The organism is Ensifer sp. 22521 (genome assembly GCF_052044795.1).
Classification (GTDB): domain Bacteria; phylum Pseudomonadota; class Alphaproteobacteria; order Rhizobiales; family Rhizobiaceae; genus Ensifer.
The window spans coordinates 1-52,763 of record NZ_JBQENM010000008.1 but is presented as its reverse complement, the minus strand read 5'-3'; the positions used below and the strand labels follow the sequence as shown (position 1 = coordinate 52,763).

Genomic DNA, 52,763 nt, shown 5'->3' with positions numbered 1-52,763 from the left:
GCTCGTCACCGGCCGCAGCTGGATGGGCACCGCCTTCGGCGGCGCGCGCGGCCGCACCGACGTGCCGAAGATTGTCGACTGGTACATGGAAGGCAAGATCGAGATCGACCCGATGATCACCCACACGATGCCGCTCGAAGACATCAACAAGGGCTTCGAGCTGATGCATTCCGGCGAAAGCATCCGCAGCGTGGTGGTATACTGAGCGCGAGTTCAATATCGCTTTCAGACGGCAATGCATTGATCGCACGCGAGATTGACGGTGTTTGAGATCGGCCGGGCATCTCGCACCGGCTATGAAGGAGGAGAAGCCTATGCCGAGCATTGCAATACATCCATCGGTCGACAGCGGGTTCAAGGCGACGGACGCGGCCTTTTCAGGCGGTACGCTCGTCTGCAACTGCACGAACAATCCGGTGAAGGTCCGTGTCAAGGGTGACATCGCTCACAACCACGCCTGCGGCTGCACCAAATGCTGGAAGCCCGACGGAGCTGTCTTCTCAGTCGTCGCCGTGGCACCGACCGCCAACGTCGAGGTGCTCGAAAATGGCGACAAGCTCGCCGTCGTGGACCCCGCCGCGCTTATTCTGCGCCACGCCTGCAAGGACTGCGGCGTGCACATGTACGGCCCTGTCGAGCGCGACCACGCCTTCACGGGGCTTTCCTTCGTTCATCCTGAACGCTTCCAGGAAACGGGCTGGGCAAAGCCGGGCTTTGCCGCCTTCGTCTCTTCCATCATCGAGAGTGGCTATGACCCTGCTGGAATGGACGGCATGCGCGCCCGGTTACGCGAACTGGACATCGAGCCTTACGACTGCCTCAATCCCGTTCTGATGGATGTCATCGCCACCTGGACCGCGAAGAAGAGTGGTGCGCTCAAGTCAACCTGAACGCTCTGCCGCAAGCATCTCAACATCTTCCGACATCCATTAGCAGGTCGCATCGTATGGATTGCCTAAAGCCCGAGTTCAAGGCCAAAATTCGCAAAATTGTCGGTGACGGAAACTTCAAGGACGGAGACGCCATCTCGACGATCGACCACGGAGTCGCGCCAGAAAATCTGGGGGCACGCGCCGTCGTGTTCCCCAGTACAACCGACGAGGTTGCGGCGGTCGTCAAATGTTGCCGCGCCAACGGGGTTCCGCTCGTCACCCACGGCGGGCGAACCGGGCTCGTCGGCGGCGCCATATCCAGGCCGGGCGAACTGGTGCTTTCGACCGCACGTCTCGATCGAATTCTACATATTTCACCAGTCGAGCGCGTTGCCGTAGTAGAGGCCGGCGTGACATTGCAGGCGCTGCAAGGGGCGGCTGCCGAACATCGACTTGAAACAGGGATTGATTTGCCGTCGCGCGGGTCGGCAACCCTCGGAGGCATGGCGTCGACGAATGCCGGGGGCATTGCAGCCTTTCGGTTCGGGGTCATGCGGCACCGCATTCTCGGACTGGAGGTGGTGCTCGCAGATGGCTCGGTCTACTCTGACCTGACACGGGTGGTGAAAAACGCCGCTGGCTATGATCTGAAACATCTCTTTGTCGGAGCCGAAGGCACGCTCGGCGTCATCACGCGCATTGCCGTGAAGCTTGAACCCCTGCCTCTGGCGACCGCCACGGTCCTCTTCGGCCTGCCGTCAGTGGATGCAGCGCTTGGCACGGTCCGCTGGGGGTTAAACGCGCGGTACGGTCATCTCCGCGCCGCGGAAGCAATCTGGAACGCCTATTTCCGCCTGACATCAGGCCATCATCGCTGGTCCGCCACGGACTACGATGCCGGCCACCCCGTCAATCTCCTGGTCTCGCTAAGCGGCGCCGAAGAGGACGAACTGCTCTCGGAACTCGGGCGTATCTACGAAGGCGTTATCGAGGAACACCCCGACGCGTCGGCCGTGATTGCCTCCTCTGTCGCGCAGGAGGCCGATTTGTGGAGGTTGCGCGAAGACACAGACCTTATCTACCGGAAGCACCCGGGCGCGCCATCCTACGACGTCTCAGTTCCCCTTTCGGAAGTCGAAACCTACCTAGATCACAGTGTTGCCGGCCTTAAGGCGATTGATGCCTCGTTTGATCCGTATGTCTTTGGCCATCTTGCCGACGGCAACCTCCACATCGTCCTCAACGCGGCGGCTAGCGAAGTGTCAGGTGACAAGGCAAGAGCTGTCGAAGAGGTTCTCTACCGGGACATTTTTTCGATCGGAGGATCGTTCTCCGCCGAGCATGGGATCGGTCTCAAAAGAGTGGGCTCGCTGTCGGCCATGTCCAACCCGGTGAAGATGGCTCTGATGCATCGGGTCAAGGATGCGCTTGACGCAGCAGCGCTTCTTAATCCCGGAAAGGTGCTTGGCGCAGGCTAAGGTTTGGCTAGGTGCGCCGGGACGGGCGCCACCGAACCAATCTAAATGGCCCGATTGCCATCAAGGGCTCACTCTTGTCGACAGCTCGTGGCGCGTCGCTTCCGCTTGCTGCCTGAGCCACTTGCGCAGCCGAGCAAACCCGTCCAGCCGGGTTGAGGTTTTGGGCGCAATGAGACTGTAGCCCATGCCGACGGCAAGCTGCGCCGGATGGGCCTGCACCAGCAATCCATCGTCGACAGCGGCACCGACAAGCGCGAGGTCGGCGAGTGCAAGCCCCTAGCCTTGCTGAGCGGCCGTAACGGCAAGATCCAGCGTGTCAAATACCAGATGTCGCGCACCCAAGAGGGACATCTGCGTTTGCGCGGCCCAGCGCTCCCAGGTCTCGTAGTTACGGTCCATGTGCAGAAGCACAAGGCCTTCGAAACTCTTCCTGTCTTTGAAGTCGTCGACCAGCCCGGGCCGGCAAACCGGCGTCAACTGCTCTTCCCACAAACGGTCCTCCGTAAGGCCGGGCCAGGGGCCTACGCCATATTCTATCATCCCGTGGATCCCCTCCATTTCGAAGTCGGGCCTTCGAGCCCAGGCCGTATCGATATCAACGCGCACATGCGCATGCTCACGATAGAACTCCGGAAGGCGCGGCATCAGCCAACGGATGGCGGGCGACGGATGGACGCGCAGTGTGACGGTCTGCGGCGGCTGCGTTACGGCCTGATCCGCCTCGATCAACAAGGCGACCAGTTGCTCGATATAAGGCAGCAGCCGTTGCCCGGCATCCGTCAAGACAACACGCCGTGTGCTGCGCAGGAAAAGCGTGCTGCGAAAGTGATTTTCCAATTGCAGGATCTGCCGGCTGATCGAACTCTGGCTGATGTGAAGGATCTCGGAGGCCTGACTGAAGGATGAAGTTCGCGCCACCGCCAGGAATGCCTGCAAGCCGCCAAGAGGGGGAAATCGCCTGTCGTGATCGTTGGCGCGGGAATCATGGGTTGCGCCGCTGCCTATTATCTCGCGGCAGGGTATCAAGGCCGTCGTTCTCGACAAGTCGCGCATCGCCGGGCAGCAATCGACCCGCGCCTGGGGTTTCGTGCGCCAGCAGGGGCGCGATCCATCGGAGATGCCGCTTGCGATCGCCAGCAACCGCTTGTGGCTGGGCCTGGAAGAAGAACTTCAGACGGATCTGGGTTGGAGGCAGGGAGGCTGTCTCTACGTCGGGAACGATGCCAGGCAAATGGCGCACTACGAAGCCTGCCTAAAAACGTCCAGACAGTACGGCGTGGATACGCGTCTTCTGTCGCCCGATGAGGTGCGCGCCCTGTTGCCCGGCTTCAATGCAAAACAAGTCACCAAGCGACGGCCAGGCCGAGCCTCGTTTGGCCGCGCCGGCCTTTGCCCGCAGAGCTGCCGAGCTCGGGGCACGGTTTATCGAAGGGTGCGGCCTGACCGGTATAGAGGTGGCCGGTGGCAAGATCGCCGCGGCGCGAACCGAGCAGGGGGAAATCCGAAGCGATTACATCATGTGCACCGCAGGTGCCGCGAGCTGGCGCGTGTTGCGTTCGCTCGGCATCGCTCTGCCGCAGCATCAGGTGCGCGGGACAGTTGCTCGGACCTCTTCGGGGCCGGCGGTCAGCGCTGTCGCCTGTATCGGCGGGGGCATCGGCTGGCGCCAGCGCAGCGACGGAAGCTTCAACCTGGCCAACGACGCCCGCGTGGACGTCGATGTCACCGCAGGCCACCTGCGTGCGCTCGAGTGGTACATAGGTCCGCTGCTGCAGCACTACCGGTCGTTCAATTTCAAGCTGAACGGAGCATTCATCGACGATATCAGGCAACGCTTGCCGACGTCGGAAACGCGAAGGAATGGCAATCTTATCGGTGTTCGTGACGCACTGCTTCCGGCCAACGATGCCGACATCCGCGTTTGTCTTGCCCGTCTGATGAAGGCCCTGCCCTCTCAGGCGAACGTACAGATCGTGGAGCGGTGGGCTGGCGGCATAGATGTCCTGCCGGACGGTATCCCGGTGCTAGACGCCCCAACGACGCCGAACGGTCTGATGATCGCAACCGGGTTGCGGTCACGGTTTTGCGCTGGGTCCGATCGTCGGGAAGACCTTGGCGAACTCGCTTGCCACTGGCAAACCGGGGATGAACCTGCACGACCTGCGCCTGTCGCGTTATGCCGAGCGCGATGTCAAACCACCGCATTCGCTTTTCTGAGAAGCCGGCATACCAGCTCCATCAATGGCGTTTCGTGCACCTCGCATATGGGTAAATCAACACCTGGGTCGAGCCAAAAAGAGAGAGGTCATCGACAGAGAAGTTTCAGGCTAATTGCATGAAGGAGTTCAGCGCCTTCACCGCGCGTGTACTCAGCGTTTACCCCGCGCTCGTCCTGTCATCGTGGCGGTATAAGCGGCGGCACCTTTCTGCCAGGTGCCGCCACATTGCCGGTCGGGCGTGCTGTCCGATCGAGCCAACATCTAGACGAGCGACCAGCGTACCGCTCTCTAAAGCGGTGCGGCTTTGAAAAGATTGCCTTTGCGAAAGCGCTCATCATCCGGGCCCGTGGGTCCATCTCTGCGAGCATCCAGGATGCGACTGGGGCGGTTGGGGCTTTGCGAGCGGCAAAGGGCCGTCTCGAGTGTAGTTATTCCCATCGCGAAGACGCTTGATGGCTATCGGAATTTGTACTCAAGATCCGCGTGCCGTGCGAATGCGACCTCAAGAAGTAATACGACACAAATGCCCTCTTCGATCGGGTCGGCGACTAGTGCATGCCGGGCCTTCTCCCCCAGATCGCACGTGCCAACGGCTGCATGAAGACCGAGAAGTACCCGACCTAGGTCTGATGCGCTCCGGCAAAGGTCCTATCTACGTTGCCGAATCCGATTGGCGCTGCCATTCCTAGTTGAGCGTCAACCGCACCTTTGGCGCTAATGACCCCAGAGCGCGCCCCAGCCCCAAGCGACGTAGCGCTCTGGGGTCAGCCTGCGACTGGATCAGTCTCGGAGCCTAAGAGAACCTCTTCATTTTCGACCCCGTGATCGGCCCGGCGCGGTAGGTAATGCCTTTTGAATTACAAATAGCTAAGTTGAGGTAGGAAGCTGCTGGGGGGAGTACCCATTCGCTGTAGGGCTCAAGTCCTAGGTGGCCCGCCAATGGTCTGAGGCCAATTGCGACAGAAACCGATCGCTGCATATTCTGTTTTCAACCAAGGCGTTACCGCCTCAGCGCCACGGTCACATAGCTCGGCTGGGGCTCAAAAAGAACAATGAGGCCGCTCGGGGAAACTACGATGCAGGTAGACTTACCGAAAATTACCCCTCCCACCCGCCAAACTAGATACGAGCACAGCAGTGATGAATGCCAAGAAGCTCTCAAACAGGCATTCGGCGTGTTCGCCGCTTATTGTACGGCGGCGGGCTGGTCCGACGATGAGGTCGCCGTCGCATTGATCCAGATCGCTGACGAGCACCTTTGCTCTCTTGCCATTTTGGCTGACTTCTCCGTCGTTGCCCCAAACCTTACTAGCGGTCCGAAAGCAGAAGGAACCTCAGCATGAGCACTGCGGCCCAGTTGCACCTGATGAACGAAGAAGAAATTCCTGCATTCGTGGCAGACGTGATCGAGGCTGGGTGCCACGTCAACGCTGTGGGGCACAATATGTACGTCATTTGCGACGACGAGGAGCAAGAGGTTGTGATCGAAGAGCTCAACCGCATCTGCCAGAAGTACGGCGACCGAGACTCAATCCGCCGGGAGATTGTAAATTACCTATGGTCGATCGGCTGATACGTAGAGATCGCCTCTGAAGGCACGGGGGCACTAGGGGCTGCCTAGCGAATATTGACGCCTCGCCCCAGCGATGTACGCTGCCCGTCATGTCCCTCACCACCGCCTTCATCTCTGAGCTTGTCTGGGCAGCCAACCAGGTCGAACATCTGACCCACTTCGAAAAGCGCCGACTGCTGGAGCGCGCGGTCGTCACGATCCGAGAAATGCGCAAACAAGTTGGCATCCCTGAAAGCAAGACCGAAGCGGATCCGGTGATTGACCTGCAAACTGCTTCGGTGGGGATCGAAAGGCGGACGCACGACCAAGTAATGGCCGCGCTCCTCGACGCGGCCGATATGATCCGGATTTTGCGGATTATTCTGGATGAGAAGGAGTGAAATTCATCCCCGCAGATCGGTCACCCCCAAGAACTATTATCGGCGATATGCCACGGTTGATTGACGTCATAGTTGGTCTGCGCCGCCGCTAGAGCACACTAATTAGTAGTCTGTTAACCAAATTTGTGGTTGAGTAAAGGCATCGACTCGCCCATGACGGGCGGAAATCCCTAATCGACGGCTCTATAATGTCCAGCATTCATACGAACGCGGCAGCGATGTCTGCCGTCCAAATTTTAAGAAACACCGCTGCAACACTTGCTTCCACCCAGGATGAAGTGAGTTCCGGCCTCCGGATCCAAACCGCGGCCGACAACGCCGCATATTGGTCGATTGCCACGACAATGCGTTCCGATCACAAGGCTATCTCAGCCGTTGCCGATGCACTCGGCCTGGGAGCCGCAAAGGTAGGCGTCGCCTATGAGGGAACCGACTCCATCGTCGAAATCTTGACTGCGTTCAAGGCAAGACTAGTCGCTGCAGCGGAACCGGGCGTTGACAAAGCTAAGATCCAGAAGGAACTCGACCAACTCAACGCTCAAGCCGAGAGCGTCATTGCCTCGTCCAGCTTCAACGGAGTGAACTGGCTGCGTACGGACGCCGCGACCCATCTCATGCAAACCGCCGAACTGACCACGTCCTTGGTCTCGTCTTTCGTCAGGGCAGCGGATGGATCCATCGAATTGAACACCACGGACCTAAATCTCAAACTGACGAGCATGCTCAATGCGGGAGGCGGCGGCATCCTGCAGAAGGAAATTGGCGGCGTGGGTGACATTGGCGGCTTCCGGCGGACGGGGATCAACTCGGTTGCCCATCAGGGTCACGAGAACCATGCCTTCACGGGACCGGCGACCTTCGGATCGATGGACTATATCGAGTTTGACCTTACAGTCGATGCGGGCACACATTCCGCCGGCGTGGGTTTCACCGGCTTGCGGATCGATAAGACGGTTATCGACATCGCGCTCGGCACGACCGATGGTAAAATTAATACTGCGTCCCAAATGCGTGCTGTCCTGCAGCGGGTCTTTCAGGACAACGCGGTTCCCGCAACCGCATATGAAACGTTGTTCAGTGGATCATCCACATCAAGTCAATTCGAGATCGGGTCGCTTGAGACCTCCGGGGAACCAGGGTCTAGCATCGATATTTCAAACGTGGTGTCCGACTTCAACGGCGTTCACCCCGCAGGCTTTGCTTTGGGTCTGGAGAACGCACCAATAAGCAACCACGACGATATGTATCCCCAGGCGAGTATCGGTTTTACCAAACCGTTTACGGTCTCGCCCACCGCTGCGATCTACTTTGACGTCCAAGTCGGCCCTGGCGCATTGCAGACCTACACCATAGACCGCACAACGGTGGATGCCGCGCTTGGCACAACTGACGGCACGGTCGGTAACGCGGCCGACCTAGCGACGGTGATAGAATTCGCTTCCGCGGGCAGCGGCTTGGCGGTGACTGCAGCCGGTACCACACTCACCTTCTCAGCCGATCAGGCTATCTACCCGGAGGCGGGCAATCGCGCTGCAAGAGTTACCGTCGAAAACGTACGCTCGACGCCGCGCTGGACGCTCGACTTCGACTTGGTCGAGGTTGATGTGACGGGCACGGACTTTACTGTCGACGAGTACATCGAAGGTATCGAATACATGCTGAAGGGCGCGATTTCGAGTGCGAGCCTGCTCGGCTCCCTGCAAATGCGCATCGACCTGCAATCCGACTTCACCAGCGCTCTGATGGAGAGCATCGATAAAGGCATCGGGCGCCTTGTCGACGCTGACATGAACGAAGCATCGGCGCGCCTGAAAGCTACTCAAGCACAGGAGCAATTGGCGATACAGTCGCTGCAGATAGCCAACTCAAGCGCCGCCAACGTGCTGTCGCTGTTTCGATAGGGGCGGGTTTAGCCTCAAGCTGCGGAACGACTTTCCAAACCGAGCGTTATTCGACCGGGCTCCGCTCCCTTCCCCCCGGAGCCCGTTACACCGCACACTCTTGGCCCCGTCGTCGCCTTTCGGGGCCATTCTTTTTGGCGCTTCCTGCCTGGGAACCTTTCCGCCGTATGTGCGTTTTTGGCGTGTCGTGGTCTCGACACCCCCGCTCGCGATCATGGCAGGCTTCACCAAATCCCCGGAGTGAAGTCCGAAAGGTAGCCTCTGGCCTCGTCACCCCGGCGGGGCCATTTCTTTTCATGGTCGGAACCTTTCGAGGCGATGCGCGTTCATTGCATGCCTACGATCCACCACCCCCGGATCGAGACTGAGGCTCCGTCCACTATGCCCAGAATGGAGCCCATTGGCACTACTCCGTGCCCGGGCCCCGCTCTTCCCGGACGGGGCCGTTTCATTTTCCGCATGGGAACCATTTTTGAGGGACTGTGGTTTGAGGACCCGCGATGACCCTCCCCAAAAGGATCCAGCCGGGCTTCATGGGGTAATCCCTTTTCCCCGCGTCGGAGCCCATCAATGCCCATGATGCAAGCCTCGTTGGCCCCGACGCCCCGTCGGGGCCATTCGTCTGGCCCCCCGATATCCGGTGCGCACTTTTGTCCCTGTCGAAACCGATGTGGACACGGCTTCGTGACGTCGTCCTGCCGCACTACAGTCTCGATTGGGTGCGCGTCATCCAACCCGCTTCCTTCAGCCTGAGTGTTGCATGAAGTCGCGCGGCTCGCTTCGCCCTTTGCGCGGGCCGTTGACAGCGCCTACCGCAAGCGGATGGCGCCGGGCGAACAACGCTGGTCCGCCGTGTCTGCGGCCGGCATTAGCCAGACCGTTTCACCGTTTTCGAAGCGCAGGCATGCTGCGCGTTAACCGCTCATCCCGCGCAAGCCTCTTCGATCACCCGCTCTATATCGCGAGGGTCATATGGTTTTTGCAGAGTCGGCGTGTCGCGGAACTCATCTGAAAGGCCCTCTATTCCGTATCCGGTGGCGAACACGAAAGGTATTTTGCGGCAGCGCAAGATCCGGGCGGCAGGAAAAGAGGTTTCTCCCCCGAGGTTGATGTCGAGAAACGCAAAATCAATATCCGCTCGAACGGCGAAGCGGCTCGCATCCTCGAGCCGTGCGATACACGCCACCACACAATGCCCCATGTCTGTGAGGAGGTCTTCGAGGCTCATCGCAAGGAGAACTTCATCCTCGATGATCAGTATCCGCTTCGACTCCGCTCTGGCCACTTTGTCCTCCCAGGAACGAACTCTTCGCCAGCGGATATTGGTGCGATGATGGTGCACTCAACGCCGGAGGACGGGTATCCAACACGGACCTCACCTCGAAGTTCCGACACCAGTGCCCGTTCAATCAGGCGCGAGCCAAAACCCTTGCGCGTTGGCCCGACAACCGGGGGCCACCACTTTCTCGCTTACCAAAAAAGCTGCGAGCGGACTCCAAAGATCGCGCTCAGATTCAAATGCCCTAGATCTGTTGCTTCTTCGTAATCCGGCGCGGCTTTTAGTGAACCGCGCCTTGGCGAGTGCGAACCGGGCGAGCAGGTTTGGATTCGAGAGCTCGCGAAGTTGCTGCACGTCAAAAGGGGCGCAAAACGGCAAACAATCCAATCCGTGCCTGAGGTGTCCTCCGTCAGAAACGAATTGGATGAGCCTTGAAGGCGAAGCGACGCTTAACAAGACGGGCGCTGTGTGATTCCCGGCGTATGGCTACCCGACCCTAGGGTGTCTTTGTGGAGGTCTTAATGAAGGTACTGCGCGACAACGCCTGCTGCTGGCCACGCTCGGCACACTCGTAGGCATGCTTTTTACGGGTCTTCAAGTCTATAACGACGAACTGGAGGAACATGGCGGGCAAACGGTAACGCTAGCACCGTACCTTCTTAGCGGTCACTTCCTTTCCGCCCTATTGAGAACTGGGAGTCCGAGTTCTTGCAGATGAGTGCTTATCTGGTACTTACAGCCTTTCTCTTTCAACGCGGCTCAGCGGAAAATGACCCCGACGAACCGTCGTCCAAGGACCAAGGCCCTGCGCTCGAGCAAGACGGTCCCGCAGCACCGCTGGCCGTAAGGATGGGCGGGATGGCGAGGTCACTTTATTCCTATTCCCTCGGTGGGTGCCAAGTTGTGGTTTGAGTCTTTCCAGAATTGGCAATCGGAATTCCTGTCGACTGCAGTTCTCGTCGTCCTGTCGATATTCCTGCGGTTCCGAGGCTCCCCCGAGTCAAAGCCGGTATCCGATCCTCACTCCAAAACAGGTTCATAGACAGGTTAGAAACTGACGGACCCCATCCGTGACTGCTAGCGGGCTGAATGGCCGATCAACGCGTCTGATCGGCTGGCGCGGTATTAGTGCGTTTTTGTGACCCTCCTGGCGGTTTATCGAGCTCGAGCCTTCGTTAGCTCTGTACACGCGGCGACGATCCGAGCCCGGATGAGAAGAACAAGCCACCGAAGCTGAAGGCGTGACGCCTGTGGAGCAAACACAAAAACAGGGAGCGGGCTATGATGGAGAGTTGGAACAAGTGCGTGATCATCGAGCTTCCGGAGCTCGACGGAGCGCAGATAGTATGGACCCCCAACAAGGCCACGGTCCTGCTTAGCAAAAGCTGGCCTGTCGACTCCCTTATCTGGACGCCGTCGATAAATGCAGGGACGCAATAGATGGGACCTACCCATGGAAACAAGCCCGAGTAGCGTTCGTCGCGGCCGTTGCCGAGGCCAAGGTCACAAGACTGCGCTGAAATTGATTTGTCTCATGCTGCTGCACCGCCCCATTCGCGGAACAAAGCTGACGCGGCTCGATTTTGGCCCGGGAGAAGGAGACCGATATGACCGACGACCCCAAAGAGCCGAGAAAGCCCGTGGAGGTTCCCCCAGGCGAGACACCCGATCCTATGCCAGACAATCCGGATCGCCCCGTCGAGGAGCCCGGACCGGACGACGTCCCGGAAGAGGCGCCAGACATCACGCCGGTGCCAGGCGCTGAAATCCCAAAGATGGCCGCTTGAGCCTGCCACCCCCCACCCAGCCCCCTTGGAACAGTTGCCTCTAATATACGTTTCTGGGAAGCCTAACCCGCGGAGGACACCATGGCCAGCATCTGGGATGCAAACGTCGAGTTGAAGATTGACGATCGTTTTCACGTCATCAGGAACGCCCGAGAGGCGGTCGCATTCCTGATGAAATCCTGGCCCGAGACGAAGAGCGAGAGTTACGCAACAGCTCGAAAGATCTGCCTGGATGCAGCCAATGGAGAAGTCCCAAGTGCGGAGGCCAGGGCGGCATTCGAAGCTGCCGCGAAAGAAGCCGGCCTCCTGCGATAGTCCCGAGGTGAGGAACTTAATCATGCTGCCTGCGCTCGCCGCGCAAGCGCCTTGCTCTTGAACGCAGTTCGCCTCTTTCGACAACCCGCAGCCATCGACGGCGACACCGGCCCCAGAGCTCCGAACCTGCCGAGAACCGCCGGAAGCTGCGTGCTGCTGCCTATCGCCTCCCTGCGAGGGGAACGGCATGACCCGCCCGATCCACGCATGCGACCCGGAAGGCCCGCTATTGCGAATGCGGACACTGTGCCCTCCCGCCGGCCCGAAACATCGACCCGGACGCGCTGCAGGAATTCAACGCCGCAGCTTACTCGTTCGCAACCTTCATCATCCTCCTCACCTTCATGGCGATCGGCTTCGCGAACATCGAGGAGATCCACCGAAAGATCGCAGCCGAGAGGACCGTCTAGTGACCGCTCCCGCAATCGAACACAGCAAGCGTCGGCAGACCGAGGCGGGCAAAGACCCTCCTCGTCGATCTTCGCAACCAGGGCGCCGATGAGACGCCGAGCTCGTCGCCGACACCATCGAGGGCGAAACGAATCTCATGGAGGCAATCGCCGAGCTCGACGAGTGCGACGTTCACGTGACCGGGCTCAGGCGAAGGAAGCCGATTTCGAGGCACGTCGGGAAGTCGATCGAGAAACCGCGCCAAGCGGATCTGATCGAACAGGCGATGCTGGCAACCGACCAAATGTCGTTGAAGCTGCCGACAGCGACGCTTTCGCTCGTCACCGACAGGCGGAGATGCACTAATCCGCACCGGCTATTGCGACGCCTCAACGATGGTCTGCTCGAGCAAAGCGGAAGAATCGCGCTGCCCGATGGACAAGCAGGAATTCCAACAGAGTAAGGTTGCCGTTCTCGACTTTCTCGACGACCTAATCGGATGCCGCCCGCAAGAAGGCATTGCGCGCCGCTGTCCATGGGAATTCGCCTCGACGAACTGGGGCAAGAAGGTCTGGGCAAAGCACTCGCGCAAATATCTCGAAAAGTTCGGCCTGCCGCCACTCAAGGCAAAGGCGTCGACGACCACTATCCCCACTTGAACGCATGATCGCCAAGGCAAAGGCAGGTTAGCATGACCGACCGCTCTATGCACTTATCCGGTCCCACAAACCGCCTATGGGCTGCTTTTCGGAACCTCGTCAAAGCGGGTCTTTTCGCGTCCCGGGTCGTCGTCGAGGATCTCGTCCTCAGTGTCTTCCGGCAGGGCCTCATCGCGGCTCGGAACGGGCGGCACCCGGCCCTCGGCCGGCGGTTTGTCGGCATCTACTCCGGACAAGTCTGGAACGGAATTGGTTCGAAAACCATCTCCGGCGGCCCGGGGCTCGATATCGGGCCCGGCATCGGTCGACGCTCAGTCGCTGCTCGATGGGGTTTGCTGAGGACCGGTTGGCCAATCTATTAGAAGGCGCAGTCACCGTGTGCTGCTGATCGCATAGGGGTCTAACCCATCCATGGTCCCGGCGAAGGGACCTTGCTGCGAAGGGCTGATCGCTGTGCCCGTCCGAAAGCCTGTCTTGTCGTCTCCTCCCTCAAGCCGCCAGGGCTGGGTCTACCTTGCGAAGCAATGAAGTTGGTTCGGTCCGTGAGCATGCGATGCAACGCCAGCTTGCGGGCCCGCGCGACGCGCGCCTTTCTGGGACCGGCACGTCTGGCGACCGCCAGTGCCCAGCCCTTGAGATCGGAGCCTTTGATTCCTATCCTCCCAAATCTGGCACATAATAGCGTTGCTCCCACCCTCGAGCTCGCGTTTGGGTTCCGCCCTGGCTCGCAAATGAGGCGCGGGAGCCGTTGCCCACAACGTGATAATCGGTACCAGTCCGGAGTAATGATCGGTTCCAGCCCAGATGGAGCCGGTGCAGGAACAATTCTGCCCTTCAGCCGTTTTGCGTTCCCAACCAATAGGTGGACGATGGTTACTACCACTCAGCAATCGATAGAAGATCAAATCGCGGAATTGCGTTCCCAGATCGAGGAGTTGAGTCAAGCTTTCCGTGACCGGGTCAGTTCAGCGGCTGATGACGCATCCGAACGTGCCAGAAATGCAGTCCAAACGGTCCGTGAACAGGGACAAGGCGCTATAGAGGCCGCACGAAACAATCCCGGCACGGCAACGGCAATCGTGAGTACCGCCGGCCTTCTCGGATTCTGCCTCGGGCTATACCTGGGGCTTTCCGCCGCAAGTGACCTTCGTGCGCGATAGTCGGGCGCGAATGAGGCGGATTGCCCTCTGAGGCTGCAGGCCGCGCCAAGCTCCAGCTTCGTTGCTGGCCGGCGCTCGAGTTGGCTTCCGCCTTTTGGAACGAGTCCTCGCTCTCAGATTCGCTGACACCCCTCGACCTTGTTGACTGGGTGAGGAACCTATCGGCTTGGCAACGGTTGGTTTCGATGAAAGGAGGTTGACATGAACCAGATTATCTATCTCGTCGGCCTTATCGTTGTTGTGGTCGCAATCCTAGCCTTTTTCGGGATTGGTTAAGATCATTCATAAGCCTCCGCTCGGCGGATGGGAGCTTTGCCGTTTGCAAGGGTTCTCGGTCACAAGGTGAGTGTTGATCCCTCGCGTTGATCGGATACGACCTTCGACCCTGAGCATTTTTGTATCAATGTGGTCGCATGCCGTTGGCGAAGCCGCACTCGCCTACGCATGTACCGACCGCGACCGTGGTACGCCTACGTTCCCGAATTTGCATAGGCGCACGGGGGACGTATCAGAATGGAATTCACGCGTATATCCACCAACTGGTGCTATTTTGAGCACCAAAATCGGGAATCGAGCAGTGCGTTCAACAATCAATCTCGACGACGCTCTCGTGGAAAGGGCTAAGTCCCTGACCGGTACGAAAGAAACCGCCGCTCTGGTCCGCCAAGCGTTGGAGACGCTTGTTCGGGTGGAATCGGGAAAACGCCTCATAGCGCTCGGGAGAACCATGCCGGATGCGGAAGCGGCTCCGCGCCGCAGGAGCGTCGCTGCCAAGTGATACTGGCCGACACTTCAATCTGGATTGAACATTTCCGACATGCCGATGCAGAGCTGCGTAGGATAATTGACGACGATCGTCTCCTCTGCCATCCCGCCGTAATATAAGATCTCGCACTTGGCAGCGATCGCAGGAGCATGATTGCATTCCTAGCCGCTCAGCGCGAAGCATTCGTCGCAACGCACGACGAAGTCATGTTGATGATTGATCGCCACGCCATTGTTAGCATGGGCATAGGCTACACGGATGCCCATTTGCTGGCCTCGGTCCTCCTCGATCAGCGCGCGGTTTTGTGGACCAGAGACAAGCGTTTGCGGGCAGCGGCCGAAAGGGCGGGTGCATCACTGCACACCCCTACCCAAAAACCGGCGTGATGCACTTCGGTTAGGATCTCCCTAAAAGGAACATCCGGCTGGTTCTCGCCGCCTAGAGCCGTCTCGTCCTTGACGCGCTGGGCGCGATGAGGGAGGTGAAGAAGCGCCCCATCCTGACCTCCCACTTCGCCAAGGAAAATCAGGAAAGGGCGTGGAAACTTGCCATCCCCCCGTCGGACTGGCGTGATTGCGGCAAGGAGGGGACGTCGCCCCGCCCGTGCGCGAGGCCTGCTCGCTCCAGCGTCTGATCGCGCCGCGGCCGTTGAATGGAAATCGCTACGAAACCCAACGGCAGACTTTAGTCCTCCGCGCCTGAGCATCATCTAAATTTACAGAATCACCACAGGACGGTGGTCGTCGAGCGAGTTTTCAGTGCCTGTTAATGAGTAACTTGGGAAGCTGCCGACATCAATTCCTCAGGATTCGGTGCCCTGAACGTATTGAGGCCAGCCTCCAGAACTTCAGTGAAGCTCCAGCGTACGATGCCCCCTCGGTCGATCAGGAACTGACCGACAAGCTGCCCCTGGCTGGAAGCCATCGCCTGCTCATCGGCTTCCGTAATCTCATATCCTTCCTTCTTGTTGAGAAACTCGTCCATTGCCATGACATCCATAGGCTCGGGCAACTCGCCCGGGAGATGGACCCGTATCGCCATGACCGTGCCCATCCCGACCTCGCGCAAGCCGAAAGCACGGTGCGAGGCCCGCTCCGGGTCGGATGCGGTGAGAAGATCGGGCGCCGGGTGGTAACGGAAATAGAGCCGCGCCCGCTCGACCGGCGTAATGACGACCGCTAGGCATTCGACGCCACTCTCACGCAGAGCCGGCTTAAGTTGCGCCATCGCCGCGACATGGCGCCGGCAGAACGGACAGTGTAGGCCGCGAAACATACCGATCAACAACGGGCTACGGCCTCGAAAATCATCGAGCGCGATCTGGCCGTCGCGCGATATCGCATCGAGCACTATATTCGGGGCCTGGTCGCCCGGCTGCAGCGGGCGGTCGACACTACTCGTGGACATGGACTACCTCCTCGCCCCGGATCAGTCAGGAAAAGGCAGCACATCCAGCTTCGGCGTCCTATACTGGGGACGCAAAACTTCCTGCGCCAGAGCAAAAATAGCGTTTGGCCTTTGCCATATTGTCGAAGGTCGTGATTACGCGCTGCAAGCCCATCATAACACGAAAAAAGCATCCGCGGATCGCCCGCTAGCCGTCTCGCGCGCCGCGTCATCTCATCCGTGCCATGGGACGATACAACGGCGAGACTGACTTGAATCTTCCACATACGCACGCCCTAGAGCGGTGTTCAACGTCTTGAAACTTGGGCGGTCCGATGTGACCGGACACGAAATGTGGTGAATAACTCCAGACAAGCCACGCCCGAGACCAAGGTCGTCAACGGGGGTCGGATCGCCACACTCGCAATGTCGGACGATGGCGCGGCCTGCATGTTCCGATCGGAAGGCAGAAAACCACCCGCAACATGCCGCCCAGTCGGGGATGTCGACTCTTATCCCTCGCCTTGAAGGGATACGAACTTGCGGCCGATCAGTTCGAAGAGGTTGCCCTCCCGCAAATGAGCGATCACAACGACTGTTCGCGTTCCAGAACCGCATCAAGGGATTACTCATAATCCCCCTGAATGGCGCAGAGCTGGTTTAGCGCCTGGCTTGTCAATGGAGTCGCAGTTTCCGTGCTTGGAGGAAACATGAGACCGGAAACTTTCGTGAACGCCTAACACCGGCGCACGCGTGGCTCGTTCATTGCTAGCGCGCTATCAACGCAAGGCCGATAGCAATCGGGCCGACCCTCATGTCCCGATCTGAGGCACGAGGTCGTGGGATGAGCGCATCGACACAACTCGTTAAACCAGAACGGTAAGGCTCTCCGCAGACCGGCTGCTCACTCTTGCCATCGTCCCGTCTGCCCCTAGATTGCCAGAGCATGAATACGCATCGAGTATCAGGCGTTTCACGCGCGAACGAGGTTTCAGCACAAACAGGCCCTCAGCGATTGCCGCCAACGGTCGTCAACGAAGTCGACCGCCTGCTTGCCGGACGAACGCGCGACATCCGTCTGAATGCGGAACTTGCTCGCCTCTTCCGGATACGGTCGTGGCCACAGACGTCGAAGATCATTCGCGCCTGGATGGTCTGGGTGGTCGTCCTCGATGTCCTGACGCTGGTTGTCAACACAGCCTTGCTCCCGTCTGAAGCCGTTATGAGGATGCTCCTGCCGGCATCGATCCTACCACCTGCAGCAATCGTCACGGCGGTCGTTTTCCTGAAGCCGCGTGGGCTGTTGATGGAGGCCATAGCACTTCACCTTGGCGTCTTCCTCATCCTACTTTCGGTCGCGCTGGTCGGCGTCAACTCGGGCGGCGAGTACTATGAACGACACTTGACGATCATGCTTTTTGTGGCCGTGACTGCGATCATCATATTCCCCGTGCTGCTCGAGTGGTCGATGGCAATCGCCGCTTACGCGCTCGGTCTCTATCTGGTCTTTCAGATTCAAAACCCGGATATCGCCGCCGAGAATGCGCTGGCAGGTGCTCTTTTTTTCGCAAGCGGGGTGGTTGCGACCGTCGTTGCGCGCCGCACCGCAGGCATCCTGGCGCACAAGTCTTTCCTCCTCGAACTGCGCGATCGGTCTCGCCTTGCCGATCTGACGGACGCCAACTCACGCCTTGAACTGCTTGCACGAACTGACCCGCTCACCGGCATCGCAAATCGGCGCTGGATGATGGAAACGCTCAATCGTGTGTGGAGCAACGGGATCGCGCAAACTCGGGGTGCTGCGATACTCATGTGCGATATCGACCACTTCAAGCAGCTCAATGACAGTCTCGGACACTCGGAAGGCGACCGGTGTCTGGTCAAGGTCGCCGGCATCATCCAGAGCAGCATGCGGGACGAACGCGATCAGGTCGCGCGGTATGGCGGCGAAGAATTTCTCGTCCTCCTGCAGGACGCCAATGAGGAGGACGGCGTATCGGTTGCCGAACGTATAAGACGGCGCGTCGAGGCTGCGTCCTTGCCGAACCCGAGATCGAACGTGGGTGCCTGTGTCACGGTTAGCATTGGACTGGCCGTATTGGAACACGGCAGCGACGCGGGTTCTTCAGAGGCGTTGCAGCGGCAAGCGGACGAAGCGCTGTATGAGGCAAAGAAAAGAGGACGCAACCAAGTGGCCCTCTACGCGCCGTCCGAAGCGGACTCAATTTGAGCGCTTGGAAGCTCTTGCCCGTTCTCGCGCGGGAGCTTGGGAAGCGTTATGTCCTACAGGCAGGTAGCGAATATACTCGCCAAGTTTCTTGCTGTTGAGCCAACCGAGACGCATGTGACCGTGCGCAAGCGTACCATGAGGGTCGGCGAGCGGATCGACGACCAGGTTGCAAATGAAGAACGGCTTGCGACAAGGAAGATGGAGGAGCGGCATCAACTCGAAATGCCGCTTCCTGGCGGTCGACGCAAAGAGTTCGTCATCGGCCGACACGGCCCATGTTCGTAGCGCGGAACAATTCAGCGCGAAGCTTCGAGCTTGTTGTGGCCCCGATGCGGTCGCGGTGGTAAGGGCGATGCCGGCGGCCGCTATTTCGTCATCGCCAAGACCGGAAGATGGTCAATTTTCTGCCGGTGCATCTGCAAAATAGGCTGCAACATCGTCGATATCTGCCTCAGAGAGGTTCTTGGCGGCGCTGTTCATCAGGTGACTGAACCTGCTCCCTCCCCGCTTGTTTTCCCGAAACAGGCGCAATTGTATCGCGATGTAAGGCGCGGGCTGGCCCGTCAAATTCGGAAAGACCGGGTTGCGATTGCCTTTAGCGTGGCAACCCACACACGCGGTATCTTGTCGCCGGAGCGACCGGTCCGAGCAACCAGTTCGCCGCGACGAGCTCGGTCACCTTCAACTCCCGTCGCAGCTTTGCGAGGCAGCATCGCGAAATAGCGAGCAAGCACAGGCAGGTACTCCGGCTCCGCGGTCTGCGCAGCAAGCCGCATGACACCGCTCGACCGGCGGCCATCGAGATAGGCGCGCAGGCTCTCCAGGAGGTAGACCTCACTTTGTCCGGCAAGGATCGGCGTCAGGGGACTACGGCCCTTGCCATCTACGCCGTGGCAGCGGCCGCATTCCGCCAATGCCTCTTCGAACCCGGCTGCCTGTGCCCGGAGCGAAGGATTGTCGCCATACGCGAGCATGCGGTAGGCCGCCGGTTCCATCGCGGGAAGGTTACGCAAAAACGCGACCATGGCCCAGACCTCGTCATCACGCGCCCGAGTCGGCCAGGCCGGCATGCCGGTAAAACGAACGCCATGCTTTACGATGCGGAATAGTTCTGCATCCTGCCATGTGATGTCAAAGACCTATCGGCTGGTCAAAATCGCACAGGAAACAATCGAGGCTCTCGGCGGATACTCGACTTCCGTAAGTTTGGGGCTAGGCGATCCCGTGCGCGGTTGAGGCGCCATGGAGGGATCGCTTTCATCGGAGCTGCCAGCCATCATTCTTTTCCTGTCGCCAACGTCCTTTTAGATCGGGCTTGACTGGGAATGTTCCTCAACAGGCCGCAATTCTGCGCCAGTTTCTCGGAATATGCGTTCCATCCGGCAGCAGCCGCTATCGTTAGAACTGTCGCTCCAAATGATTGTTAACCGGTTATCGCGAAACAGCCGCATGCCATCTCTCCTCTCGAAGACTGCTTCCTCGTCGACCTACCTTCCGTCTTAACCTTGCGGAGCCAAGCTCGTTCTGATCCCGGCCTCAGCAAACCGCGTCAACTGCATTTGAGTTGCGTCTTCGGTGTAAAGGACATGAACGGCCAGGCCGCCTTCCGTGCGCCTCCGCGCTTCCTCATAGGCCTCTTCGAAGCCAACCGGAACCGCGTCAGTCGGAACGGAGGGATCGTCCTGCGTCAACACATAGAATGTGGAGTTTCTAACATCCGGAATCATCGGCGTTCTCCTTTCGCACCACCAACAGCGGGAGAGCTGGATAGTTCCTCGGCATTGTTCCGGCGATTTGTGAACGTCTTGCGCGTTTTTCCCGCTCCCCAACTACCCGCCCTCCGCGCTTCGGTTCGTCCAGTCAATGGAACGGCCGAGCATCAACAAGAGGAGCTGTGCCCAACGCCCGGCTCCAAACCCGACGTCACGGCGAAGAATCCGGCCTTTATTCCGCCGGTTTCTTCATACTCTTTTAAGGAATACATTCCTTTTGCGGAGAGCTGACCATGGCGACCGGCGCATCCCAACGTTTGCACGACGGGGTTGCTGCCGTCGAGACGATGACGCGGTTTGCCGTAGCGGTTCTTGCCCTTGCCTCAGGCGTCTACACATACCTCGGTGTACGCAGCATCCTAGATGGCTCGCCGACTGCGGTGTTCTTTGCTGCGGTCATCTACTCGGCTTCTGTCTCGGTCGGAATCTACGCCTTTTGGTCCTATATGGCCCGCTTCTATCCGCATATCACCACCCATACGGGCCGCGCCTCCATGCTCGGCGTCATGGCGCTTGGCGCCGCCATGATCGTGGCTATGTCTAGCTGGCTGAATGCGGCGGCGCTCGCGGGTTCTGCCGCGCTCGAGCAGCATCTTGCAGAAACCGTTGAAGACTATACGGCAGACCTTGACCAGGCCCACCAGAACGCGCTGGCCGCCCAAAGCCTTTTGCCCGACATCCAGCGCGCATCCGAACGGTTTGCTCAGCTTGCTCAATCTGAACGGCAATCGGGCGCCCTCACCGGCACGACAGGTTCAGGAAGCGTCGTGCAGTTGCTGTCTCAAATGTCAGCACAGATGATAGATCTCGAAAGCGGGATCAACGCCTCACGCGAACAGGTGACGACCTTGTTCAATCAAGGACAAAAGCGGCTGGAGGCCATGCGCACCCTGGTCTCGGCGCCCGGTGCAATCGAGCCGCGCGCCGATCAATTCTCCTCGGAAGTCGTAGCGCTCACAGGCGTCATAGCCTCGCTCGGGCAGACGTCCATCGCACCTTCGATCCGTCGCGCGGCCGACGATCTTTCTCTCGGCTTTATTGCTCCGGTTGCTGACGGAGGTGATGCGGACCTTGTCGACCGTCAGGACAGAGTAATGGCAACCGTGCGCGCTTCAGTGGCGGCTCAGTCGAAAGTGCTTTCTGAGGCTGCCGACGAGATCCTTGCGCGCACACCGGTTAAGGAACACCGGTTCGTGCCATTGTCATCTGCAGAAGCGGTGTTGCGTTACGCCGCCGACTTCATTCCCGCCTGGGCCGGCGCCATCTCCATCGATCTCCTCCCCGGCGTCTTGGTCTTCATTCTGGCCGTCGTCCATGGCGCAATCCGCAAACAGGAGGAAAGCATGCCGTTTGCGGAGCGCATCACGGCAGCCGAACTCTTGCAGGCTTTGGAAGTGCGGCATGCCTTAACGAAGAACGGGGTAAACCTCGAACAGGCCGTTGCGGAGCCGGAACCGGAGAAGGGGCCGGAGGAACCAAACAACATCACCAGTCTCGATCCACGAACACGTCCGAAGGATCGATCGAATGAGGATCGATGAACCGATCAGGATGCTGAGCCGCCTGGACGATGGCGCCTTAATGCGGGGGGCCTTCCTGCTGCTATTGGCGTTGACGGCGATCTTTCTCCTTATCGATGTTCGCGAAATCGCAACGAAGAGACAGCTGCCAACCTTCGATCCATCCCACCCGCTGCCTTTCTTGCCACCTGCCGGAACCAAGGCGGATCCGGACAGGCCTACGGCAAATCCGGCAAGCCCAATCGAAGATCTAGCCAAGCCCATGACGTTCGATCTGGGCCCAGGGGGCTCCTTGCTTGCTGAAGGAACGCTCGACCCAGGAGCAGCCTTGCGATTTGCCCGTGAGGTCGAACAACGCGGCGAATATATCAAAACCGTAGAGCTCAACTCGCCGGGGGGCTCGGTAGACGACGCATTGGCGATCTCCCGGCTGATCCGAGAAAAGCGGCTGAACACCAAAGTGGCATCGAGAGCACTGTGCGCATCCTCATGCCCGATTATCCTGTCAGGCGGAGTCGAGCGCCTTGCGGAATCCGATGCGGTCGTCGGCGTGCATCAGCTCTTCGGCGGTAGCAATGATCGGCCGACGCCAGAGGAAGCCATGTCGGCAGCCCAGTCTGCGACTGCCCGGATCGCGCGCCATCTCGACGCGATGGGTATTTCTGCCGGCCTCTGGTTCCACGCTTTGGAAACCCCTCCGGATCATCTCTATTATTTGACGGCGCAGGAAATGGCCGATTTTCGGCTCACGACAAAGGCCGCGGCTCGCGCCAAGAAAAAGACCTAGGTCGACGCAAGCGATCCAAGAGGGCGTTCGTCCAAGCTCCGCCAGCAACGACGGGTTCTCTCGTCCGATCTTTGGAGGCCAAAGTGGCTCTCAAAAACACCAGGTTTCGGCGCGCCTGGTGCGGCTCAGGAGCGCGATGGTGGAACAACGGTCATCCTCCTCGGTTGAATGGAACCAGAGGAGGACCAGGCCATGACGGATCAGACACATGATGAAAGTGTTGGCCAAGCATCGCAGTTAGCCGACACGCCAAGTGACGAGAGTGAACGTGCGACATCAGGCAGCGCTGACGTCCGATCCTACCATCCTACTCGAGAGGCGCAGCTAGAGGCTTTGCGAACAGACGTGATCCGGCTTCGCACGGAACTCGCAGCCATCGCGGCCGGAACCTCGAGGCTGGCCGTGCTTGAGGCGAACGTCGTCGTCCAAGCGGTAGAAAACAAGATCAGACGCCACATCGTTCCGGCAATCGTTGTGGCTGGCGTCGTGGGATACCTCTGGACCGCGCTCGCGCGGCCTCGCTGAGCCCTTGGGGTCCGACCGCACTGGCCACGACGTTTTCGTCGCATCCACTTCGCGTGGCACGGGTTAGAAAGGAAAAGCGAGAGGAACTTTTCGATGGTCCTGAAGTCTACCGATCGTCAAATCGCCGTCAGCATTTGTGCGATCGCGGTGATCGCACTTTGCCTCAACCGGTCAAGCGGGCGAACTCTGCACGCCAGGCAGGACGACCCTCTCTATTTGAGTGAAGATACAGACCAAAGCCGCGGCCGTAGCGCCGAGGTTCCCGAGGACATCCCTCCAAAGGGACTTTATGACGTGCTTTGGCGTGTCGTACACGAAGTGTCCGGTGACCGGGTCGCGTTCGTCGCGGCTGGGGTCACGTTTTATCTGATTCTTGCGCTGTTTCCAGCATTGGGTGCGATCGTGGCCCTTTACGGACTGCTCGCCGATCCCGTCGATATTGCGGAGCACTTGAGAACGCTCGCTTACGTCCTCCCCCCGGGGGCCTTCGACATTCTCGCCACCCAGGTTCGCGCACTCGTGCAGATGCGTGACGCGACCTTGAGTCTTGCTTTCTTCATCGGCTTCGCCATTGCCCTTTGGAGTGCACGAAACGGTACGCTCGCGCTGTTCGACGCAATGAATGTTGCGTACCAGGAAGTCGAAAAGCGAGGATTTATCAGACTCAACCTCATTGCCATCGTCTTTACGCTTTGCGCCATGATTGCTCTCATCATAATGATAGTCATCACCGCCGCGCTACCCACATTCCTTCGAGTTGCGTTCCTTGATCCAACGAACGAAACCGTGGTCCTCCTGGCGGGCTGGTCCCTTGTGGTCGTCGCCGCATTGACGGGAGCGGCGGTGGTGTATCGTGTCGGCCCCAGTCGCGAGCCGGCGAAACTCCGCTGGTTAACGTGGGGATCGGTCTTCGCAACGTCCGCGTGGATTGTGATGTCTCTGATCTATGCCTGGTATCTCAACAATCTCGCTGACTACACTGCCAGTTACGGTGCGTTGGCAGGCCTTGTCGGGTTCCTCATATGGCTCTGGTTTTCCGTGATCCTGCTGATCGTGGGTGCAGAACTTAATGCTGAACTTGAGCATCAAACCGCAAAGGACTCGACTACCGGCAGGCCGCTTCCCATCGGCCTTCGTGGAGCCCATATGGCCGACACTATCGGCAAAGCGGCAAGATGATGGCGTGCGCTGCGGATGGCTCCGTCCTTCGAACTTCGGGAACGAGTCCTGAGGCTCGGGACGGTGGACGGGCCGTGGGTTTGCAAAAACGACGCGAGTGGCCCACATTTGCCCAGGCTTCATCCGTCGCCCCGCGGAAAACGTTGCCTGCATCCACATGCCGTTGCCACCCCGATATGGACAAACGGCAATCGTGTGCTCGCTGAAAAGCCGAGCCCCGAAATGCTTGCCGAAGATGATACACGTTGCACCCATCTAGCAGCGGACGGCGTAGCAGCGCTGCGTCGGGAGACATTTCATCCCTGCCATGGCCCGTCGCTTCGACCGGCCATTCGCGACCTCCTCGGCGCCGAGGCGGACGCACGCGACATTCCCGCCGTGATCGGCATCCTCCGGCACTCCCTTCCGGCGCTATCCGTCCGGGATCAGTTTCGCGACACGGGCGTTCCAACGTTTCTGATCAACGGCCGGCTGGGAGGTCGCTTCCAGCCGGTGCGCGACCTTGCATTGCGCCTGCTACCAAGTCTCGAGGTCGTCGATCTGCCAGGCGGACTCGCAATCAACGTAGAGCGCGCCGACCTCTTCGTATCCTCAGCGATGGCATTTCTCGAACGCCATGCCAATGGATCATAACTGAGCTGCAGTCCCACGTGCGAACGCTCCAGACACGCTCTGCCACTGCGTAGCCCCCGGTAGGGCTGGATGCAAAGCGCTGGTTACGCCACTATGAAATTGTAGCGGCCGAATTTTCCGTCGCTCGTCGTTCTGATGTCGAGCACCAGGTCAGCATTGAATATGCGGTCACGCTCATTGTCCGGCTCATCGGCAAAATACAGCTGCGTCGTCAGCACCTTCCCGCCAGGCCTTTGGACTTTCACGTGGTAATGCCGGGTGCGACCAGGATAGGTCCCTGGCACGATCGTCTCGAACCACCATTTGCCTTCTGCATCTGTGAATTGATGTCCGCGGAGCTTGTATCCGCTATTGTCATAGGTGCCGGTCTCATCGGCGTGCCATAACTCGATCAACGCTTTTGCTACGGGCTGGCAGTCCTTGGTTAGTACGTAACCAGCAAGCGTCATCCTTTCACCGCCCGGTGCATCGCTCGCGAAGTCCTTTTTTTCAGGGCTCTCCGGCGTAAAATACGGGCCTTCGGTCTGTGCCGGCGTCAGCTCGTAGTCATCACCGCAACTGGCCGTAAGCGGCAGCTCCAGGGGAGTGCCGGCTGCATGGCCTAGTCTCGGCAGCACAATCGGCGTGGCGACGAAGCTGATAAGGAAATGTCGCCGGGTCGGCATGGCGTTGTATCTCCAAACATGGAAGCCAAGATCGTTGCGGCCCCATTGGGCAGAAGTGGGGCGGATATTACCAGAATTCGCGACCGACAACTTCATCAGTCGAGGGCAACCTGGGGCCAAGCGATGAACCACCATCCCCATGTCCGTTGCTTCGTGCCGAGGTCTGTCGCCGGGTCGACGTGGATACGGTTCGATACCACCCCGTTATCTTCAATCAGAGGGAGCCTGCTTCCGCGCCGTCTGGAGAAGACGCGCCGCAAGTCAGCCCAGCGCGTGGCTTGCCAGCCCGTATAGGTTCGGTCCAGGTACTACGACCGCTGCGCATTGGCCCCGCCGGGACATTGCGAGCACTGTGTCGAAGACGGTCAGGCCGGATTGCGAGAGGGATGTTGCGAAAGTGCCGGTCTCGACTGGTGTGTCGAGCCGCAAAAAATGACCCTCGTGGGTGGAGACATGTTGCCGGATCACTGCGACGGCGTCCGCATCAGTTTCTGCCACGACCGGGCCAATGACATGCCCCCTGCCGAAAGGACGGCAAAGTGCGAAAGCGCACAGCCGACCGCCGCGAACCAAGCCGTAGCCTATGGATTGTGCAAAGAGCTTGCCGATCAGCGTCGCCCTCGAAACACCGAATGCCCCTGCATCCAGCTCAACGACCGCGGCGAGGTCCTCCCCTTCTAGTCGCCGGACTACCGGCTGCTCCGTTGGCGTAACAGAGTCGGTCGGCCGGCGGGCAATGCCCTGGCATTGGTATATGGTCCGTATAGGCTCAAAACCGAGCGAATGGTAGAGGCGGCGGGAGGCCCTCGTCGCATTGAGCCTCAGATCGCGTCCCTGGCAATCCGAAAGCACGTGGTCCATGAGCCAACGCCCAGCGCCGTTTGTCTGCAGCCGCGGCGACGTAATCACCATGCCTATGGTCGCGAAATCATCACCGTGCGGAAACCACATGGCCGAACCTGTAAGCCTGCCGATTTCATCAAGCGCCACATAGCCGCGGCCGACCTCGCGCAGGAATTGCAAGTCCTCGGCGCGAAGCGGCCAACCGACGGAAACCGACAGGGCGTGCAGTTGCCCGAGATCGGCGCTCTCGATGCCGGCTATGCGCATTTCGAAACTGTCGATGACCTTGGATTCAGATGTCGGTGCGTCCACTCCTTGCCTCCCGTCCCTGCCGTCGTCTTGCTCTCGCCCGATTTCCAACTGGCCCGCGGCGAAAACTTTTATCCCTTAGACTAGAACGGTGCGCTCGATACAATTCACTTGAGAGGCCACCTGTCGCACAACAATCCTCCAAATCCGACGCGCTTTCGGCATGTAAAGCCTGGATAGGCTTCTAAAGTACGGGTCATGATCGACGGCGCCGACCCCAGCGAACCGGGATGCTGTGAGGACAAGTATGCAGGCAGTGGATATCCTCGAAAAGCTCGTCGGCTTCCCCTCCGTCGTCAGTACCCCCAATACTGACATCGTTGCCTGGATCCGCGGCTATCTGCAAAGCCACGGCATCGCCGTCACCCTGCTTCCCGGCCCGGAGGGCGATCGGTCTAACCTGTTCGCCACGATCGGTCCGAAAGAGGTGCCGGGCTATCTTCTTTCGGGTCACATGGACGTCGTTCCGGCGGCCGAAAGCGGCTGGACCGGCGATCCCTTCCATCTGCGTCAAGAGGCGGGCCGACTCTACGGGCGGGGCGCCACCGACATGAAGGGTTTCTTGGCCGCCGCCCTCGCCGTCGCGCCAAAGCTCGCCGAGATGCACTTGCGCCGGCCCATCCACTTCGCCTTCTCCTATGACGAGGAGGCAGGTTGCCGTGGTGCACCGCATATGATCGCGCGCCTGCCGGAACTCTGCGCAACGCCGCTCGGCGCGATCATTGGCGAGCCGAGCAGCTTGCGCGCGATCCGTGCCCACAAGGGCAAGGCCGCCGCCAGACTCACGGTCAAGGGTCGTTCGGGCCATTCTTCTAGGCCCGACATGGGACTGAATGCCATCCATGCCATTGCGAGCGTCTTCGCACGGGCGGTCGCCGAAGCCGACCGACTGGCCCGTGGTCCTTTCGAGCATGTTTTCGAGCCGCCGTACTCCTCTCTGCAGATCGGCACGGTGAAGGGCGGCCAGGCGGTCAACATCGTCCCAGACACCTGCGAGGCCGAATTCGAGGCACGGGCGATTTCCGGCGTCGATCCGGCGGAACTGCTGAGCCCCGTGCGACGGACCGCAGAAAAGCTGAGGGAACGTGGCTTCGCCGTCGAATGGCAAGAGCTCAGCGCCTATCCGGCACTTTCGCTCGGCCCCGATGCGCCGCTTGCGCGGCTGCTGGAAGAACTGACCGGTCTCGAGTCTCTCCCGGCCGTGAGCTACGGCACCGAGGCGGGACTTTTCCAACGAGCTGGCATCGACGCGATCATTTGCGGTCCCGGCGACATCGGCCGCGCCCACAAGCCCGACGAATTCATCCTCGTCGATGAGCTCTTGGCCTGCCAGGCGATGATCGAGCGGCTCGGCGAATGTTGCCGCGCCTGAGGCATCAAGAAGGAGATGCGCGATGACGTTCCTCTTCAATTCCGACGCAAAACGCGGTGCGATTTTCGCCAAAGCTTTTTCGCGTGAGCTTGCGGACGTTCCCTTCGCCACGGATGCGGCGGCGGTCGATCCGGATGCGGTGCGCTACCTGATCACCTGGACGGTTCCCGAAGATCTCTCGCGCTATCGCAACCTTGAAATCCTTTTCTCGATCGGCGCCGGCGTCGACCAGTTCCGCATCGAGGCCGTGCCGCCGCATGTGAAGGTCGTGCGCATGATCGAGGACGGCATCGTCCGGATGATGCAGGAATATGTGACACTTGCCGTGCTCGCGCTCCATCGCAACCTGCCGGCCTATCTGGCCCAGCAGCGCAGCGAACATTGGCGGGCCATTTCACCGGTCCAGGCTTCGGAACGCCGCATCGGCGTGCTCGGCCTCGGCATGCTCGGCACCGCGGTGCTCGAACGATTGAAGCCCTTCGGCTTTCCGCTATCCGGCTGGAGCCGCAGCGCGCGCCAACTCGAGGGTGTCAGATGCCTGCACGGTACTGACGGTCTCGACAGTCTGTTGGGCTATACCGACATCCTCATCTGTCTACTGCCTTTAACCGACGAGACGCGCGGCTTTCTCAATGCCGCCCTCTTCGCCAAGCTCCCGGCCGGCGCGGCACTTGTTCATGTCGGCCGCGGGCCGCAGCTCGATCATGAAGCGTTGATCGGGGCGCTCGATAGCGGCCATCTCTCTGGTGCTGTCATCGACGTCACCGATCCCGAACCGCTGCTAACGGGTCATCCCTTCTGGAGTCACCCGAAAATCCTGCTGACGCCGCACATAGCAAGCGTCACCCAACCCGAAACAGCCGCCGAGGCCGTGATCGAGAACATCAAGCGTCATCGGGCCGGACTTGATCCCAGCGGCCTCATCGATCGCGGCCGCGGCTATTAAGCTCTCAATCCTAGGAAAGGAAAATCATGTCCCTCTTGAAGAACATCGACACCAATCCCTCTTTCCCGCCGCGCGAGTCCGGTCCCCTTCCGGAACGCCTGATCTCCGGCAGTCCCTCCTTTAGGACCTGGGCTCAAGACGTCGCACGGGGCGAGATGATCCATACAGGCGTCTGGGAGGCAACCCCCGGAGAGACGCGCTCGATTAAGGGCGAGACATTCGAATTCTGCCATATCCTCTCCGGTGTCGTCGAACTCACGCCGGAAGGTGGCGGGCCGGTCGTCTACAAAGCCGGTGACAGCTTTGTCATGAAGCCGGGGTTTGTCGGTGTCTGGAAGACGATCGAGACCGTACGCAAGATCTACGTGACGGTCATGTAGTGCCCGCCGCGCGGTCCGATCGAGGCCCTTGATACAGGCCTATCGGCCACGGATCGCGCTCGAACTGGTTTCGGCGAAAACTTGCTGGCAACTGGCATCCTCGCCCACCACGGCACGCTCGCGGTTTTCAGGCGTGTCGTCTCTTCTCCAGCCTGTCAATCGCTTTCTGGTGCCCCTGTCGGATTGCCCGCGCATCGCCGATACGTCACCGACCGGCCCATCTCAGCCTCCGAAGATTTCGCTGTTCCGTCACCGAAAACGTAATTTTCCACCGTCGCCGCATCGCCACTCGATGCATGCTGCTCGGGTTCTTCCGGTAGCCTCGCATGAGCTTATCCGAGGACCCGCTATGACTCTCAGCTTTGACCCCGACACTCTTCCCCTGCCCGTCGGGCACTTCATCGGCGACCGGCTGATCCCTGCCGAGGGCGTTATCGACATGCATCGTCCCTCCGACGGCAAGGCCTATGCCGGCTGCCCTCTTGCAGACGAAAGTCTCGTCGACCGCGCCGTCGAAACCGCCAAGAATGCGCTGAAGACGAGCAACTGGGGCGGCGTGCGTCCGCGCGAGCGCACAGTCGTGCTGCAGCGCTGGGCCGACCTGATCGAAAGGGAGGCGGAAACCCTCGCCAAGCTCGAGGCGCTTTCCTCGACCCGCCCGGTCGGACACCTCATCGCCGGCGATATCGCCGTCAGCGCCGAGCAGATCCGCTTTTTTGCGGAATTCGCCGACAAGGAAGGCAGCGACCTCGTGCCGACTGACGACAACAATCTCGGCCTGATCATGACCGAGCCCTATGGCGTCGTCGGCGCCATCACACCGTGGAATTTCCCCGTTTCGATGGCCGCCTGGAAGCTCGGCCCTGCGCTTGCCGCCGGCAACGCCGTCGTCTTGAAGCCCTCCGAAATGACGCCGTTTTCGACCGTCTACCTTGCCGAGCTTGCAATCCGCGCTGGCCTGCCGGCCGGCCTCATTAATATCGTGCTGGGCGACGGTCCGGTGACCGGCACTGCCCTCACCGGCCATTCAGACATCGCCAAGGTAAGCTTCACCGGCTCGACCGGCGCCGGTTCGGCCATCATGGCCAATATCGCCCGCACCGGGGTCAAGCCCATGACGCTTGAACTCGGCGGGAAGAGCCCGCAACTCGTCTTCGCCGATGCCGATCTCACCAAGGCGGCGGCAGCGATCGCCCAGAGCATGATGTCTAACGCTGGCCAAGCCTGCATCGCCGGCTCCCGCCTGATCGTGGAGGAAAGCGTTGCTGCGCCGCTGGCCGAGGCGATCGTCACGCGCATGAAGGCTGCGAAGCCGGGTCCGACCTGGGATGAGGCGAGCGAGTACTCGCCGATCATCTCGAAGCGCCAGTTGAACCGCATCCACGGCATCGTCGAGGCTGCGGTTGGAGCGGGCGGCGAATGCCTGTTCGGGGGCGCCCCAATGGATGCGCCGGGCTATTTCTATCAGCCAACGTTGATGGCCGTGCGCGACAGTTCCTCGCCAGCGATTACCGAAGAAATCTTCGGTCCGGTCCTGACCATGCAGACCTTCGCCGACGAAGAGGAGGCACTGGCTCTCGCCGACCACCCGACCTACGGCCTGGCCGCTGGCCTCTTCACCCGCGACCTGTCTCGCGCGCTACGGCTGACGCGACTGCTGCAGGCCGGCACGATTTGGGTCAACCGCTATAGCCGCTCGCGCGACCACATCCTGCCGACCGGCGGCTACAAGCACTCTGGCGTCGGCAAGGACCTCGGACGCGAGGCGTACCAGGCCAACCGCAAGAGCAAGAGCGTTCTCATCTGTCTGTAGGAGCCCTCCATGAAATCCTATTCGATCGCACTCATTCCCGGCGACGGCATTGGCCAGGACGTAACGGATGCCGCCTGGCAGGTCCTTTCGACTGTCGCCAGGCATTCCGGCTTCTCGCTGACCGGCACGCCCTTTCCCTGGTCCTGCGCCTTTTACAAGGAAACGGGCGCGATGATGCCGACGGACGGCATCGACATCTTGCGCCGCTTCGATGCAATCCTGCTCGGCGCCGTCGGGTGGCCCGCGGAAGTGCCAGATTCCGTCTCACTGCACGGCTTGCTGCTGCCGATCCGCAAGGCTTTCGTGCAATATGCCAATATCCGCCCGCACCGGCTTTTGCCGGGTGTCCAAGGTCCGTTGAAGGCGGAAAATTTTGACATCCTCTGCATCCGCGAGAATACCGAAGGCGAATATTCCGGCGCCGGCGGCCGCGTGCATCAGGGAACGGGCGATGAGGTCGCGGTCGAGACCTCGATTTTCACGCGCACGGGCGTCGAACGGATCCTGCGCTTCGGCTTTGAGCAGGCCCGCCAACGCCGCGGTAAACTCGCTTCGGTGACCAAATCCAACGCCCAGAGACACTCCATGGTGTTCTGGGACGAGATTACGCGAGAGCTCGCTGCGGAATACGCCGATGTCGAGGTGACGAGCTACCACATCGATGCCATGGCCGCCCGCATGGTGATGGCGCCCGAGAGCCTCGACGTCGTGGTCGCCTCGAACCTCTTCGGCGACATCCTGACTGATCTCGGTGCCGCCATTCAGGGCGGGCTCGGCTTTGCGGCTTCCGCCAACATCAACCCCGATCGAAGCGCCCCGTCGATGTTCGAGCCGGTACACGGCTCCGCACCCGACATCGCCCATCTCGGGATCGCCAACCCCGTCGCCGCCATATGGTCCGGCGCGATGATGCTGGACCACCTCGGAGAAAGTGAAGCCGCGCGCATTGTCATGACCGCGCTCGAAGAAACGACCGCCCGCGGGATCGGCACCGTGCCGGGCAAAGACAAAACCGAAACGATTAAGGCAGCGGTGCTTGCCGAGCTCAACTGATCTTTAGAGGAGAGAAATCATGAAGTTGAACGATAGAGAACTTTTCCGGCAAGAGGGCCTCATCGACGGAGCCTGGCTGGCCGCAGCCTCGGGCAAGACCGTCGACGTTTTCGACCCCGCTAGCCGGACGCGCCTCGGCACCATTCCGGACATGGGCGAAGAGGAAACGCGCGCCGCCATCGAAGCCGCCAATGCCGCCTTCGGATCGTGGAAGAAGAAGACGCATGCCGAACGGGCCGCATTACTTGAGCGCTGGTATGCGCTGGTAATCGAAAACCTCGAGGACTTGGCTCTGCTCTTGACGATGGAACAGGGCAAGCCGCTCGACGAGGCGCGCGTCGAGATCCGATACGGCGCTTCGTTCGTCAAATGGTTCGCCGAGGAGGCTCGGCGCATCGGCGGCCACACCATTCCCTCTCCGACGGCCGATCGGCGCATCGTCGTTCTGAAAGAGGCGGTCGGCGTCTGCGCAATCGTGACGCCGTGGAACTTCCCGAACGCAATGATTACCCGCAAAGTGGCACCTGCCTTGGCGGCCGGCTGCACGGTGGTGATCAAGCCCTCGGAGTTCACGCCCTTTTCAGCGCTCGCCCTCGGAGTTCTGGCAGAGCGCGCCGGCATTCCCGCAGGCGTGATCAACATCGTCACCGGCATGCCGACCGCAATCGGCAACGAGTTCATGGCGAACGAAACCGTGCGCAAGATCTCCTTTACGGGCTCGACACGCGTCGGCTCTCTGTTGATGAGGGGCGCGGCCGACAGCGTCAAGCGCCTCTCACTCGAACTCGGCGGCAATGCCCCCTTCATCGTCTTCGACGACGCCGATCTTGATTTGGCGGTCGAGGGCGCGATCGCGTCCAAGTTCCGCAATGGCGGCCAGACCTGCGTCTGTGCGAACCGCATCCTGGTGCAGTCCGGCGTCTATGACGCCTTTGCAGATAAGCTCGGCGCACGCGTTAACGCAATGAAGGTCGGCCCCGGTACGGAACCCGGCATCGCGATCGGACCGATGATCAATGACGCGGCGATCGACAAGATCGACCGCCATGTCGAGGACGCGCTTGCCAAGGGCGCGAAGCTTGTGGCGCGCGGCAGGTCGCTGCCGGAGGGGAGGCAATATAAGGCCCCGATCGTGCTCACGGGCGCCACCACCGAGATGCTGCTTGCCAGCGAAGAGACCTTCGGTCCCGTCGCACCGCTCTTTCGCTTCGAGACGGAGCAGGAGGCAATCGCCATCGCCAACGGCACGCCCTTCGGCTTGGCTGCCTATTTCTACACTGAGAGCCTGAAACGCTCGTGGCGCGTGGCGGAAGCGCTCGAATTCGGCATGGTCGGTCTCAACACCGGCGCCATCTCCACCGAAGTCGCCCCCTTCGGCGGCGTCAAGCAATCCGGCCTGGGCCGCGAGGGCGCCCAGGTCGGCATCGAGGAATATCTCGAGATGAAGAGCTTCCACATCGGCGGACTGGATTAATGCATGTTGCCCAAAAGTGTGCCGCGGCTTTTGGAACATAAACAAGGGATCTGCAGCGCATCGCGTGATTCGATTGAACGCGACGCGCTGTAGGTTGGTCACGACGACTTTGGGTCGAATCGAACCGAAACCTAAAACGTGATCGGTTCCAGGTGTAGAGCGGGATGCGCGCGGGAAGCCGCCCGTGTTTCTTCATCCCGCTCTCAAGCGCGAGAGGCGCTTCAGCTCTTTCGCAAAACCGCTGCGCGGTTGACGCGACGCGCCAGGCTAGATCATCCAAACAAAGAAGGGCGCGGATCTGTCCGATCCGCGCCCTTCTTCCTACCACCGCGTTGTCTACTGGATCCTGTCCAGCATCTTGTAGTACATGCCGACGAGCGGCAGGAACCAGGGCTTGCCGAAATGTCCCGGCACGGCCGGCCATTCGAGCCCCTTCAGCGGGTTGCGATCCGGCCGGTCGAGAATCGCGTCCGCCATAATCATGCCGAGATGCGTCGAAAGCTGCGCCCCGTGGCCGGAATAGCCCATGGCGTACCAAACGCCGTCTTGATAGCCGGCGCGGGGGAATCGGTCCTTGGTCATGTCGACAAGACCGCCCCAGCAATAGTCGATCTCGACATTGGCAAGCTGCGGGAAGATCTCGGCAAGGCTTGCTTTGAGGATCGCGCCGCTCTTGGCGTCCGAATTCTGATCGGAGGTTGCCGAGAAACGTGCGCGGCCGCCGAAAATCAGCCGGTTGTCGGGCGAGAGTCTGAAATAATTGCCGATGTTCATCGACGTGACGCAGGTGCGGTTGCCCGGCATTGTCGCCGCGATTTCCGCCACTGTCAGCGATCGGGTGGCGATGATGAAGCTGCCGACGGCGATGATGCGGCGGCGGAAGTAACCGAAGATCGAAGGCGTGTAGGCGCCAGTGGCGACAAGAACCGCATCCGCGGTGACGCTGCCGAGGGAGGTCTTCAATGTATGCCGGCCGCCCGTCTGCCGATGCTCGGTGACCGCCGTGCTCTCGAAAACCACGGCGCCATGGCGCGTGGCCGCTTCGGCGAGGCCGACGACATACCGCCCCATATGCATCATCGCGCTCTTCTTCGAGAGCATTGCCCCGAAGAAGGGCGAGCCGACCTCCTGCTTCAGATCCTCGGCGCTGAGAAGCGCCGTATCGGGATCGACCTCAGCGTTGACCGCCTCGAAGTTGCGGGCGATCGCCTCGAAATGCTGGGGCTTCGAGGCAAGCTTCACTTTGCCGGCGCGGCGGAAGTTGCAGTCGATACCTTCTTCGGTGATCAGTGCCTCGATCGCGTCGACTGAATCGTCGAACGCCTTGTAGAGCGCAATCGCCCGCTCCCTGCCGAGTTCCGCCTTGGCGGCGAGATAGCTATGGGCGAGCCCGTTGTTCAAGTGTCCGCCATTGCGGCCGGAGGCGCCCCAGCCGACCTTCTCGGCCTCCAGCACGACGACCTTCGCCCCGGCCCTGGCGAGCTGCCGGGCCGCACTGAGGCCGGTGAAGCCGCCGCCTATCACGGCGACGTCGTAATGGCCATCGACCGGGCCTTGCGCAGCTCCGGCAAAGGCCGGGGTCGTATCATGCCAGTAGGACAGGAACTTCATGGCGCACCGCCTTTTCTAAAGACCGACGACGCCCGGCAGGCCGGAGATGTCGGCGATCTCGACATAGCCGTAGTAGGGATTGGCCGGCTCGTGACCGCGATTGACCCAGACTTTGTTCTTGATGCCGAGGTCGTGCGCCGACATCAGGTCGTAGCGGAACGAGGACGAGCAGTGAAGAATGTCCTGCGGACCACAGCCGAGCATATCGAGCATGTATTCGAAGCCCTTAAAGCGCGGTTTGTAGGACTGCGCCTGTTCGGCGGTGTAGACCGCGTGGAAGGGTGCGCCAAGCTTTTCGACATTCGACATGATCTGCGAATTCATGGCATTCGACAGGATCACCAGTGGGATCTCCTTGGCGACCTTGGCAAGCCCCGCCGGCACGTCCGCATGCGGCCCCCACGTCGGCACGCGCTCGTAGACCATCTTCGCAGCTTCCTCGCGGAATTTAATGCCGTTGCGCTTGCAGGTCCGTTCCAGCGAATTGTGCACCACCTCGGCATAGGGCTTCCAGGCGCCCAGGATTTCGTCCAGGCGATAGGCCGCGAAATTCTTGATGAATTCCGCCATGCGCGGTTCGTCGAGTTGTTCGCTGTAAAGGTCGCGCGCGGCTTCTGCCATCTGGAAGTTCGTCAGCGTGCCGTAGCAGTCGAAGGTGATGTATTTCGGACGGAAGGTCGTCATGTGCGTATCCTTGAAAGAAGACGGGACCAGGTATTCTGTAAGGATCATAGGCGCTGCGCCTCCCATCGCCTCGCCTGATTTGGCGGCGTTCGAAGCAGAATCTATCGTATCGAGCGCCGGCTTTGGCAGAAGGTTGTGTGGCCTGCTGGTGGTCAGCGGCGTCTTCCGCCCCGGCGCCCTCCCAGCGCTCTTCCCTGCCAGCATAAGATGCGGCGACCGGTAGGTGCAAAGCTATAAGATACCGCGCGAGCCCAAGCCTTCAGACGATCTGCCGGCCGGCACTCCTTCAGACTTGCGGGCAGAAAATGAAGGAAATGCCATGCAGACAAGTCAGATCGGTATTGCCGCCTTCGGGCCTGAGCATCTTGAAGCCGCCGTCAAGCTCTCCCGGCAGGCCGGCTGGCCACATCGCTTTGAAGATTGGCAGATGGCGCTGACCCTGAGCGAAGGCGTCGTCGCGATAGAGGGCGACCGGGTCGTCGGCACTGTGCTCGTCACCCCTTACAGGTCGGGCTGTGCGACGATCAACATGGTCATCGTCGACGAGGCGATGCGCGGCCGCGGCCTCGGTCGCAAGCTGATGGACGCCGCGTTGCGGCTAGCGGCCGATCGTCCGCTCAGACTCGTGGCAACGACTGAGGGCCTGCCGCTATACGAAAGGCTCGGCTTCCGCGAGACGGGTCGCGTGTTGCAGCATCAGGGCATCGTCGGAGCAATCGCCGAGCCTGGGCAAACGGAACAGGCGACCGCGGCCGACATCGAAGCGATCGTCGCGCTCGACCGCCTCGCCTTCGGCGCCGACCGTGAAGGGATGATTGCCTATCTCGGGAAGGTCGGCAACTTCGCGGTGATCCGCCGGGACGGGCGCGTTTGCGGGTTCGGCGCCATCCGCCCCTTTGGCCGCGGCGAGGCCATCGGGCCCGTCGTCGCCGAAGATCTCGAAGACGCCAAGGCGCTCGTGGCCCACTTCATGTCCACGCGAACCGGCCGGTTCATCAGGCTCGATACCACTGCCGATACCGGCCTTTCTCTCTGGCTTGCCGAGCAAGGACTCGCCCATGTTGGCGGGGGTATCGCCATGATGAAGCCCCCGATCCACCGCGCTGCCGACCCGGCCGCTACCACCTTCGCCCTCGCCAATCAGGCGCTCGGCTGATCCGGAGATCATCATGTACAGCAATTCCCTCATCGAACTCGATCGCGCCCACCTCATCCATCCGGTCGCCTCCTATCGCGGCCATGAAAAACTCGGCGTGCGCGTACTCGCCTCGGCAAAAGGCGCGACGGTCACCGACGCTTCGGGCAAGCAACTGATCGACGGCTTTGCCGGCCTTTGGTGCGTCAATGCCGGCTATGGCCACGAATCAATAGTCGAAGCGGCCGCCCGGCAGATGCGCGAGCTTCCCTATGCGACGGCCTATTTTGGGCTTGGCTCCGAGCCCGCGATCCGCCTCGCCTCGGAACTCGCCGAGCGCGCGCCGGGAGATCTCAACCACGTCTATTTCACGCTCGGCGGCTCCGACGCCGTCGACAGCACGATCCGCTTCATCCGCTATTATTGGAATGCCCGCGGCGAACCGCAACGCGATCGGTTCATTTCGGTAGAGCAAGGCTATCACGGCTCATCGACGGTCGGCGCCGGCCTAACGGCGCTGCCGGCCTTCCACGCCGGCTTCGGCGTTCCCTTCGACTGGCAACACAAAATTCCGTCTCACTATGCCTACCGCAATCCGGTGGGAGAGAACCCGCAGGCGATCATCGAGGCGTCGCTGGCTGCTCTCCGGCGCAAGGTCGGGGAAATCGGCCCCGAGCGTGTTGCCGCCTTCTATGCAGAGCCGATCCAGGGTTCGGGCGGCGTGCTGGTGCCACCCAAGGGCTGGATGAAGGCGATGCGCGAACTCTGCCGTGAGCTCGGCATCCTCTTCGTTGCAGACGAGGTGATCACTGGCTTCGGTCGCACCGGACCGCTCTTTGCCTCAACCGAGGACGAGATCGTGCCGGACTTCATCACCACGGCCAAAGGTCTCACCTCCGGCTATGTGCCGATGGGGGCCGTGTTCATGGCCGATCACGTCTATCAGACGATTGCCGACGGCGCCGGTGCTTCCGCCGTCGGCCACGGTTACACCTATTCGGCGCATCCGGTCAGCGCCGCTGTCGGCCTCGAAGTGCTGAGGCTCTACGAGAACGGCCTTTTGGAAAACGGCGTCACGGCCGGTGCACGGCTGATGGAAGGTCTCAAAAGCCTGAGGGACCATCCCCTTGTCGGTGACGTGCGCGGTCGCGGCATGCTTGCCGCCGTCGAGCTCGTCGTCGACAAGTCAAGGAAGACCCCTTTGCCGGCGACCGCGGAACCGGCGCGCCGCATCTTCGACCGGGCTTGGGAAAACGGCCTCGTCATCCGCGCCTTCGCCAATGGCGTGCTCGGCTATGCGCCGCCGCTCTGCTGCACTGCGGCGGAGATCGACGCGATTGTCGAGCGCACCCGCCAAACATTGGACGAGACCTTGGAAGACCCGGATGTTCGCCAGGCTTTGAGGGCCTGATGGACGACTGACGCGATATATCGCGGAACCGCCATATTCGAAATTTTGTGCCGCGCCACGGCGCCCTTTCGGAGACTCCGGCGCGGCACACCTGCCAAACTCAAATCAAGGAAGGGGCCGGATCCCAGCATATGCGGCCTTTCCAGCAAGAGCGGGGAAAACATCCCGCCGACGGGAACAGAATATTCTTCTTCATGAAGTCGGCGTTCCGACCTGGGACGCGAAAAAACTGGGGAATCGATGTGCACAAGAGCCTGCCCGAATTCAAATACATGACCTTCGACGTCGTCGGCACGCTGATCGACTTCGAGGGCGGCCTCAAGGATTGCCTCGCCGGCATCGCCGCCGAGGCCAGTGTCGCCATCGATGGCGAGGAGGCGCTGAGCCTCTACCGCGCGGCGCGCTACTCCAAGGACGCCGACCTCTTCCCGGACGATCTGGTGCGTGTCTATCTTGAAATCGCGCCGAAGCTCGGCCTTCCGACTGAGCGGAAATATGGCGAGCGTCTCAGGGACTCCGCCGGGAACTGGAGGGCGTTCGAAGACAGCACGGAAGCGCTGGCGCGCCTTGCGAAGAATTACCGGCTTGTCGCTATGACCAATGCGCGCCGCTGGGCCTTCGATTTCTTCGCGAAAGAACTGGGTGATCCCTTCTACGCCGCCTTCACCGCAGACGATACCAGTACCGAAAAACCTGACCCCGCCTTCTTTCAGAGGGTTTTCGACTTCATCGGCTCGGAAGGCAATTCGAAGGACGACGTCCTGCACGTCGCCCAGAGCCAGTACCACGACATCGGCATTTCGCGGAAGCTTGGGCTGACCAATTGCTGGATCGAGCGGCGCCACGCGCAGAAAGGTTACGGCGGCACCATAGAGCCGGCCGAGTTCACCGAGCCCGACTACCACTTCACCTCCATGGCCGACCTTGCCGATGCCGTGGCCGTCGCACGTAGCTGACCAGTTCACCGGATTGGGTCTAAGCCCACGGAAGACGGGCAGCCCGCCAACAGACGAAAAGGGGAATGACATGAACGACAAGATCACCAATTGGACCAGATCCGACGACACCATGGTAGAAAACGCCATCCGCCGCGGAGCAACGCGCCGTGAACTGCTGCAGATGATGCTCGCCGGTGGCGTTGCCCTCTCCGCCAGCAGTCTAGTGCTCGGCCGCGCCTCCAACGCGGTTGCCGCAACGCCGGTCTCCGGCGGGGCGCTCAAGGCCGCCGGCTGGTCGTCCTCGACCGCCGACACGCTCGACCCGGCCAAGGCATCGCTCTCCACCGACTATGTCCGCTGCTGCTCCTTCTACAACCGTCTCACCTTCCTCGATAAGAGCGGCACCCCGCAGATGGAGCTCGCCGAGGCGATCGAGTCCAAGGATGCGAAGACCTGGACGGTCAAACTGAGGAGCGGCGTCACCTTCCACGACGGCAAGCCGTTGACCGCCGACGACGTGGTCTTCTCGTTGAAACGCCATCTCGATCCATCCGTCGGTTCGAAGGTCGCGAAGATCGCCGCGCAGATGACAGGCTTCAAGGCCGTGGACAAGCAGACGGTCGAAGTCACGCTCGCAAATCCGAACGCAGACCTGCCGACCATCCTGTCGATGCACCACTTCATGATCGTCGCCGATGGCACGACGGATTTTTCCAAGGGCAACGGCACCGGCGCATTCGTGAGAGAAGTCTTCGAGCCCGGTGTGCGCTCGGTCGGCATCAAGAACAAGAACTATTGGAAGTCCGGCCCGAACGTCGAATCCTTCGAGTACTTCGCGATCAGCGACGATAGCTCCCGCGTCAACGCACTGCTCTCGGGCGACATCCATCTCGCCGCTACAATCAATCCGCGCTCGATGCGCCTGGTCGAAGCCCAAGGCGACGGCTTCGTGCTCTCGAAAACCACCTCGGGCAACTACACCAATCTCAACATACGCATGGACTTGGAGCCCGGCAGCAAACGGGACTTCGTCGAGGGAATGAAGTATCTCGTCAACCGCGAGCAGATCGTCAAGTCGGCGCTCCGGGGCCTCGGAGAAGTCGGCAACGACCAGCCGGTTTCCCCGGCAAACTTCTACCACAATGCCGACCTGAAGCCGCGGGCATTCGATCCGGAAAAGGCGAAATTCCATTTCGAGAAGGCCGGCGTTCTCGGTCAGTCGATCCCCGTGATCGCATCCGAGGCAGCGAACTCGTCGATCGATATGGCAATGATCATCCAGGCTTCCGCTGCCGAGATCGGACTGAAGCTCGACGTTCAGCGCGTCCCGGCCGACGGCTATTGGGACAATTATTGGCTCAAGGCGCCGATCCATTTCGGCAACATCAACCCGCGCCCGACACCGGACATCCTGTTTTCGCTGCTCTACACTACAGAAGCGCCGTGGAACGAAAGCCAATACAAGTCGGAGAAATTCGATAAGATGCTGATCGAGGCGCGCGGCTCGCTCGACCAGGAGAAGCGCAAGGCGATCTACAACGAGATGCAGGTGATGGTCGCCAGCGAAGCCGGCACCATCATTCCAGCCTATATCTCCAACGTCGACGCGATCACCGCCAAGCTCAAGGGCTTGGAAGCCAACCCGCTTGGCGGCCAGATGGGTTATGCTTTCGCGGAATATGTCTGGCTCGAAGCCTGATGAGGCGAACGGTCGGGGCTGCAGCCGCGCGGTTGCAGCTCCGACTCTTTTGGTTTGAAATCTCGAATGCCGAAAGGGAACGCGCGTGAACAACCGTGTCCTATCACTCGTGCTGAGCAGATTGCTCATCGCCTTGATCACGCTGGTGATCGTCTCCTTCGCCGTGTTCTTCGCGACGACGCTCCTGCCGGGAGACACAGCGACGATCCTGCTTGGCCAGGCCGCCACGCCGGAGGCAGTCGAAGGTCTGCGCAAGGCCATGCATCTCGACGACCCGGCGATCTTCCGTTTCCTGCGCTGGATCGTTGGTTTGCTGCAGGGCGACCTCGGCACCTCCTATGCCAATGAGATGCCGGTAGCGGATCTGATTGCGGGGCGTTTCATCAACACCCTGCAGCTCGCGGGCGTCACCGCGCTCTTTTCCGTGCCGATCGCACTGACGCTCGGCATCACCGCGGCGATGCTACGTGGCTCGCTGTACGACCGCGCCGTCACCGTTTTGACGATCGGCGTCATCTCAGTGCCGGAATTCATGATAGCGACCTCCGCGGTGTTAATCTTCGCCGTCTACCTGAAATGGCTACCGGCGCTCTCCTTCGCGAACGAAGTCACCTCGCTGACGGACCTCCTGCGCATCTATGCCATGCCGGTGATCACCCTTACCTTCGTCATCTCGGCGCAAATGATCCGCATGACCCGGGCAGCGGTGATCGAGACGCTCAACACGCCCTATGTGGAGATGGCGTTGCTCAAGGGCGCCTCGCGGCCGCGCATCGTGTTTCGGCATGCGCTGCCGAACGCTCTGGGCCCGATTGTCAACGCGGTCGCGCTTTCGCTCTCATACCTGCTCGGCGGCGTCATCATTGTCGAGACGATCTTCAACTATCCAGGTATTGCCAAGCTGATGGTCGACGCCGTCGCCACTCGCGACCTGCCGCTGATCCAGAGTTGCGCGATGATCTTTTGCCTCGGCTACCTGCTCCTGATCACGGCCGCCGATATCATAGCCATCCTTTCCAATCCGAGGCTCCGATGACAATGACCAGTTCTGAGACCAAGTCTGACCGGATTTCCGGAACCCGGCTCGGCTATCGCTTCAACATCATCGGCATGGTCGGTCTCTCGGTCATCCTTTTATGGGTGTTGATCGCGATCTTCGCGCCGCTGATCATCCCCTACCCTGTCGGCGAGATTGTCGACCTCGATTACTTCGGCCCGATGAGCCGCGACTTCTGGCTCGGCTCCGATTATCTGGGCCGCGACATGCTCTCGCGAATCCTGATGGGCGCCCGCTACACGGTCGGCATCTCGCTTGCGGCAGTTACGATCGCTTGCTTCAGCGGCGTGATGCTCGGCATGATCGCAGCGGTCGCCGGCGGCTGGCTCGACACGGTCCTGAGCCGCTTCCTCGACGCCCTCAGCTCGATCCCGAGCAAGCTGTTCGGCCTTGTGATCGTCGCTGCCGTCGGCTCCTCCATCCCCGTGCTGATCCTCACGCTGTCGGTGATCTATATCCCCGGCGCGTACCGTTTCGCCCGCGCGCTTGCCGTCAACATCAACGCGATGGATTTCATCACCGTCGCCCGCATCCGAGGCGAAAGTACCCTTTATCTGATCCGCTCGGAAATCCTGCCGAACATCGTCGGACCGGTACTTGCCGACCTCGGCATCCGCTTCGTCTTCATCGTTCTCCTGCTCTCCGGCCTCTCCTTCCTCGGCCTTGGCGTCCAGCCGCCCTATGCTGACTGGGGGGCTCTCGTGCGCGAGAACATCGGCGGCCTGCCCTTTGGCGCACCGGCGGTGATGGCTCCCTCCTTTGCGATCGCCAGCCTCACCATCAGCGTCAACCTGCTGATCGACAACCTGCCAAAGAAGATCCGCGATCGGAGCGAATGATGGTTAATCTCGTAGAAATCCGTGACCTGAAGGTCGAAGCCACCACCGATTCCGGCCGACGCGTCGAGATCATCAACGGCATCAGCTTCGACATTGGCGAGGGCGAGATCGTGGCGCTGATCGGCGAAAGCGGCTCCGGCAAGACGACGATCGCGCTCACGCTGATGGGCCATGCCCGCCCCGGCTGTCGCATCTCCGGCGGCAGCGTCTCCGTCGCCGGAAAGGACATGGTGACGCTGAGCGAAAAGCAGCGCGCGAGGGTGCGCGGCACCGAGGTCACCTATGTTCCGCAATCAGCCGCCGCCGCATTCAACCCGGCCGCCACGATCATGGACCAGGTAATCGAGGTCACCCGAATTCATGGGCTTATGTCGCCCGACGAGGCGCGCCTCCGCGCCGTCGAGCTTTTCAGGGCGTTGTCGTTGCCTGAGCCAGAAACGATTGGCAGCCGCTATCCGCACCAGGTCTCCGGCGGCCAGTTGCAGCGGCTTTCTGCGGCCATGGCGCTGATCGGCGACCCGAAGCTCGTCATCTTCGACGAGCCGACGACGGCGCTCGACGTGACGACGCAGATCGAGGTGCTGCGCGCCTTCAAGTCGGTCATGAAGAAAGGCGGCATCGCCGGCGTTTACGTCTCGCACGACCTCGCCGTGGTCGCCCAGATCGCCGACCGCATCGTCGTCTTGAAGGGCGGAGAAACCAAGGAGATCGGCACCACCAAAGAGATCCTCGACGGCGCGAAGCACCCCTACACGCGGGAGCTGCTCGCCGCCTTCGAGCCGAAATCCCGTGGCGCTGCGGGCGCGGCAGAGAGTGGTCCGGCCCCGTTGCTCGAAATCGAAAATCTCGTCGCAGGCTACGGCCAGGCCCAGGCCGACGGCCTGCCCCTGGTGCGCGCCGTCGAGCATGTCAGTCTCAAGGTGGAGAAGGGACGCAACCTCGGTATCATTGGCGAGTCCGGTTGCGGCAAGTCGACGCTCGCGCGCACCATCGCCGGCATATTGCCGGCCGCTGTCGGCAAGATCGTCTTCAACGGCAAGGAACTCGGCCGCAGCGCCCGCGCGCGCTCGCGCGATGAACTGCGCGAAATGCAGATCGTCTTCCAATATGCCGATACGGCGCTTAATCCGGCGAAATCCGTCGAGGAAATCTTAGCCCGGCCGCTTGCCTTCTATCACGGCATGAATGCCAAGGCGCGCAGCGCACGCATCGACGAGCTGCTCGACATGGTGCGCCTGCCGCGCAACCTGCGTCATCGCCGCCCGGGGGAGCTCTCGGGCGGCCAGAAGCAGCGTGTCAACTTCGCCCGCGCACTCGCCGCCGAGCCGAAGCTGATCCTGTGCGACGAGATCACCTCTGCACTGGACACCGTGGTCGCGGCCGCCGTCATCGATCTCCTCAAGGAATTGCAGCGCGAGCTCGGTCTTTCCTACATCTTCATCAGCCATGACCTCTCCGTGGTGGAGGCGATCTGCGACGAGATCGTCGTGATGTATGGCGGCAGAAAGGTAGAGGAAATCACGCCGGCAAAGGTCAAGACACCGCAACACCCCTATTCGCAACTGCTCTTCTCGTCGGTGCCGAGGCTCGATCCCACGTGGCTCGATGGGCTCGAACAGGATCCGGAGCTCGTGCGAGCCTATTGCCGGCGCTGAGGCGCCGGCTCATCCCAATCTACTGTCATCGCCTCAGCCCGAAGGCGGACAGAAGGAGACGCGGACGACATCATGCTTTGTCGGGTGAGGCTCCAGAGGAGCGGGCGAAATCGCAAGCGTCGGCCGCGCAAGCCGGCGCAAACCGATCCGAAGATCCTACATCCGAAACAGGCTGGTCAGTGGCATGTGCACCTTGACTATCGGCGACTTCAAGACGACGAAACTGAAATACTTGTCGATGCCGACATCCATGTCGGTGAGGCGCTCCATGATCGTCTGGTATTCGCCGATCCCGGCCGTGACGAATTTTAGAAGGTAGTCGTAGCCTCCTGACACTAGATGGCATTCCATAACGTTGTCGACCTTGTCTATCGCCGCCAGGAACCGGGCAAAGTCGATCTGCCGATGGTTCTTCAGCGTGATTTCGGTGAATACCGTCAGGGTCTGCCCGAGCTTGCTGACGTTGATCTGCGCCGAATAGCCCTCAATGTAACCCTCCGACTGCAGCTTCTTGACCCGCATCAGACAGGGGCTCGGCGACAGGTTAACCAACTCGGCGAGTTCCACATTGGTGATGCGGCCATTCTTCTGCAGTTCGTACAGAATCTTGATGTCGATCCGGTCGAGTTTCATGGCGCGCCTTCCCCTTGCTATGTGGCCAACGGGACAGCAGATTGTGCTGCGACGTTCCCAGCTAGGACCTTAACACACTGGACAGACGTGTCGATTTCGTTTGGCACAATAGGCCAAAGCAGAAAGGGCGGCATTCCCCCCGCAATACGGAATCTTCTGCTGCGCGCCGGCCGCAGTCCGGCAACGCCATTGCGCAATAGCCATTAGACTGTGCTGGTAATCGAGGTCACGCCATGCCCGCACCGCTGAAACTCATCGACACAACGCCGCAGTTGCCCGAAGACGCCGATGCCGTGGTAATCGGCGGCGGCATTGTCGGTGTGTTTGCTGCCTACTATCTTGCCCGCCGCGGATTAAAGGTAGCCGTCGTCGAGAAGGGCCGGATCGGCGCGGAGCAGTCGAGCCGCAACTGGGGCTGGTGCCGCCAGCAGAATCGGGACGCCCGCGAATTGCCGATGGCGACGAAGAGCCTCGATCTTTGGGAGCGTTTCGCCGCCGAGAGCGGCGAGGATACCGGCTTCCGACGCTGCGGGTTGTTCTACCTCAGCAACAACGAAGAGGAACTGGCCGGCTGGGCCCGCTGGCGCGACTTTGCCCGTACGCTCGGCGTCACGACGCATATGCTCGACAGGGCCGAGGCGACCGACCGCGGCCGCGCCACCGGAAAGCCGTGGCAGGGGGGCGTCTTTTCGCCGACCGACGGCACCGCCGATCCGGCAAGTGCAGCACCCGCGGTCGCACGTGCGATCCTCAAGCTCGGCGGCACCGTGCATCAGTCCTGCGCCGCCCGCGGCATAGAGACAGAAGGCGGTCGCCTTTCTGGTGTCGTTACCGAGCATGGCACCATCCGCACGAAGACGGCGATCCTTGCCGGCGGCGCCTGGGCCTCCTCCTTCTGCCGACAGCTCGGCATCCGCTTTCCCCAAGCCGCAATCCGATCATCAATCCTGGCCGTCTCGCCAGGCGCCATCCGCCTTCCAGATGCGCTGCATACGGCCGCCGTTTCGGTGACGCGCCGCGGGGACGGCGGCTACACGCTCGCCATCAGTGGCCGCGGCCGTGTCGATCCGACGCCGCAGCAACTGCGTTTCGCGCCGCAGTTTCTGCCGATGTTCGCCCGGCGCTGGCGCAGCCTTGCACCCGGCGGCATTGAAGGCTTCCGTTCCGGTCATGAGAGCCTGACTCGCTGGCGCCTCGATGCCCCGACGCCAATGGAGCGCATGCGCATCCTTGATCCTGCATTCGATAAAGACACTATTCGCCTCACCCATTCGCGCGCGCTCGACCTCCTGCCCGACCTTAAGAACACCAGCATCACCGCCGCATGGGCGGGTTATATCGACAGCACGCCGGACGGTGTGCCTGGCATCGGCGAAATCGCCGCCATACCGGGGTTCATCCTCGCCGCCGGCTTCAGCGGGCACGGCTTCGGCATTGGTCCTGGCGCCGGTCACCTGATCGCCGACATCGTCACTGGTGACGAGCCAATCGTCGACCCAAGCGCGTACCATCCGGACCGCTTCCGAAAATCTGCCTGGGGTAAGGTCGCCGATTTCTAGGGAGGCGGGGCCCGAGGTGCTGTGGCCTGCGATCATGGATGACTTTCGCCTGGCGGTCATCTAGAGCAGCTCGATTTCTCGAGTGCGCTCCAGAGACCACGGCCAGTGGTTCCCTTCGATACATTATGCGATCCACAATTGGGTTCACATGGGCATGCTGCACCGGGAGACTGCCTTGCGGCGTTGAGTAGCAGTGTTGCATGAAACGCGGGTTCCCCTGAAGCTGTTGAGGTCTATCGTTTCATTTGAGGGCGACCCGTCCTATAATCCTGTGGGTTTAGGCCGAACCAATGGACCGCAAGCTTTCCGCCATCCTCGCCGCTGATGTCGTGGGCTATTCCGCGCTGATGGAACGCGACGAGGCTGGCACATTCGAGCGCCTTCGGGCCGGACGCAAGGAACTGTTTGAACCGGAGATTGCCCGCCATCACGGCCAGATTTTCAAGCTAATGGGCGACGGGATGCTCGCCGAATTTGGCAGCGTGGTGGACGCCGTGGAATGCGCCGTCTCGCTGCAGCGCGGGCTGGCGGAACGGAATGCCGCCGTTCCCGAGGACCAGTGGATCCACGTCAGGATTGGGATCAATCTCGGCGAGGTGATTGTCGAGGGCGAGGACCGGTATGGCAAGGACGTCAATGTCGCGGCCAGGCTGCAGCAACTGGCTGAACCGGGCGGCATCTGTGTCTCGGGAAAGGTCGTCAGAGAGGTTGAGAAGAAGCTGGCTTTCGGCCTCGAGCCGATGGGCGAGCAGAGGGTGAAGAATATGGCCGAACCGGTGCAGGCTTTCCGGGTCATCCTTGAGGGACAAGCCCCACGCCAACCAGCGCGGTCATCGCCTCCGCGCTGGGTTTGGGCAGCAGCAGCCGTGCCAGTCCTTATTCTGGTTTTGGCGGGGACGATCTGGCAATTCTGGCCAACCGCGACAGGAAGCGGCAAACCGTCGGTAGCGGTGCTGCCGTTCGACGACTACGGCGGCGACGAGGCGACCGAACGCCTCGCCGATGGCCTCACCGAGGACATAATCACCGATCTGGCGGGGTTCCCTGAATTTCAGGTAATCGCTCGTAACTCGACTGAACAATACCGAGACAAGCCAGCCGGGCCGAGTGAAGTGGGTAAGGCGCTTGGCGCAGGATTTGTGGTCGAGGGCTCCATTCAGCGTCAGACTGACCGCGTAAGAATTACGGCGCAGCTCATCGACGCCAAAACGGGCAAACATCTTTGGTCGCAGCGCTGGGACCGGCCGGACGAGGACTTGTTCGCAATCCAGATCGAAATTTCCGCGCAGATTGCGAACCGCCTCGGCGGCGGCGCAGGTTTGGTCCAGGAGGCGGGCCGCATCACCGCCCACCGAAAGCCGCCCGAAAATCTCAATGCCTACGAACTTTATCTGCTCGGCACCGAAAAGCTCGAGCAAGTTAATCAGGCGGATGCCGAGGAGGCCGTCAGGCTACTCACCCGCGCGGTCGAACTGGACCCCGGCCTTGCCCGCGCCTGGGTCGAACTTAGCCATTCCCATGGTGTCTTGATCGGTTTTGGGGTTGAACCCGAGAAGAACCGGACTCTCTCTGCCGAGGCTGCCGAGCGCGCCGTCCAACTCGACCCGAGCGATGCCGAGGCGCATGCAGTTTACGCCATGATTTTAGGTGACAGAGGCGAATTCGAACGCGCCAAGGCAGAGTTCGATACCGCACTGCGCCTCGCGCCCGGTCAGTTTGAAGTTCTGACTTTCTATATCGATTGGGCCTCGACCTTCGGCAAGCCTGAGCGCACCGCGCAACTAGTCGACAAGGCGGTCAGTCTCAATCCCGGTTTCCCGATGTGGAGTGCCAGGATTTTCACTCATGCCTACTTCATGGCTGGCCGATATGAGGATGCCCTGCGGATGCTGGACCGCTTGACGCCTGAAAACTATGGAAAGAAACACTGGGTGATGCGTTCTGGCGCGCTTGTGGCTCTTGGCCGAACTGAAGAGGCGAAGGTCTCAGTAACGGACGCACTCAGGCGGTTTCCCAATCTGACCGTCGAGGGATTTGTCAACATTCCCGTATTCAACGAAGCGGAGCGCCAGCGGTTGATCGAAACCATGCGGCTGGTCGGCTTTCCTGATTGCGCCAAGGCGGAAGAGCTCGCGGAGATAAAAAAGCCGCTGCGTCTGCCGGAGTGTGCTTCGCCGCAATCGCGTTGAATGGCGGCCGCGGATGACAAACATCTCGAACGGGCCGAAACGCAACCTCCGTTTCACTGACCGCGAAGGCCCCAGATGTGGCGCAAAGTAGACCTCTGGCTGGCTGGGTGCTGACTTGCTCCAAGAACTTCCGGTCAACACCCCGGATCGTCTACCTCCTGCAACGGGTTCCACCATCGACGTCATCGGCCCGGCGAATAACCAGCCGGGCACGTCCGCACCCGGCTGGCTTTATAGCGGTCGAGATTATCTGGTGCTGTCGATGGTGATCCGCTTGACGTTGGCTCGCGCCTTTTCTGTCTTCGGTAGTGTCACGGTGAGCAGACCGTTCTTGAAGTTTGCGGCGACCCTGCCCTCCTCGACCTGGCCGCCGAGGGACAGTCGCCGTTCGAAGCGCCCGTAGTAGCGTTCGCTGAACCGGCGATCCTTGTCCTCGGTTTCTGATTTGCTTTCGCCGCGAAGTGTCAGCATGCCGTCGTCCAACAGCACTTCGATGTCGTCTGGATCGATGCCCGGAACCTCCGCCAGCACACGGATCTCGTTGTCATTCTCCTCAATCTCCACGTGCGGCCACGAACCACGGAAGGGCGATGGCCCACCGAACGACGATGGCGGGGCGAAGCCGCGGAAGACTTCGTCGAACAGACGGTTGACATTGCGATGCAGCGACAGAAATGGATCCATCTCATCACCGCGATAGCTGCTCGGGAGCTGGCTGCTGCCACGGCTCCACGGGATCAGGTCACGCACATTCATGACTTCATCCTTTCTTCGATTTCTTTGCCTCCTTTTAGGCGCAACTTCTTTCCTTCAGCGTTTCGGCAACTGGCGAGGGTCGAACAGCGCGCGCCCGTGCTAGGCTGCTTCGTCGCCTTCGATCTGCTTCGAAGTTGGCTTCGCCATCTCGGTGTGGATGGCGATCCGACGCGGCTTCATCTCCTCGGGTATTTCCTTCTTGAGATCGATGACGAGTAGGCCATTTTCGAGCCTTGCGCCCTCGACGATCACGTGATCGGCGAGCTCAAATTTGCGCGCAAACGGCCTTAGGGCGAGGCCGTGGTGGAGGTACTGTACCTCCTCATCCTCGGATTTCGCGCCGTTGACCACTAGCATGTTCGATTCATGGGTGATCGTCAGTTCGTGCTCTGCAAAACCCGCCACCGCGATGGCGATGCGGTATGCATCTTCGCCAAGTTTGGCGATGTTATAGGGTGGCCAGTTGTCAGCGTTGAGGCTGGCGTTTTCGAGCAGGTCGAAGAGGCGATCGAAGCCGACGCTCGACCTGTAGAAGGGGGAAAAGTCGGGGTTTGTTCTCATAGCTATATCCTCCGTAGAGCAACATAGGTACGAGGGAGCGCCAAGAAGCTTGGGCTCCCTGACTGGTGTCAACCCACTTGGGCATCGACAAGAATAAGGTGGGGATCATGATGCCTTGCGTCAAGAGGCAGCCCTACCCTCCAAACCGCCCGCGACGTGAAATACTCTCATGAATTCATGCCGGTAGCACTCAACAGGCTAGAGTGCTAAAAAATTTTTGACCCTCTCTTGAAACTCAAAAAACAGGAACCAGATCGAAATGCGCGCGATGCCGAAAGGCTCGGCGTCCCGCGTCGGTTTCGCTCCGAATGCGGCGCGGAACACTTGTTGAAAAATCTGGTTGTCGATGAGGCGAGCGAAATGACGTTCCGTCCCTTGCATGACCGTATCCTGGTTCGCCGCATCGGGGCCGAGGAAAAAACGGCCGGCGGTATCATCATCCCAGATACGGCAAAGGAAAAGCCAAAGGAAGGTGAGGTCGTTGCCGCTGGCTCTGGTGCGCGCGATGAAAGCGGGCAGCTGCGACCACTCGAAGTGAAAGTGGGTGATTGCGTCCTGTTCGGCAAATGGTCGGGCACCGAGATCAAGCTCAATGGCGAGGATGTCTGATCATGAAGGAATCTGAGGTGATGGGCGTAATGGAGGTCGACGCCGCAGCGAGCAATGCGGCGTAGTGCCAATTCGGACCTATGCCAACAAGGAATGCTGACTGAGGAAGGAGTAGAAAAATGGCTGCCAAGGAAGTGAAATTCCATTCCGACGCCCGCGAAAGGATGCTGCGCGGCGTCGACATCCTCGCCAATGCTGTCAAGGTTACGCTCGGTCCGAAGGGCCGTAACGTGGTGATCGACAAGTCATACGGCGCGCCCCGCATCACCAAGGACGGCGTCACTGTCGCCAAGGAGATCGAGCTTGAGGACAAGTTCGAGAACATGGGTGCACAGATGGTGCGGGAAGTGGCGTCGAAGACCAGCGATATCGCTGGTGACGGCACCACCACCGCAACCGTTCTCGCCCAGGCGATCGTCAAGGAAGGCGCGAAGGCCGTGGCTTCGGGCATGAACCCGATGGACCTCAAGCGCGGTATCGACAAAGCTGTCGAAGCTGTGGTCGAGGAACTGCGGCGGAACGCCCGCAAAGTCACCAGGAACGACGAGATCGCCCAGGTTGGCACCATCTCGGCCAATGGGGACATCGAGATTGGCCGCTTCCTCGCAGAAGCGATGGAAAAGGTCGGTAACGAGGGGGTGATCACCGTCGAGGAAGCCAAGACCGCGGTGACGGAGCTGGAGGTCGTCGAAGGCATGCAATTCGACCGCGGTTATCTCTCGCCATATTTTATCACCAACCCGGACAAGATGCGGGTTGAGCTCGAGGAACCCTACATCCTGATCCACGAGAAGAAGCTCTCGAACCTGCAGACATTACTGCCGGTTCTTGAAGCGGGTGTTCAATCTGGAAAGCCGCTGCTGATTATCGCCGAGGATGTCGAAGGCGAGGCGCTCGCAACCCTCGTCGTCAACAAGCTGCGCGGCGGCCTCAAGATCGCTGCTGTCAAAGCGCCAGGCTTCGGCGACCGCCGCAAGGCCATACTGGAGGACATCGCAATCCTGACCGGCGGCACCGCAGTCTCTGAAGATCTGGGCATCAAGCTCGAAAACGTGACCCTCAATATGCTCGGCCGTGCCAAGAAGGTTGTTGTCGAGAAGGAAAATACGACGATCGTCGACGGCGCTGGCTCGAAGACGGAGATTCAGGGCCGCGTTTCGCAGATCAAGGCGCAGATCGAGGAAACCACATCGGACTACGATCGCGAGAAGTTGCAGGAGCGGCTGGCCAAGCTTGCTGGCGGCGTTGCCGTCATCCGCGTCGGCGGCTCGACCGAGGTCGAGGTGAAGGAACGCAAGGACCGCGTCGACGACGCCATGCATGCCACGCGGGCGGCCGTCGAGGAGGGCGTGTTGCCCGGCGGAGGCGTCGCTTTGCTGAGAGCCGTCAAGGCACTGGACAACACGCAGACCGAGAATGCCGACCAGAGGCACGGCATCGACCTTGTTCGCCGCGCGATCGAGGCGCCGGTGCGCCAGATCGCCGAGAACGCGGGTGCCGAAGGCTCGATCATTGTCGGCAAGCTGCGCGAGAGGACCGAATTTGGCTATGGCTGGAACGCGCAAACGAACGAGTTCGGTGATCTTTACGATCAAGGCGTGATCGACCCGGTCAAGGTCGTTCGCACCGCGCTGCAGGACGCCGCCTCGGTCGCCGGCCTGCTGATCACCACCGAGGCCATGGTCGCCGAGAAGCCGAAGAAGGATGTACCGCTCCCGCCGATGCCGGCAGCCGGCATGGACTTCTGACTGCAATGATAGG

49 protein-coding genes and 6 pseudogenes are annotated in these 52,763 nt (G+C 60.6%); 41 read left to right on the top strand and 14 right to left on the bottom strand.

The features are described from left to right. The 3 genes and pseudogenes from ACTJKE_RS13510 to ACTJKE_RS13500 all read left to right on the top strand — a co-directional run. Nucleotides 1-205, top strand: a pseudogene (locus ACTJKE_RS13510) (S-(hydroxymethyl)glutathione dehydrogenase); the annotation flags it as partial. Nucleotides 206-314: 109 nt separating this feature from the next. After that, the gene (gene gfa / locus ACTJKE_RS13505; protein WP_058328658.1) at nucleotides 315-890 is read left to right on the top strand and encodes an S-(hydroxymethyl)glutathione synthase; all 576 of its coding nucleotides are present in this window, start codon (nucleotides 315-317) and stop codon (nucleotides 888-890) included. Nucleotides 891-946: 56 nt separating this feature from the next. Further along, nucleotides 947-2,350 (top strand): FAD-binding oxidoreductase, encoded by a 1,404-nt coding sequence (locus ACTJKE_RS13500; RefSeq protein WP_058328657.1) that lies wholly within the window; start codon nucleotides 947-949, stop codon nucleotides 2,348-2,350. Between the two features lie 276 nt (nucleotides 2,351-2,626). Here ACTJKE_RS13500 and ACTJKE_RS13495 read toward each other — a convergent pair whose 3' ends face one another. Next, a complete protein-coding gene (locus ACTJKE_RS13495) occupies nucleotides 2,627-3,490 on the bottom strand; it encodes a LysR family transcriptional regulator (RefSeq protein WP_440639277.1) in 864 nt (287 codons plus the stop codon). Here ACTJKE_RS13495 and ACTJKE_RS13490 point away from each other — a divergent pair. The 6 genes and pseudogenes from ACTJKE_RS13490 to ACTJKE_RS13465 all read left to right on the top strand — a co-directional run. Next, nucleotides 3,372-3,620: pseudogene (locus ACTJKE_RS13490) on the top strand (FAD-dependent oxidoreductase); the annotation flags it as partial. The gene ACTJKE_RS13495 and the pseudogene ACTJKE_RS13490 overlap by 119 nt on opposite strands. 61 nt (nucleotides 3,621-3,681) lie before the next feature. Continuing rightward, the gene (locus tag ACTJKE_RS13485; RefSeq protein ID WP_197423501.1) at nucleotides 3,682-4,689 is read left to right on the top strand and encodes an NAD(P)/FAD-dependent oxidoreductase; all 1,008 of its coding nucleotides are present in this window, start codon (nucleotides 3,682-3,684) and stop codon (nucleotides 4,687-4,689) included. Nucleotides 4,690-5,645: 956 nt separating this feature from the next. Then, nucleotides 5,646-5,912: a hypothetical protein gene (locus tag ACTJKE_RS13480; RefSeq protein ID WP_245296201.1), complete on the top strand. Its 267-nt coding sequence runs from the start codon at nucleotides 5,646-5,648 to the stop codon at nucleotides 5,910-5,912. Further along, complete coding sequence (locus ACTJKE_RS13475; protein WP_058328653.1) at nucleotides 5,909-6,142, top strand: hypothetical protein; 234 nt, start codon at nucleotides 5,909-5,911, stop codon at nucleotides 6,140-6,142. Before ACTJKE_RS13480 ends, ACTJKE_RS13475 begins: the two co-directional genes overlap by 4 nt. 89 nt (nucleotides 6,143-6,231) lie before the next feature. Next, a complete protein-coding gene (locus ACTJKE_RS13470) occupies nucleotides 6,232-6,522 on the top strand; it encodes a hypothetical protein (RefSeq protein WP_058328652.1) in 291 nt (96 codons plus the stop codon). A 188-nt stretch (nucleotides 6,523-6,710) separates the two neighbouring features. Beyond that, entirely contained in the window at nucleotides 6,711-8,423 is a 1,713-nt protein-coding gene (locus ACTJKE_RS13465; RefSeq protein ID WP_440691920.1) for a flagellin N-terminal helical domain-containing protein, read from the top strand. A gap of 922 nt (nucleotides 8,424-9,345) precedes the next feature. Here ACTJKE_RS13465 and ACTJKE_RS13460 read toward each other — a convergent pair. Next, a complete protein-coding gene (locus ACTJKE_RS13460) occupies nucleotides 9,346-9,708 on the bottom strand; it encodes a response regulator (protein WP_058328650.1) in 363 nt (120 codons plus the stop codon). A gap of 538 nt (nucleotides 9,709-10,246) precedes the next feature. On the opposite strand from ACTJKE_RS13460, the pseudogene ACTJKE_RS13455 reads away from it, so the two are divergent. From ACTJKE_RS13455 to ACTJKE_RS13430, 6 genes and pseudogenes are all read left to right on the top strand, one after another. Beyond that, nucleotides 10,247-10,744: pseudogene (locus tag ACTJKE_RS13455) on the top strand (DUF6766 family protein). A 239-nt stretch (nucleotides 10,745-10,983) separates the two neighbouring features. After that, on the top strand, nucleotides 10,984-11,142 hold the full coding sequence (locus tag ACTJKE_RS13450) for a DUF982 domain-containing protein (protein ID WP_440639273.1): 159 nt from the start codon (nucleotides 10,984-10,986) through the stop codon (nucleotides 11,140-11,142). After that, nucleotides 11,088-11,222 carry a DUF982 domain-containing protein gene (locus ACTJKE_RS13445; RefSeq protein ID WP_440639280.1) on the top strand — a complete coding sequence of 45 codons (135 nt, stop codon included), beginning with the start codon at nucleotides 11,088-11,090 and terminating at the stop codon, nucleotides 11,220-11,222. The genes ACTJKE_RS13450 and ACTJKE_RS13445 overlap by 55 nt, the downstream gene beginning before the upstream one ends. 87 nt (nucleotides 11,223-11,309) lie before the next feature. Next, entirely contained in the window at nucleotides 11,310-11,489 is a 180-nt protein-coding gene (locus ACTJKE_RS13440; protein WP_058328649.1) for a hypothetical protein, read from the top strand. Between the two features lie 81 nt (nucleotides 11,490-11,570). Continuing rightward, on the top strand, nucleotides 11,571-11,804 hold the full coding sequence (locus tag ACTJKE_RS13435) for a DUF982 domain-containing protein (RefSeq protein ID WP_058328648.1): 234 nt from the start codon (nucleotides 11,571-11,573) through the stop codon (nucleotides 11,802-11,804). Between the two features lie 824 nt (nucleotides 11,805-12,628). Beyond that, entirely contained in the window at nucleotides 12,629-12,853 is a 225-nt protein-coding gene (locus ACTJKE_RS13430; protein WP_245296200.1) for a hypothetical protein, read from the top strand. Nucleotides 12,854-13,376: 523 nt separating this feature from the next. Here ACTJKE_RS13430 and ACTJKE_RS13425 read toward each other — a convergent pair. Further along, nucleotides 13,377-13,505: pseudogene (locus ACTJKE_RS13425) on the bottom strand (IS110 family transposase); the annotation flags it as partial. A gap of 1,085 nt (nucleotides 13,506-14,590) precedes the next feature. On the opposite strand from ACTJKE_RS13425, the gene ACTJKE_RS13420 reads away from it, so the two are divergent. Continuing rightward, complete coding sequence (locus ACTJKE_RS13420) at nucleotides 14,591-14,791, top strand: type II toxin-antitoxin system VapB family antitoxin (RefSeq protein WP_058328645.1); 201 nt, start codon at nucleotides 14,591-14,593, stop codon at nucleotides 14,789-14,791. Beyond that, nucleotides 14,788-15,165 (top strand): annotated as a pseudogene (locus ACTJKE_RS13415) (type II toxin-antitoxin system VapC family toxin). Before ACTJKE_RS13420 ends, ACTJKE_RS13415 begins: the two are co-directional and overlap by 4 nt. 379 nt (nucleotides 15,166-15,544) lie before the next feature. On the opposite strand, the gene ACTJKE_RS13410 reads toward ACTJKE_RS13415, so the two are convergent. Beyond that, the gene (locus ACTJKE_RS13410; protein ID WP_058328644.1) at nucleotides 15,545-16,186 is read right to left on the bottom strand and encodes a peroxiredoxin-like family protein; all 642 of its coding nucleotides are present in this window, start codon (nucleotides 16,184-16,186) and stop codon (nucleotides 15,545-15,547) included. Nucleotides 16,187-17,111: 925 nt separating this feature from the next. Here ACTJKE_RS13410 and ACTJKE_RS13405 point away from each other — a divergent pair. Further along, nucleotides 17,112-18,395: a GGDEF domain-containing protein gene (locus ACTJKE_RS13405; protein ID WP_156436958.1), complete on the top strand. Its 1,284-nt coding sequence runs from the start codon at nucleotides 17,112-17,114 to the stop codon at nucleotides 18,393-18,395. Between the two features lie 48 nt (nucleotides 18,396-18,443). Next, the gene (locus tag ACTJKE_RS13400; protein ID WP_058328642.1) at nucleotides 18,444-18,680 is read left to right on the top strand and encodes a hypothetical protein; all 237 of its coding nucleotides are present in this window, start codon (nucleotides 18,444-18,446) and stop codon (nucleotides 18,678-18,680) included. A 111-nt stretch (nucleotides 18,681-18,791) separates the two neighbouring features. Here ACTJKE_RS13400 and ACTJKE_RS13395 read toward each other — a convergent pair whose 3' ends face one another. Beyond that, nucleotides 18,792-19,007 carry a c-type cytochrome gene (locus ACTJKE_RS13395; RefSeq protein WP_082663645.1) on the bottom strand — a complete coding sequence of 72 codons (216 nt, stop codon included), beginning with the start codon at nucleotides 19,005-19,007 and terminating at the stop codon, nucleotides 18,792-18,794. Further along, a complete protein-coding gene (locus tag ACTJKE_RS13390; RefSeq protein ID WP_082663644.1) occupies nucleotides 18,959-19,525 on the bottom strand; it encodes a c-type cytochrome in 567 nt (188 codons plus the stop codon). Before ACTJKE_RS13390 ends, ACTJKE_RS13395 begins: the two co-directional genes overlap by 49 nt. An 875-nt stretch (nucleotides 19,526-20,400) precedes the next feature. On the opposite strand from ACTJKE_RS13390, the gene ACTJKE_RS13385 reads away from it, so the two are divergent. The 5 genes from ACTJKE_RS13385 to ACTJKE_RS13365 all read left to right on the top strand — a co-directional run bounded on the left by ACTJKE_RS13385 (nucleotide 20,401) and on the right by ACTJKE_RS13365 (nucleotide 24,811). Then, a complete protein-coding gene (locus tag ACTJKE_RS13385) occupies nucleotides 20,401-21,708 on the top strand; it encodes a hypothetical protein (protein WP_058328639.1) in 1,308 nt (435 codons plus the stop codon). Continuing rightward, nucleotides 21,695-22,474, top strand: a complete 780-nt coding sequence (locus tag ACTJKE_RS13380) for a hypothetical protein (RefSeq protein ID WP_058328638.1) — start codon at nucleotides 21,695-21,697, stop codon at nucleotides 22,472-22,474. The genes ACTJKE_RS13385 and ACTJKE_RS13380 overlap by 14 nt, the downstream gene beginning before the upstream one ends. 192 nt (nucleotides 22,475-22,666) lie before the next feature. Further along, nucleotides 22,667-22,999, top strand: coding sequence for a hypothetical protein (locus ACTJKE_RS13375; protein ID WP_156436957.1), 333 nt, complete (start codon nucleotides 22,667-22,669; stop codon nucleotides 22,997-22,999). 93 nt (nucleotides 23,000-23,092) lie between these two features. Then, a complete protein-coding gene (locus tag ACTJKE_RS13370; RefSeq protein WP_058328636.1) occupies nucleotides 23,093-24,178 on the top strand; it encodes a YihY/virulence factor BrkB family protein in 1,086 nt (361 codons plus the stop codon). 222 nt (nucleotides 24,179-24,400) lie between these two features. Then, a complete protein-coding gene (locus ACTJKE_RS13365) occupies nucleotides 24,401-24,811 on the top strand; it encodes a hypothetical protein (RefSeq protein ID WP_058328635.1) in 411 nt (136 codons plus the stop codon). Nucleotides 24,812-24,894: 83 nt separating this feature from the next. Here the strand turns inward: ACTJKE_RS13365 and ACTJKE_RS13360 are convergent, their stop codons facing one another. Then, the gene (locus ACTJKE_RS13360) at nucleotides 24,895-25,572 is read right to left on the bottom strand and encodes a dioxygenase family protein (protein ID WP_440691919.1); all 678 of its coding nucleotides are present in this window, start codon (nucleotides 25,570-25,572) and stop codon (nucleotides 24,895-24,897) included. Between the two features lie 165 nt (nucleotides 25,573-25,737). Further along, nucleotides 25,738-26,631 (bottom strand): GNAT family N-acetyltransferase, encoded by an 894-nt coding sequence (locus ACTJKE_RS13355; RefSeq protein ID WP_058328662.1) that lies wholly within the window; start codon nucleotides 26,629-26,631, stop codon nucleotides 25,738-25,740. A 244-nt stretch (nucleotides 26,632-26,875) separates the two neighbouring features. Here ACTJKE_RS13355 and argE point away from each other — a divergent pair, with 244 nt between their 5' ends. From argE to ACTJKE_RS13325, 6 genes are all read left to right on the top strand, one after another. Beyond that, complete coding sequence (argE, locus tag ACTJKE_RS13350; RefSeq protein WP_058328633.1) at nucleotides 26,876-28,000, top strand: acetylornithine deacetylase; 1,125 nt, start codon at nucleotides 26,876-26,878, stop codon at nucleotides 27,998-28,000. A gap of 22 nt (nucleotides 28,001-28,022) precedes the next feature. Next, complete coding sequence (locus ACTJKE_RS13345) at nucleotides 28,023-28,946, top strand: 2-hydroxyacid dehydrogenase (RefSeq protein ID WP_058328632.1); 924 nt, start codon at nucleotides 28,023-28,025, stop codon at nucleotides 28,944-28,946. Nucleotides 28,947-28,972: 26 nt separating this feature from the next. After that, nucleotides 28,973-29,326: a cupin domain-containing protein gene (locus tag ACTJKE_RS13340; protein ID WP_058328631.1), complete on the top strand. Its 354-nt coding sequence runs from the start codon at nucleotides 28,973-28,975 to the stop codon at nucleotides 29,324-29,326. A gap of 349 nt (nucleotides 29,327-29,675) precedes the next feature. After that, nucleotides 29,676-31,139: an aldehyde dehydrogenase family protein gene (locus ACTJKE_RS13335; RefSeq protein ID WP_440691918.1), complete on the top strand. Its 1,464-nt coding sequence runs from the start codon at nucleotides 29,676-29,678 to the stop codon at nucleotides 31,137-31,139. A 9-nt stretch (nucleotides 31,140-31,148) separates the two neighbouring features. Next, on the top strand, nucleotides 31,149-32,192 hold the full coding sequence (locus ACTJKE_RS13330; RefSeq protein WP_058328629.1) for a tartrate dehydrogenase: 1,044 nt from the start codon (nucleotides 31,149-31,151) through the stop codon (nucleotides 32,190-32,192). Nucleotides 32,193-32,211: 19 nt separating this feature from the next. Next, on the top strand, nucleotides 32,212-33,666 hold the full coding sequence (locus tag ACTJKE_RS13325; RefSeq protein WP_058328628.1) for an NAD-dependent succinate-semialdehyde dehydrogenase: 1,455 nt from the start codon (nucleotides 32,212-32,214) through the stop codon (nucleotides 33,664-33,666). 336 nt (nucleotides 33,667-34,002) lie between these two features. On the opposite strand, the gene ACTJKE_RS13320 is transcribed toward ACTJKE_RS13325, so the two are convergent. Continuing rightward, nucleotides 34,003-35,277, bottom strand: a complete 1,275-nt coding sequence (locus tag ACTJKE_RS13320) for an NAD(P)/FAD-dependent oxidoreductase (RefSeq protein WP_058328627.1) — start codon at nucleotides 35,275-35,277, stop codon at nucleotides 34,003-34,005. Nucleotides 35,278-35,292: 15 nt separating this feature from the next. Next, nucleotides 35,293-35,961: a haloacid dehalogenase type II gene (locus ACTJKE_RS13315; protein ID WP_058328661.1), complete on the bottom strand. Its 669-nt coding sequence runs from the start codon at nucleotides 35,959-35,961 to the stop codon at nucleotides 35,293-35,295. 319 nt (nucleotides 35,962-36,280) lie between these two features. Between ACTJKE_RS13315 and ACTJKE_RS13310 the strand changes: the two genes are divergently transcribed. The 7 genes from ACTJKE_RS13310 (at nucleotide 36,281) to ACTJKE_RS13280 (ending at nucleotide 44,695) form a co-directional block, all read left to right on the top strand. Beyond that, complete coding sequence (locus ACTJKE_RS13310; protein ID WP_058328626.1) at nucleotides 36,281-37,117, top strand: GNAT family N-acetyltransferase; 837 nt, start codon at nucleotides 36,281-36,283, stop codon at nucleotides 37,115-37,117. 13 nt (nucleotides 37,118-37,130) lie between these two features. After that, nucleotides 37,131-38,507 carry an aspartate aminotransferase family protein gene (locus ACTJKE_RS13305; RefSeq protein ID WP_058328625.1) on the top strand — a complete coding sequence of 459 codons (1,377 nt, stop codon included), beginning with the start codon at nucleotides 37,131-37,133 and terminating at the stop codon, nucleotides 38,505-38,507. Between the two features lie 242 nt (nucleotides 38,508-38,749). Beyond that, entirely contained in the window at nucleotides 38,750-39,463 is a 714-nt protein-coding gene (locus tag ACTJKE_RS13300; protein WP_058328660.1) for an HAD-IA family hydrolase, read from the top strand. 70 nt (nucleotides 39,464-39,533) lie between these two features. Then, nucleotides 39,534-41,144: an ABC transporter substrate-binding protein gene (locus ACTJKE_RS13295; RefSeq protein ID WP_113514196.1), complete on the top strand. Its 1,611-nt coding sequence runs from the start codon at nucleotides 39,534-39,536 to the stop codon at nucleotides 41,142-41,144. Between the two features lie 85 nt (nucleotides 41,145-41,229). After that, nucleotides 41,230-42,180, top strand: a complete 951-nt coding sequence (locus tag ACTJKE_RS13290; RefSeq protein WP_058328623.1) for an ABC transporter permease — start codon at nucleotides 41,230-41,232, stop codon at nucleotides 42,178-42,180. Continuing rightward, nucleotides 42,177-43,040 (top strand): ABC transporter permease, encoded by an 864-nt coding sequence (locus ACTJKE_RS13285; protein ID WP_057249972.1) that lies wholly within the window; start codon nucleotides 42,177-42,179, stop codon nucleotides 43,038-43,040. The genes ACTJKE_RS13290 and ACTJKE_RS13285 overlap by 4 nt, the downstream gene beginning before the upstream one ends. Then, nucleotides 43,040-44,695: an ABC transporter ATP-binding protein gene (locus tag ACTJKE_RS13280; RefSeq protein WP_058328622.1), complete on the top strand. Its 1,656-nt coding sequence runs from the start codon at nucleotides 43,040-43,042 to the stop codon at nucleotides 44,693-44,695. Before ACTJKE_RS13285 ends, ACTJKE_RS13280 begins: the two co-directional genes overlap by 1 nt. Before the next feature lie 156 nt (nucleotides 44,696-44,851). On the opposite strand, the gene ACTJKE_RS13275 is transcribed toward ACTJKE_RS13280, so the two are convergent. Next, nucleotides 44,852-45,328 (bottom strand): Lrp/AsnC family transcriptional regulator, encoded by a 477-nt coding sequence (locus ACTJKE_RS13275; protein WP_057249969.1) that lies wholly within the window; start codon nucleotides 45,326-45,328, stop codon nucleotides 44,852-44,854. Between the two features lie 233 nt (nucleotides 45,329-45,561). Here ACTJKE_RS13275 and ACTJKE_RS13270 point away from each other — a divergent pair, with 233 nt between their 5' ends. Both ACTJKE_RS13270 and ACTJKE_RS13265 read left to right on the top strand, forming a co-directional pair. After that, on the top strand, nucleotides 45,562-46,887 hold the full coding sequence (locus tag ACTJKE_RS13270) for an NAD(P)/FAD-dependent oxidoreductase (protein WP_440639256.1): 1,326 nt from the start codon (nucleotides 45,562-45,564) through the stop codon (nucleotides 46,885-46,887). A gap of 290 nt (nucleotides 46,888-47,177) precedes the next feature. After that, a complete protein-coding gene (locus tag ACTJKE_RS13265) occupies nucleotides 47,178-49,076 on the top strand; it encodes an adenylate/guanylate cyclase domain-containing protein (protein ID WP_440639254.1) in 1,899 nt (632 codons plus the stop codon). 246 nt (nucleotides 49,077-49,322) lie between these two features. On the opposite strand, the gene ACTJKE_RS13260 is transcribed toward ACTJKE_RS13265, so the two are convergent. From ACTJKE_RS13260 to ACTJKE_RS13250, 3 genes are all read right to left on the bottom strand, one after another. After that, nucleotides 49,323-49,832 (bottom strand): Hsp20/alpha crystallin family protein, encoded by a 510-nt coding sequence (locus ACTJKE_RS13260; protein WP_058328619.1) that lies wholly within the window; start codon nucleotides 49,830-49,832, stop codon nucleotides 49,323-49,325. A gap of 99 nt (nucleotides 49,833-49,931) precedes the next feature. After that, nucleotides 49,932-50,393, bottom strand: coding sequence for an Hsp20 family protein (locus ACTJKE_RS13255; protein WP_440639252.1), 462 nt, complete (start codon nucleotides 50,391-50,393; stop codon nucleotides 49,932-49,934). Nucleotides 50,394-50,591: 198 nt separating this feature from the next. After that, entirely contained in the window at nucleotides 50,592-50,774 is a 183-nt protein-coding gene (locus tag ACTJKE_RS13250; RefSeq protein WP_156436956.1) for a hypothetical protein, read from the bottom strand. Here ACTJKE_RS13250 and ACTJKE_RS13245 point away from each other — a divergent pair. Then, nucleotides 50,754-51,067 (top strand): annotated as a pseudogene (locus ACTJKE_RS13245) (co-chaperone GroES). The gene ACTJKE_RS13250 and the pseudogene ACTJKE_RS13245 sit on opposite strands and share 21 nt — an antisense overlap. 54 nt (nucleotides 51,068-51,121) lie before the next feature. After that, nucleotides 51,122-52,750 carry a chaperonin GroEL gene (gene groL / locus ACTJKE_RS13240; RefSeq protein ID WP_113514194.1) on the top strand — a complete coding sequence of 543 codons (1,629 nt, stop codon included), beginning with the start codon at nucleotides 51,122-51,124 and terminating at the stop codon, nucleotides 52,748-52,750. Nucleotides 52,751-52,763 lie beyond the last annotated feature (13 nt).

Bases quoted from the DNA above. Each gene is read 5' to 3' on its own strand.
- gfa (WP_058328658.1), top strand. From the start codon at position 315: ATGCCGAGCATTGCAATACATCCATCGGTCGACAGCGGGTTCAAGGCG.
- ACTJKE_RS13500 (WP_058328657.1), top strand. From the start codon at position 947: ATGGATTGCCTAAAGCCCGAGTTCAAGGCCAAAATTCGCAAAATTGTC.
- ACTJKE_RS13485 (WP_197423501.1), top strand. From the start codon at position 3,682: ATGCAAAACAAGTCACCAAGCGACGGCCAGGCCGAGCCTCGTTTGGCC.
- ACTJKE_RS13480 (WP_245296201.1), top strand. From the start codon at position 5,646: ATGCAGGTAGACTTACCGAAAATTACCCCTCCCACCCGCCAAACTAGA.
- ACTJKE_RS13475 (WP_058328653.1), top strand. From the start codon at position 5,909: ATGAGCACTGCGGCCCAGTTGCACCTGATGAACGAAGAAGAAATTCCT.
- ACTJKE_RS13470 (WP_058328652.1), top strand. From the start codon at position 6,232: ATGTCCCTCACCACCGCCTTCATCTCTGAGCTTGTCTGGGCAGCCAAC.
- ACTJKE_RS13465 (WP_440691920.1), top strand. From the start codon at position 6,711: ATGTCCAGCATTCATACGAACGCGGCAGCGATGTCTGCCGTCCAAATT.
- ACTJKE_RS13450 (WP_440639273.1), top strand. From the start codon at position 10,984: ATGATGGAGAGTTGGAACAAGTGCGTGATCATCGAGCTTCCGGAGCTC.
- ACTJKE_RS13440 (WP_058328649.1), top strand. From the start codon at position 11,310: ATGACCGACGACCCCAAAGAGCCGAGAAAGCCCGTGGAGGTTCCCCCA.
- ACTJKE_RS13435 (WP_058328648.1), top strand. From the start codon at position 11,571: ATGGCCAGCATCTGGGATGCAAACGTCGAGTTGAAGATTGACGATCGT.
- ACTJKE_RS13430 (WP_245296200.1), top strand. From the start codon at position 12,629: ATGGACAAGCAGGAATTCCAACAGAGTAAGGTTGCCGTTCTCGACTTT.
- ACTJKE_RS13410 (WP_058328644.1), bottom strand. From the start codon at position 16,186: ATGTCCACGAGTAGTGTCGACCGCCCGCTGCAGCCGGGCGACCAGGCC.
- ACTJKE_RS13405 (WP_156436958.1), top strand. From the start codon at position 17,112: ATGAATACGCATCGAGTATCAGGCGTTTCACGCGCGAACGAGGTTTCA.
- ACTJKE_RS13400 (WP_058328642.1), top strand. From the start codon at position 18,444: ATGTCCTACAGGCAGGTAGCGAATATACTCGCCAAGTTTCTTGCTGTT.
- ACTJKE_RS13385 (WP_058328639.1), top strand. From the start codon at position 20,401: ATGGCGACCGGCGCATCCCAACGTTTGCACGACGGGGTTGCTGCCGTC.
- ACTJKE_RS13380 (WP_058328638.1), top strand. From the start codon at position 21,695: ATGAGGATCGATGAACCGATCAGGATGCTGAGCCGCCTGGACGATGGC.
- ACTJKE_RS13375 (WP_156436957.1), top strand. From the start codon at position 22,667: ATGACGGATCAGACACATGATGAAAGTGTTGGCCAAGCATCGCAGTTA.
- ACTJKE_RS13370 (WP_058328636.1), top strand. From the start codon at position 23,093: ATGGTCCTGAAGTCTACCGATCGTCAAATCGCCGTCAGCATTTGTGCG.
- ACTJKE_RS13365 (WP_058328635.1), top strand. From the start codon at position 24,401: ATGCTTGCCGAAGATGATACACGTTGCACCCATCTAGCAGCGGACGGC.
- ACTJKE_RS13360 (WP_440691919.1), bottom strand. From the start codon at position 25,572: ATGAAGTTGTCGGTCGCGAATTCTGGTAATATCCGCCCCACTTCTGCC.
- argE (WP_058328633.1), top strand. From the start codon at position 26,876: ATGCAGGCAGTGGATATCCTCGAAAAGCTCGTCGGCTTCCCCTCCGTC.
- ACTJKE_RS13345 (WP_058328632.1), top strand. From the start codon at position 28,023: ATGACGTTCCTCTTCAATTCCGACGCAAAACGCGGTGCGATTTTCGCC.
- ACTJKE_RS13340 (WP_058328631.1), top strand. From the start codon at position 28,973: ATGTCCCTCTTGAAGAACATCGACACCAATCCCTCTTTCCCGCCGCGC.
- ACTJKE_RS13335 (WP_440691918.1), top strand. From the start codon at position 29,676: ATGACTCTCAGCTTTGACCCCGACACTCTTCCCCTGCCCGTCGGGCAC.
- ACTJKE_RS13330 (WP_058328629.1), top strand. From the start codon at position 31,149: ATGAAATCCTATTCGATCGCACTCATTCCCGGCGACGGCATTGGCCAG.
- ACTJKE_RS13325 (WP_058328628.1), top strand. From the start codon at position 32,212: ATGAAGTTGAACGATAGAGAACTTTTCCGGCAAGAGGGCCTCATCGAC.
- ACTJKE_RS13320 (WP_058328627.1), bottom strand. From the start codon at position 35,277: ATGAAGTTCCTGTCCTACTGGCATGATACGACCCCGGCCTTTGCCGGA.
- ACTJKE_RS13315 (WP_058328661.1), bottom strand. From the start codon at position 35,961: ATGACGACCTTCCGTCCGAAATACATCACCTTCGACTGCTACGGCACG.
- ACTJKE_RS13310 (WP_058328626.1), top strand. From the start codon at position 36,281: ATGCAGACAAGTCAGATCGGTATTGCCGCCTTCGGGCCTGAGCATCTT.
- ACTJKE_RS13305 (WP_058328625.1), top strand. From the start codon at position 37,131: ATGTACAGCAATTCCCTCATCGAACTCGATCGCGCCCACCTCATCCAT.
- ACTJKE_RS13295 (WP_113514196.1), top strand. From the start codon at position 39,534: ATGAACGACAAGATCACCAATTGGACCAGATCCGACGACACCATGGTA.
- ACTJKE_RS13285 (WP_057249972.1), top strand. From the start codon at position 42,177: ATGACAATGACCAGTTCTGAGACCAAGTCTGACCGGATTTCCGGAACC.
- ACTJKE_RS13280 (WP_058328622.1), top strand. From the start codon at position 43,040: ATGGTTAATCTCGTAGAAATCCGTGACCTGAAGGTCGAAGCCACCACC.
- ACTJKE_RS13275 (WP_057249969.1), bottom strand. From the start codon at position 45,328: ATGAAACTCGACCGGATCGACATCAAGATTCTGTACGAACTGCAGAAG.
- ACTJKE_RS13270 (WP_440639256.1), top strand. From the start codon at position 45,562: ATGCCCGCACCGCTGAAACTCATCGACACAACGCCGCAGTTGCCCGAA.
- ACTJKE_RS13265 (WP_440639254.1), top strand. From the start codon at position 47,178: ATGGACCGCAAGCTTTCCGCCATCCTCGCCGCTGATGTCGTGGGCTAT.
- ACTJKE_RS13260 (WP_058328619.1), bottom strand. From the start codon at position 49,832: ATGAATGTGCGTGACCTGATCCCGTGGAGCCGTGGCAGCAGCCAGCTC.
- ACTJKE_RS13255 (WP_440639252.1), bottom strand. From the start codon at position 50,393: ATGAGAACAAACCCCGACTTTTCCCCCTTCTACAGGTCGAGCGTCGGC.
- ACTJKE_RS13250 (WP_156436956.1), bottom strand. From the start codon at position 50,774: ATGCAAGGGACGGAACGTCATTTCGCTCGCCTCATCGACAACCAGATT.
- groL (WP_113514194.1), top strand. From the start codon at position 51,122: ATGGCTGCCAAGGAAGTGAAATTCCATTCCGACGCCCGCGAAAGGATG.